This is a genomic window from Thalassoglobus sp. (assembly GCF_048270125.1).
GTDB lineage: Bacteria > Planctomycetota > Planctomycetia > Planctomycetales > Planctomycetaceae > Thalassoglobus.
Window position 1 is genome coordinate 1 of the sequence record NZ_JBLWTN010000003.1, and the last position, 57,671, is coordinate 57,671.

The 57,671-nt window shown below is 50.9% G+C and carries 38 protein-coding genes (1 of these 38 running past the window's edge); 14 read left to right on the forward strand and 24 right to left on the reverse strand.

Going from position 1 to position 57,671, the window contains the following annotated elements:
- Window positions 1-127: 127 nt before the first annotated feature.
- Window positions 128-505, reverse strand: a complete 378-nt coding sequence (locus tag ACN0YR_RS04550) for a hypothetical protein (protein ID WP_417848013.1) — start codon at window positions 503-505, stop codon at window positions 128-130.
- A gap of 198 nt (window positions 506-703) precedes the next feature.
- Between ACN0YR_RS04550 and ACN0YR_RS04555 the strand changes: the two genes are divergently transcribed.
- Window positions 704-2,173, forward strand: a complete 1,470-nt coding sequence (locus tag ACN0YR_RS04555) for a Gfo/Idh/MocA family protein (RefSeq protein ID WP_417848014.1) — start codon at window positions 704-706, stop codon at window positions 2,171-2,173.
- Window positions 2,174-2,507: 334 nt separating this feature from the next.
- On the opposite strand, the gene ACN0YR_RS04560 is transcribed toward ACN0YR_RS04555, so the two are convergent.
- The 4 genes from ACN0YR_RS04560 to ACN0YR_RS04575 form a co-directional block, all read right to left on the reverse strand.
- The gene (locus tag ACN0YR_RS04560; RefSeq protein ID WP_417848015.1) at window positions 2,508-3,293 is read right to left on the reverse strand and encodes a hypothetical protein; all 786 of its coding nucleotides are present in this window, start codon (window positions 3,291-3,293) and stop codon (window positions 2,508-2,510) included.
- A 139-nt stretch (window positions 3,294-3,432) separates the two neighbouring features.
- A complete protein-coding gene (locus ACN0YR_RS04565; protein WP_417848016.1) occupies window positions 3,433-4,719 on the reverse strand; it encodes a hypothetical protein in 1,287 nt (428 codons plus the stop codon).
- Window positions 4,720-4,985: 266 nt separating this feature from the next.
- On the reverse strand, window positions 4,986-7,382 hold the full coding sequence (locus ACN0YR_RS04570; RefSeq protein ID WP_417848017.1) for a redoxin domain-containing protein: 2,397 nt from the start codon (window positions 7,380-7,382) through the stop codon (window positions 4,986-4,988).
- A 118-nt stretch (window positions 7,383-7,500) separates the two neighbouring features.
- Window positions 7,501-7,992, reverse strand: a complete 492-nt coding sequence (locus ACN0YR_RS04575) for a hypothetical protein (protein WP_417848018.1) — start codon at window positions 7,990-7,992, stop codon at window positions 7,501-7,503.
- Window positions 7,993-8,231: 239 nt separating this feature from the next.
- Here ACN0YR_RS04575 and ACN0YR_RS04580 point away from each other — a divergent pair, with 239 nt between their 5' ends.
- Entirely contained in the window at window positions 8,232-10,028 is a 1,797-nt protein-coding gene (locus tag ACN0YR_RS04580; protein ID WP_417848019.1) for a hypothetical protein, read from the forward strand.
- Window positions 10,029-10,102: 74 nt separating this feature from the next.
- Here the strand turns inward: ACN0YR_RS04580 and ACN0YR_RS04585 are convergent, their stop codons facing one another.
- The 4 genes from ACN0YR_RS04585 to ACN0YR_RS04600 form a co-directional block, all read right to left on the reverse strand.
- The gene (locus ACN0YR_RS04585) at window positions 10,103-11,833 is read right to left on the reverse strand and encodes a CRTAC1 family protein (RefSeq protein ID WP_417848020.1); all 1,731 of its coding nucleotides are present in this window, start codon (window positions 11,831-11,833) and stop codon (window positions 10,103-10,105) included.
- A 37-nt stretch (window positions 11,834-11,870) separates the two neighbouring features.
- Window positions 11,871-13,262 (reverse strand): tetratricopeptide repeat protein, encoded by a 1,392-nt coding sequence (locus ACN0YR_RS04590; protein ID WP_417848021.1) that lies wholly within the window; start codon window positions 13,260-13,262, stop codon window positions 11,871-11,873.
- Window positions 13,263-13,343: 81 nt separating this feature from the next.
- Entirely contained in the window at window positions 13,344-13,673 is a 330-nt protein-coding gene (locus ACN0YR_RS04595; protein ID WP_417848022.1) for a hypothetical protein, read from the reverse strand.
- A 375-nt stretch (window positions 13,674-14,048) separates the two neighbouring features.
- Entirely contained in the window at window positions 14,049-15,053 is a 1,005-nt protein-coding gene (locus ACN0YR_RS04600; protein ID WP_417848023.1) for a DUF1559 domain-containing protein, read from the reverse strand.
- 387 nt (window positions 15,054-15,440) lie between these two features.
- Here ACN0YR_RS04600 and ACN0YR_RS04605 point away from each other — a divergent pair, with 387 nt between their 5' ends.
- The 3 genes from ACN0YR_RS04605 to ACN0YR_RS04615 all read left to right on the forward strand — a co-directional run bounded on the left by ACN0YR_RS04605 (window position 15,441) and on the right by ACN0YR_RS04615 (window position 19,863).
- Window positions 15,441-16,334, forward strand: a complete 894-nt coding sequence (locus ACN0YR_RS04605) for an SMP-30/gluconolactonase/LRE family protein (RefSeq protein WP_417848024.1) — start codon at window positions 15,441-15,443, stop codon at window positions 16,332-16,334.
- A 150-nt stretch (window positions 16,335-16,484) separates the two neighbouring features.
- Window positions 16,485-17,690 (forward strand): alpha/beta hydrolase, encoded by a 1,206-nt coding sequence (locus ACN0YR_RS04610; protein WP_417848025.1) that lies wholly within the window; start codon window positions 16,485-16,487, stop codon window positions 17,688-17,690.
- Window positions 17,691-18,036: 346 nt separating this feature from the next.
- Window positions 18,037-19,863 (forward strand): hypothetical protein, encoded by a 1,827-nt coding sequence (locus tag ACN0YR_RS04615; protein ID WP_417848026.1) that lies wholly within the window; start codon window positions 18,037-18,039, stop codon window positions 19,861-19,863.
- A gap of 149 nt (window positions 19,864-20,012) precedes the next feature.
- On the opposite strand, the gene ACN0YR_RS04620 is transcribed toward ACN0YR_RS04615, so the two are convergent.
- A complete protein-coding gene (locus ACN0YR_RS04620; RefSeq protein ID WP_417848027.1) occupies window positions 20,013-21,563 on the reverse strand; it encodes a family 16 glycoside hydrolase in 1,551 nt (516 codons plus the stop codon).
- Window positions 21,564-21,821: 258 nt separating this feature from the next.
- Entirely contained in the window at window positions 21,822-22,979 is a 1,158-nt protein-coding gene (locus tag ACN0YR_RS04625) for a hypothetical protein (RefSeq protein ID WP_417848028.1), read from the reverse strand.
- Window positions 22,980-23,572: 593 nt separating this feature from the next.
- On the opposite strand from ACN0YR_RS04625, the gene ACN0YR_RS04630 reads away from it, so the two are divergent.
- Window positions 23,573-25,492, forward strand: a complete 1,920-nt coding sequence (locus ACN0YR_RS04630; RefSeq protein ID WP_417848029.1) for a 30S ribosomal protein S1 — start codon at window positions 23,573-23,575, stop codon at window positions 25,490-25,492.
- Window positions 25,493-25,770: 278 nt separating this feature from the next.
- Window positions 25,771-26,607: a sigma-70 family RNA polymerase sigma factor gene (locus ACN0YR_RS04635; protein ID WP_145205418.1), complete on the forward strand. Its 837-nt coding sequence runs from the start codon at window positions 25,771-25,773 to the stop codon at window positions 26,605-26,607.
- Between the two features lie 162 nt (window positions 26,608-26,769).
- On the opposite strand, the gene ACN0YR_RS04640 is transcribed toward ACN0YR_RS04635, so the two are convergent.
- Window positions 26,770-27,591: a sugar phosphate isomerase/epimerase family protein gene (locus ACN0YR_RS04640; RefSeq protein WP_417848030.1), complete on the reverse strand. Its 822-nt coding sequence runs from the start codon at window positions 27,589-27,591 to the stop codon at window positions 26,770-26,772.
- Between the two features lie 219 nt (window positions 27,592-27,810).
- Entirely contained in the window at window positions 27,811-28,245 is a 435-nt protein-coding gene (locus ACN0YR_RS04645) for a secondary thiamine-phosphate synthase enzyme YjbQ (protein ID WP_145205424.1), read from the reverse strand.
- 226 nt (window positions 28,246-28,471) lie between these two features.
- On the opposite strand from ACN0YR_RS04645, the gene ACN0YR_RS04650 reads away from it, so the two are divergent.
- Window positions 28,472-30,595 (forward strand): PPC domain-containing protein, encoded by a 2,124-nt coding sequence (locus ACN0YR_RS04650; RefSeq protein WP_417848031.1) that lies wholly within the window; start codon window positions 28,472-28,474, stop codon window positions 30,593-30,595.
- A gap of 497 nt (window positions 30,596-31,092) precedes the next feature.
- Here the strand turns inward: ACN0YR_RS04650 and ACN0YR_RS04655 are convergent, their stop codons facing one another.
- The 6 genes from ACN0YR_RS04655 to ACN0YR_RS04680 all read right to left on the reverse strand — a co-directional run bounded on the left by ACN0YR_RS04655 (window position 31,093) and on the right by ACN0YR_RS04680 (window position 38,092).
- Window positions 31,093-32,013, reverse strand: a complete 921-nt coding sequence (locus tag ACN0YR_RS04655; protein WP_417848032.1) for a UbiA family prenyltransferase — start codon at window positions 32,011-32,013, stop codon at window positions 31,093-31,095.
- Window positions 32,014-32,085: 72 nt separating this feature from the next.
- Window positions 32,086-32,343, reverse strand: a complete 258-nt coding sequence (locus ACN0YR_RS04660) for an acyl carrier protein (RefSeq protein ID WP_417848033.1) — start codon at window positions 32,341-32,343, stop codon at window positions 32,086-32,088.
- A gap of 296 nt (window positions 32,344-32,639) precedes the next feature.
- On the reverse strand, window positions 32,640-33,914 hold the full coding sequence (locus ACN0YR_RS04665) for a beta-ketoacyl-[acyl-carrier-protein] synthase family protein (protein ID WP_417848324.1): 1,275 nt from the start codon (window positions 33,912-33,914) through the stop codon (window positions 32,640-32,642).
- Between the two features lie 294 nt (window positions 33,915-34,208).
- The gene (locus ACN0YR_RS04670; RefSeq protein ID WP_417848034.1) at window positions 34,209-35,204 is read right to left on the reverse strand and encodes a hypothetical protein; all 996 of its coding nucleotides are present in this window, start codon (window positions 35,202-35,204) and stop codon (window positions 34,209-34,211) included.
- A gap of 328 nt (window positions 35,205-35,532) precedes the next feature.
- A complete protein-coding gene (locus ACN0YR_RS04675; protein WP_417848035.1) occupies window positions 35,533-36,693 on the reverse strand; it encodes a BON domain-containing protein in 1,161 nt (386 codons plus the stop codon).
- Window positions 36,694-37,279: 586 nt separating this feature from the next.
- Window positions 37,280-38,092, reverse strand: a complete 813-nt coding sequence (locus tag ACN0YR_RS04680; protein ID WP_417848036.1) for a uroporphyrinogen-III synthase — start codon at window positions 38,090-38,092, stop codon at window positions 37,280-37,282.
- Window positions 38,093-38,289: 197 nt separating this feature from the next.
- Between ACN0YR_RS04680 and ACN0YR_RS04685 the strand changes: the two genes are divergently transcribed.
- The 3 genes from ACN0YR_RS04685 to ACN0YR_RS04695 all read left to right on the forward strand — a co-directional run bounded on the left by ACN0YR_RS04685 (window position 38,290) and on the right by ACN0YR_RS04695 (window position 42,009).
- Window positions 38,290-39,405 (forward strand): hypothetical protein, encoded by a 1,116-nt coding sequence (locus ACN0YR_RS04685; protein WP_417848037.1) that lies wholly within the window; start codon window positions 38,290-38,292, stop codon window positions 39,403-39,405.
- 47 nt (window positions 39,406-39,452) lie between these two features.
- Window positions 39,453-40,358 (forward strand): DUF1559 domain-containing protein, encoded by a 906-nt coding sequence (locus ACN0YR_RS04690; RefSeq protein ID WP_417848038.1) that lies wholly within the window; start codon window positions 39,453-39,455, stop codon window positions 40,356-40,358.
- A gap of 73 nt (window positions 40,359-40,431) precedes the next feature.
- Entirely contained in the window at window positions 40,432-42,009 is a 1,578-nt protein-coding gene (locus tag ACN0YR_RS04695; RefSeq protein WP_417848039.1) for a hypothetical protein, read from the forward strand.
- Window positions 42,010-42,061: 52 nt separating this feature from the next.
- Here ACN0YR_RS04695 and ACN0YR_RS04700 read toward each other — a convergent pair whose 3' ends face one another.
- The 3 genes from ACN0YR_RS04700 to ACN0YR_RS04710 form a co-directional block, all read right to left on the reverse strand.
- Window positions 42,062-42,865, reverse strand: a complete 804-nt coding sequence (locus ACN0YR_RS04700; RefSeq protein WP_417848040.1) for an OmpA family protein — start codon at window positions 42,863-42,865, stop codon at window positions 42,062-42,064.
- A 422-nt stretch (window positions 42,866-43,287) separates the two neighbouring features.
- Complete coding sequence (locus ACN0YR_RS04705) at window positions 43,288-43,932, reverse strand: esterase/lipase family protein (protein ID WP_417848041.1); 645 nt, start codon at window positions 43,930-43,932, stop codon at window positions 43,288-43,290.
- A 302-nt stretch (window positions 43,933-44,234) separates the two neighbouring features.
- A complete protein-coding gene (locus ACN0YR_RS04710) occupies window positions 44,235-46,373 on the reverse strand; it encodes an FG-GAP repeat domain-containing protein (protein ID WP_417848042.1) in 2,139 nt (712 codons plus the stop codon).
- A gap of 326 nt (window positions 46,374-46,699) precedes the next feature.
- On the opposite strand from ACN0YR_RS04710, the gene fhcD reads away from it, so the two are divergent.
- Together fhcD and ACN0YR_RS04720 are read left to right on the forward strand one after the other, a co-directional pair.
- Window positions 46,700-47,605, forward strand: coding sequence for a formylmethanofuran--tetrahydromethanopterin N-formyltransferase (gene fhcD / locus ACN0YR_RS04715; RefSeq protein ID WP_417848043.1), 906 nt, complete (start codon window positions 46,700-46,702; stop codon window positions 47,603-47,605).
- Window positions 47,606-47,610: 5 nt separating this feature from the next.
- Window positions 47,611-49,530, forward strand: coding sequence for a hypothetical protein (locus tag ACN0YR_RS04720; protein ID WP_417848044.1), 1,920 nt, complete (start codon window positions 47,611-47,613; stop codon window positions 49,528-49,530).
- A gap of 214 nt (window positions 49,531-49,744) precedes the next feature.
- On the opposite strand, the gene ACN0YR_RS04725 is transcribed toward ACN0YR_RS04720, so the two are convergent.
- Together ACN0YR_RS04725 and ACN0YR_RS04730 are read right to left on the reverse strand one after the other, a co-directional pair.
- Window positions 49,745-54,799 (reverse strand): inverse autotransporter beta domain-containing protein, encoded by a 5,055-nt coding sequence (locus ACN0YR_RS04725; RefSeq protein ID WP_417848045.1) that lies wholly within the window; start codon window positions 54,797-54,799, stop codon window positions 49,745-49,747.
- Window positions 54,800-55,614: 815 nt separating this feature from the next.
- Window positions 55,615-57,390 (reverse strand): ABC-F family ATP-binding cassette domain-containing protein, encoded by a 1,776-nt coding sequence (locus ACN0YR_RS04730; RefSeq protein ID WP_417848046.1) that lies wholly within the window; start codon window positions 57,388-57,390, stop codon window positions 55,615-55,617.
- 185 nt (window positions 57,391-57,575) lie between these two features.
- On the opposite strand from ACN0YR_RS04730, the gene ACN0YR_RS04735 reads away from it, so the two are divergent.
- Window positions 57,576-57,671, forward strand: the 5' portion of a protein-coding gene (locus ACN0YR_RS04735) for a hypothetical protein (protein WP_417848047.1). Its footprint extends 33 nt past the window's final position; 96 of the gene's 129 nt are visible here — the first part of the coding sequence; it begins with the start codon at window positions 57,576-57,578; the stop codon falls past the right edge of the window.

A 57,671-nucleotide genomic window follows, 5' to 3' on the forward strand; every position in this document is an offset into this window, starting at 1 on the left:
GAACCTTCGCTTGGCTCAAGAATTTGCGCCGACTCACAACCCGCTGGGAACACTACTCACACTTGCACCAAGCGTTCTGGCAACTCGGCTGCATGTTCACTATCCTCAAAGCGTTTTAGGACCGGTTCTAAACAGATGTCACGATTCGCTCGTTGCGTTTTGTCGCCTCGACCAGTTCAGCGGGATCGATTGCGTTCATCTCTTTCGATGAGACATCGTCCATCGTAAAACCAACGCTCGTCAGCGAGCTCATGTGTTTGTCCAGCCGATCTTCGACCTGGTTTTGTCCTAACATCATCGCAGCATGAGACCGCCGAACTGAGATTAGGTCTAATGCATAAAATGCGATCACACCGGAGAATCCACCAGCCAGCAAGTAGGGTGAAAGTTCCTCACTCACAAATTCGTGAGTAAACATGTTGGCCGCCATCCCAATCAAAAAACTGCTGAGGATGAGTATTGTCGAATTGCTAATGACCGGTCTTTCTTGGTCGGATCTTGACATCGAATCAGGTCCTTGGGAATGTGTGTACTTTAGCAGGTCTAAGAGTGGACAAGATTGTTCAGTTTGAACCTACGTCACTGATCTCGGAAAGTCAAAAAAACTCTCCCGAATTGCAACATGACCGACGTGATCGGTACACTCGAAGTGATAATAATGTTTGCTTACCAAACTTACTTGATTCCGAATAGGAGTAATTGAATGTCTTTAAATCGTCGGTACTTTTTGAAATCTGCTGCGGCGGCCGGGGCTGCGGCAGTCTCGACCCAATATCTACAAGCTCAGGATGCGCCGAAGAGCACCAGTCCAAACGAAAAAATTGGTGTAGCCGTCATCGGAGCTGGTGGACGTGGAAGCAGCCATCTCAGTGCCTTCTCCGGAAGTAGCGATAGTGAAGTCCTGTACATTTGCGATGTGGACGAAGCTCAGGGAGGCAAAAAAGTCAAAGGGGTTGCCGACAAGCAGGGACGCACACCGAAGCTCCTGAAAGACTTTCGTAAAGCTCTGGAAGATCCCAGCGTCGATGTCATCAGTACAGCCACGCCGAATCACTGGCACGCACTCGTTGCGATCTGGGCGATGCAAGCTGGGAAACACGTTTATGTAGAAAAACCGGTTTCGCATAACGTCTGGGAAGGTCGACAAATTGTCAAATGGGCAAGGCAACTCGACATGATCTGTCAGTGTGGAACGCAGTCTCGTTCGAGCCCTTCATTGAAGGCAGCCGTCGACTACGTTCAAGCTGGCGAACTGGGCGAAATCAAGTATGCAATCGGAACCTGTTACAAGCCTCGTAAGAGTATCGGTAAGCTTTCAGAGCCGTTGAAAATTCCCGAAGGTGTCGACTACGACATGTGGTGCGGACCGGCAGCTAAAGTCGACCTGTATCGTCCCCGCCTGCATTATGATTGGCACTGGGATTTCAACACCGGAAACGGTGACATGGGCAACCAGGGCATCCACCAAATGGATATCGCCCGCTGGTTCCTGGGTGAGCAGAAACTCTCTTCTCGCGTGATGAGCATCGGTGGACGTCTCGGATATGAAGATGCCGGAGACACTCCGAACACTCAGATTGTCTACCACGATTTCGACAAAGCTCCGCTCATTTTCGAAACCCGAGGACTGCCTAGCAAAAACCTCGATTGGAAAAACCCGATGGACGAATATCGCGGTTCGCGAATCGGTGTGATTGTCCAATGTGAAAATGGTTATGTCGTGATTCCAACATACTCGAAGGCGACTGCTTTCGATAACGATGGAAACGAAGTGAAGTCCTGGTCAGGTGGTGGAGACCACTTTGGCAACTTCCTTGATGCCGTCAAATCTGGCAAGAAAGAAGACCTCAACGCAGATATCCTCGATGGTCACCTGTCGAGTGCGTTGTGCCACACCGGTGCGATCAGCCACATGCTCGGCAGCACAATGAACAAAGAGCAAGTCGATGATCATGTCGACAAAACGAGTAATGCACTCTGGCGAGATTCCTGGGACCGGATGGCGAAACACCTCGACGCGAACGGTGTCGATGTCAGCGATCCAAAACTCTCCGTAGGCCCATTCCTCGAAATGGACCCCAAGACGGAAACCTTCCCCGGAAACGAACCTGCCAATAAGTTGCTCACCCGCAACTACCGCGAAGGTTACGTCGTCCCGGATGCAGATGCATAAGCACCGTATGCAGATGCACCGGATGCATAAACATTTGTGAAATCCGCAATTAAAAAGCGACCAGGAGTGAGAACACTCTTGGTCGCTTTTCTTTTTCTGGTTGGTGGATTCGCGAGTCCTTAATTTCGTGCGGTTCAGAACTCCGCCGGGCGTACGTATTCTCAGCAAGTGGAGCAGAATTGAATTGTGGAGTAAGAAACTTTATTCACTTAGAGCATCTTTCGAATTGGTTTGCAGGTTCTGCCTCGTGGCGAACAGCATTTTACTAATGAAATGCGTTCTTCACGGGCACACGGTAGAGCAAACTGCTCTAAAGTTTTACGCGGTGAAGGATTTAATTTATTGGGATCAGTAACACTTTGCGGACATCCATGACCGCTTTGTTTGCAAGCTTTTTGGGGCGAATCTCGAACTGGTATTGGCCCGGCTGAGGAATCGTCAATTTGCCGATTCTTCGCTCTTTGAAATTCTGGAAGTGTCCGGTCTCTTCAACAGTGAATGTCACGCTGTCAACAATTTTCTTGTCTTGCACAACACGGACTTCTACTTCGCTTCCCCCTTGTCCTGTGTCGCAGCCCTGAAAAATATCAAGATGAAATTCGCCTGAGCTTTCGATTTCGAATTGCCAGAATGCCCAGTCGTCTACTTTGGTCCAATATCCGATGGTGTTTTTGTGTGGCTGTGGCTCGAAGCGAAGTTTCTCTCCACGAGTCTGTGCAAAATGTGCAGGAAGAAGGATGGTTCCGTCGTTTGCAGAAGGTGTGAGCACTGGCGATGTGTCTCCGATATCCGGAGCATCCAAAAACTCAGCCACGACGACTTTCTCTGCTGGGGGCTTGGTCAGCTTGACGACCCATTCAGTGGTGTCGGGGGTGAGCTTGAGCGGTTTGTCTGGAGCTCCTTTCCAGTAGACCTCTTTCAAGCGAGCATTCAGCCGAGGAAATCGCAGCTCTGATTTTTCCGGAAGCGTGTCGAATTTGAATTCGACAGTTTTCCCGTGAATGGTGGCACTTTCAGCATTTCCTTTGAGTTGCGGTTTCGCTGCCTGTGATTCAGAAGACATCACGATTGCAACTGCGAGTACGATCAAAACCGGGCTCAAGCATCTGGGAAGGCTCATCGATTTTTTCCAGTGAAATTGTCTGAATTGTTGTCGTGAGAAAAAATGTCATGAAGTTGTAAAGTCGCAGCATGCAAAGTTGTTGGAAGCAGAATTCCGGTAAGGCATCTTTTGGAGATTTTGGAGTTCATGAATCTCACTAACTTTCTCTACTGGCCTCGCGGTTTTCTGCAGCAGGGATTCCAACAACTGGCAACTCAGGATTTTGATGTCCCGGTTGGTCGCTGAGATCAAGTTCATTGATCGGGGTCCCATCTTCACGACGTCTGAGTAAGAAGTAACCGATTGTTATGCTGCACCAAAAGTAGCTGAACGAAAAGGCGACCGGAACCAAAATGGCGATGCTCATCCAGAATTTCATCAGCGAAGCGGCAAGATCGTTCTTCAAAACTTCAGTGCTGGCTTCTCTCATTTGATCAAGAGTTGGGAGACCGAAAAAAGAAACGTCACGCCCCAAACCTGTTCCGACCGATGACAGGCTCACCGCAACCGAAAGCCGAGTCAGCCAGTCCACGAAATATAGCAAAGCAGTGCCGTAGAGAATGGCGATGACGATCAGGAAGGCGGCGTACCACGGCCGATTGAGCAAGTAGCTGAGCGAGCGGCTGAGTGCGTCGAAGGCATCGTTTTTCTCGACTTCGCTGGAGACAAACATCAGTGGCCAACCGAGAATAAGGCCAATTAAGATCAGGGCCATCAGTAATCCGACCAGTAGCAGCAAGCCCCACGCGATTCCAATGAGCAATTCGCCCAGTACGGGAACTCGTCCGACAAAACCTGCGAGCCAGCACAAAATCCACAATCCTCCAAAAGCAACGAGCGCTAATGCTGGTGAGAAAAAAGAGGTCGGAAACTGTTTGACCGCATAGATGGTATCGCGAATCATCGAGCGGCCATGGCCTGTCAGTTCCAGGGCAGCCATTCGGCTGATCGCCCCTCCAAAGACTGCACAGACTGTCAGCCCCCACACAAGCTGAACCCAGGAGTGCCACCACCAGCGAACGCTTCGAAAGTTGACAAGCCCCAGAAACGATCTCGAAATTCGTTTGATCGGCCAGGAGATCGCGTTTGATTGAGCAACAAACCCCGACACAGAAGTCGGTTCTCCTCTATCGGGGAGCCGTTCCATTTCCCGAAGTGGATTGAGAAATGCGCGGCCCCCCCAGGCATCAGTGTTGGCCTGGAAATCTCTCGACGCAAAGTCGTTCCCCGCGAACTCGTCTGCATTGAAAAAAACGCGTGTCAGAAGCAAGCTCCCCTGCATCCAGAGGAAGACTGCGAGGAGTGCGATCACCATTTTTTGATAATCAATCGCAATTCGAAAGCCACGGAACATCCGCAGCCACGGCAACCAGCGTTGCAGCTGTGCTGTGTTAGTCAGGAAAAATTCCTGGTCCCTCCTCGATGGAGAATTCAAACTCGACATCCCTGATCCTGTGCATTCGTCGCGAATCTTCTGAGAGCATTTTCAACGATTGTCGTGTCTATGAAAGTCACTTTGATGCTTCATAGACTGTTCGCCGCGAGGCAGAACATAAAGACCTGTCTTGAATTTGCTCTAGTGAACGTGCAGAAGTATAGCGGGACCACTCGACTGATGGAAAACGATTGACCGGGTCGTCAAACGTTTCATCGGACATTGGAGCAGATATTTGGTCGAATTTTGGCAGGTGCGGCTAAGAAAAAACTCGGTTACGGAGTCGCAGTCACGGATTGTCGTGTCGCCTTCGAATCATCACTCGGTTGAGCGAGCAGGCGTTTCGACTCTTTCAGTAGGAAGTCAGCGTCCATGAATGGTTCGTAGCTGATGTCCTGCCAGCGAATCTCTCCTTTAGCATCAATTAAAAATGTGCCGTGCAGCGTCTTTTGCTCGAAGTCGTCGTAGCAGCGGTACGCTTTGAATATGTCCAGTTCTGAATTTGAGATGAGCGGGAAAGGAAATGTTTCTTTACCGTAATTCTCGTGCGAGTTCTTCAAGTCTTCCTGATTGTCAGTGCTGATGGCAATCAGTGAGATGCCGGCATCCTTGAATTTTTCGGTTTCGGGAGCAAACGCCTGCAGTTGTTGTGCACAATGCAAACATCCATAACCGAGATAGAAGATGACAACAACCGGCTTACCTGAATAGTCCGCCAAAGAATGCGTTTTCGCCAGATGGTCGTTCAGCGCAAATTCCGGTGCGGCACTTGGTGACCAGCGGAATGGGCCGAGCTCAGCCAAGTTCGGGCGGTCTCCAAAATCTTCTGGAATCTCACGAGGCAATCGCCAATCCGCTTCGAACCCAAGCTCTTCGGCAATCGGTTGAAGTTGTTGGAAGACTGGTGTGTTGAGGTCAATCGTTGAAGAAATGGCTCGAAGCTCTTCAAACGCTTTCTTTGCATCCTCTTTCTTGTCTGCATCCCAGAGAACTGCAACTTTCCACGCTAACGGAACAACTTCACCTTTGTGGCTGGAGACATGTTTGTTGATCGCTGAAATTGCTTTGTCCGTTTCTCCCGCTTGCTGTTGAATGAAAGCCAGCCAGCCTTTGTCGAAAGTGGAGACCTTCGAGAATGAAGCAAGAGCATCGGCATGCGCTCCGTGGATCAGATGTAAATGTCCTTCCAGTTCGCTGATGATGGTCGTCAGTGTTCGAATTTTTGAGCTGAACTTTCGCTTAGCGGCTTCACCGGCTGCCTTTTGTGCCTTCTCCTCTTTCTTTTCATCCTTCTCTTTGTCTTTGCCCTCATCTTTCACCTTCGCGATTGCTTCCTCGACAGCCTTGTCCCGTTCTGCTTCGAGTTCCGTTAGCTCCTGCTTGAAACGCGTTAACAACTCGCATGCCCCGAGAGTGTCGTTCGTGTGAAATTTTGCCACAGCGACGAGGGTGTCACGTTTTTGCTGCTCGGTCTCTGACTCAGTCGGTTCGAGGTAGATTGTTTCGGAAAGCTTGAGAGTTTCCTCCCAGAGTTGGAACGTTGATAGAGTGTCCGTCAGCCGCATGCGACCATATTTGGTGCTGCCTTGTTTGCTGAGTGTGTTGTATTTTGGGTGACGCGGCAGGTCGATCATGTTCTTCGCCAAATCGAGGGCATCGTTCGAGCGACCGATATGAATCAGATTTCGAATGAGCCATTCGTTGTTGTGTGCGAAGTTGTGAATTTGATCGGGGATAACGCGATCTCGCATCATGTACGCATGATCGGTTCTGGCGGAGGCTTCTTGTTGCCAGACCGCGTCATGGTATCGTTTCAAGCGAGAATAAATGTGTCCTGGCATGTGCCACATGTGGGCGACAGCTGGTTCGCTTTCGCCACACAAAGCTGCTGAATTAAGGGCATTCACTGGCTCCTCATAGTCCCATAAGTGAATCCGAAAATGGTGACATGGATGGAGCGGATTCTTATCGAGGATATCGTTCAGTAATGCATCGACAGCGTAGTAGCTGCTGATCGGAATTCCTTTTGATTTGTTCTCATACAAGGCCAGTCCCAAAAGGGCTTTGGCTTCGATGTCATCCGGATGCTTGTGGAGCAAGTCTTCGTAATCTTTGACCAGGGTCTGGCGACGTTTTTTGTCTTCTTCCGCTTTTTTCTTCCGGTCAACTTTCTCCCCTTCCTTGCGGGCAGGCTCTTTGAAATATTTTGCTAACGCATCGATGTAAAGTTGTTCGCGTGCGGATGCGTTCTCTTTCCGTTTTACGGCCTCTTCGATGAATCCTCGCGCGCGGCTTTCATTGCTGCGATTGGACATCGCCATTCCCCAATATGCAATGGCACAATCGGGGTCAAGAAATGCAGCCTGGCGGAATGACCGCTCTGATTCGAAGTACCAGAAACCGTGCAGCTGTCCGACGCCCTGGTCAATGAACTTCTGAACTTCTTCGGTCTTGCAGGTTGCTGGGAAGTGAACGTTGCCCATTCCTTGCATTAAATATGCAGCCTGACGTGGGCCTTCGTTGAAGCTTCCGCCATGATCAGAATGCCCTGCGAGAACTTCGGCATTCTCGCTCGGAGTGGCCTCTTCTGCGGAATCCTCATTCTCTGCTGACAGTGCTTGGGGCGCGAGAGTCAGGACAAAAACTAATAGAAGGTTTTGTAAACGTAGCATCACACACCTGATTTACAAAGAAATGGGTTTGATCCAGCTTGAGCAGGCGGCGTGCGGGTGTCAAGCATGAGAGTCGAGTTCTCCACGCTGCGTTGAGGATTTCCAGCCAATATGCCAGTTATCGCACAATGGCTTCCAATCCGGACGAGGCTTTGAGAGTTTCCAGATTGTTTTCGTAGTGAACTTGTGAACTTCCTTGCCAGGCGAGGACTTGTTCATCCGTTCCGCGAACAAACCAGATTTGGTACGTCCCGCCCAGCCAGGGGAAGAATGCATCGAGGATCCAACCAAACAGAAAGCCCAGCAGGCCAAACATCATCGCTTCTCCGGTGCTGGTTTGAGCTACATATTTCACTTCGATACGTGTGTAACGTTTCAGCCTGAAGTTTAATGGCGGTCGGTCAAAGAAGGCGATTGTCCAGCGTTGCTTCAGAACTCCCGGACTGATACGGAATCGTCGGTAGGTTCCCAGGACGACTCCGAAGAGCGGGATTAAAATGAGTTTGTCCCACCACCGAATCGGGGCAAACAAGAGAACCACAGAGAGCACTCCCCAGAACACAAGACGCTTTGAGCGGTTCGGAACTGGTGAAAGATTTTGACCTGCCACGTTTTTGCTTTCACCCTGATGTTAGCAGTAGAAGATTTCGAAACCCCAGTGGCTCAGGTCGATCCCGGAAGTGTTGATAGCGTTTCCTTGAAAGTCACTGCAGCAAGCACTTCGAAGAGAAACTCTGAATCTTTTTTCCAACAATTGCAAGGCCGATCTCGTAAAGAGGGTCACATATCTCGCCGTTCCATTCGTGAACAAAGCTTGTTTCCAAGGCATCATTTCGGAAAGGGATGGTCATGCAGCCAGTCCACTCCAGCGATGAAAATCCGTCTCCAGAAAGTCGCTCCGATTCGCCTGTCGACATTGTCGACTCTCAAAGAGAGTCCGAGAGAAGCCCTTTTTTTAAACGAATCTCGACGGAGAATCCGTTTTATCTGATCAGCGCAGCCTGTGTGATTCATAGTACCGGACTGTCAATGGGAGAAGGGCTTCCGCTGTCGGTGATGATTTCGCTGATCGGTGGTTACCTGTTGCTGCTGGCAGTGATCGGGATTGGGATCGTTCGGTTCTGGAGAGTTTGGGACGATGCTCGATCGATCTTTCTCACACTTATACTGTTGATGCTCGAACTGTCGATCTGCTTTGACCAATCGATTGCTCTGCATTCAAAGAGCGCAATAGTGGGGCTGGTCGGACTCACTCTTGGTGCGATGTGTCTCGTTGAGTTGATCCTCCGGGTTTTGAAAATTCGGTTGCCATGGATTTACCGTTTCCCATTTTATCTGCAGCTTGGCCTGGCAATGCTGGCCTCGTTGATTCCGATGGCCTTCTCGAATAGTGCAGAGAGTTCTGTGGTTCGTTGGGCAATTTATGGAGTCAGCGGACTCGCTGGCCTGTCGATGTTGACATTGATTCCGGCGATTCGAACTTCGCGAGACCGAGTCGAGTTCGCAGGCTGTCCCTGGATTTGGCCGTTCCATCCGTGGTCGCTATTCGTGATTGTCTGGGTCTGTCTTGGATTTCGATTGTACCTGCTGACACTCTCGTTCGATCCTGCGTTTGAGCTTTCCGCGAACGCTGCTTACGCAGGCATGGGAGGGATCTTTGGTGGCTATTTGCTCGTTCCCATGTTGCTGGGGATGAGCTGGTTGCTACTCGAAGCGGCTCTTGTCCACAGACACTGGTTGATTCAAACCTTTGCCTTATCTCTTCCGTTTGTCTGTGTGGGACTCAGTGTTGAACAGAGGTCACTCAACCCGGCGATGGAGAGCTTTCTCGCTGAATATTCGCAACATATTGGAGCCCCGGTTTGGTTGGCGAGTCTGGCATCGGTTCTTTATTTCGCGGTCGCCTGGTGGCGCGGGTTGCCGTTCGCCCGTCGTGGTCTGGTCGTCTCAATGTTGCTCGTCTCCGTCGTGAATTCAAAGAGGGTCACTTTTGAAGGAGTGGAAGAGATCAATCTGATCTGGTTGACAGCGACCGCAATCTTTTTGTGCTTAGTCGGATATCAGAAGCAAAAATCTCGCTTCTACATCGAGGCTGCCATGTGGATGGTTCTTGGCTTAGGCAGTCGAAACTATTTCGATGGTTGGGAGCTTTCACCAGTTGAAATTCAATTCCACCTTGTTGCATTCGCGATCGGAATTGTGAGTCTCTGGAGCAAGGACGAGGCGATGGAAGAATTCAAAGTGTTGTTGGTTCTGTTCATGGTCATCGCCTCGGTGCGGATGGTGTTTCATGGGATGATTGGAATTCGGCCTGCCGGTTTTGCTTCGGGGTATCTGCTGCTGATGGCTGTCGCAGCGTATCTGCTCAGTCGTATTCATCCGAAGGCAGGATTTCTGGGGACGGCCTGTTTTGTTTTCGCCTGTGCTTACGCGAGTGCATTCACAGAAGGAGGGAGATACTTGAATCATCAAGTGCGATGGGATGGGCTGCGACAGTTTTTGATTGGCTTGGGCTTCCTGCACTTGGGGCTGTTTGCCAGCGCCTGGAAAGGGGGAGTCTTCAAACGCTGGGCCGCCCGATTTGTCACGGCAGAGCCATCGCCCGAGGAATCACTTGGGCCATCACCCGAATTGAGCGGGGAATAGGAACCACTGAGTAAAAGCCGCAGAATTTCGTCAGCGAGTTTACCTGTTTGGAAAACAAAGCTGTTACAAAACTGTTAACGAGCCGCCTGCTGCATTGGATTCGCTTCGCCTTGTACGACGAAGTAGTCTGTTGCTGGCTTTAAGTTGTTCAATTTCTGCTGCTTGCCCGATGGCCAGAAGACGGTTGCAGAGAACTCGGTTCCTTCATCAACGACGTAGAAATCGCAGTCGTACTCCGAAGACGAAAGGTAAGAACCTCCGCCGGTCACAAAGTGGACGCGGTCTCCTTTGCTGGCGTGAAGCACGACACGAGCTCCGATGGCGTTGCGGTTGTCGGTTGTGCCGATCAGCTTCATGCGAATCCGTTCACCTTTGACGGCAGTTTCGTTTCGCAAAATTTGAGCGGCTCCGTTAAGAACCGTGAAGACAAGATCGGTTCGCCCATCACGATCGAGGTCACCACCGGCAAGCCCGCGCGAGACATGACGCTCGGAAAAGAACGAAGCGTCGTCGAAGTCGGCACGCTGAAATTTCTGGTTCCCTTTGTTCTCTAAGAGAGTGGATTGCTGCTCAAAGGTCGACTTGTTGGGATGGTAGATAACATGTCCATTTGCGATGGCGATATCCAAGTCGGCGTCACCATCAAAGTCTCGGGTTAACGTTCCGAAGCTGACGAAGAGTTCGCCAACAGCTGAGACTCCCGTGTCTTGACTCATGTGCAGAAAGTTTCCACCACCCTGATTTCGGTATAACGCTGCACTCTCATGTTCATAGTTTGTGACCCACAAGTCTCCGAGCAAATCTCCGTCGAAGTCAAAGAACTCAAGCCCCATACTGCCATTCGTTTTTCCTTCGAAGTCGACAGCACAGCCGGTGAGCAATGCACTCTCTTCGAGCTTCCCGGTTCCGTCGTTGATGTAAAGGAAATTGTCGACGGTATCGTTGGCGACGTAGATGTCGATATCGAAATCGTTGTCGATATCAGCCAGGACGACTCCGAGTCCTTTCCCTTTTTTCGCAAGTCCCCAGGCTTCGGACATGTCTTGAAATTTCCCATCGCCAGTACTTCGAAACAGGGCATCGTCGAGCCCCTCGAACCGGCGTGGCGGACAAACGTCCTCGTCATGGCTTGGAGAAGGACTAGGGCATTTCGGGTTCTTTTCGAATGACCAGTCAACGTAGTGGGTGAGATAGAGGTCCAGCGTGCCATCACCATCGAGGTCGCCCCAACCGGCGCTGGTCGACCAGGAGTCATCGATCAACTCAGCTTGTTCTGCAACTTGAAAAAATGTTCCATCACCGTTGTTTTCCCACAGGTCCACTCCGCCGTAACCGGTGACAAGAATGTCATCGAACCCGTCATTGTTGAAGTCCGCGATGGAGACTCCGTGCGTGTATCGTTGTGGTTCCCCAAGTCCGGTTGAGGTGGAAGTGTCGCTCCATTTCAAATCTCCGAGTCCTCGATAACACTGCAGTGGCAGCCCTTCTAAGCTCGGTGGATCACCTTTGATCAGTTTTCCCCCACCGGGAAAAACAAGATCAGTGAAGCCGTCTTTGTCCAGATCAAACAGTCCGACGCCTCCTCCCATCGATTCAAGGATGGCGTAGAATCCAGCGTCACGTCCGTTCTCGTAAGTTGCTTGAACTCCGGAGCTTTCTGTGATGTTTTGAAATTTGAACTTCAGTTCCGGCTCGGTGCCGCTCTTCTGAGAGTTGCTTTCTGATGAGGGCGATTTGGGGCATCCCGATCCCAGGCACAGAATCGCTAACGAAAGACAGAGTCGAAATTGAAAAGTGTGCAGCATGGTGAAAATGACGCTTGTTGCCTGACTATGTGTGAAGCTATTCGGTCGGTGTCGTGTTCTGTTGAATTGCGGAGAGCCTGATTGCAGTCTTTGAATGATACTCAGCTTCTTTGATAAAGAGTGAATCTCTTTTAGCTTTTCTTGTATAGAGTTCGCTGAGAAGTTCATGAGCGCGGATCGAAGTTGGCTCGTAGGCCAGCACGCTTTTCAGCCAGAACTCAGCTGTCTTGAGCGACCCGTTGTTTAAGTAGAGTTCTCCGACTTGCAATCGCTCTTCAACATACGGGTGAACAGGATTGATTCCGTCAATAATTTTATCGGCTTTCTGAAGTGCGATCCTGGAATTGTTCACCGCTTGAAGTTCCGCACTTCCAGCTTCGGTTGCTCCCGATTGTCGCAATGCGACTGCCCGCGCGTACCGCACGTCCAAATTTGAGGGGTCCGCTTCGTAGGAAATGTTGAGGTAATTGAGCGCCGCCTCGTTGTTCCCGGCTCCCAGCTCTAAGCTGCCAAGCTCAAACGCTGCCGGGTTTCCTGCAGGGATTTCTTGAATATGTAAATAGCTGGTCATCAGTTCTTCAATCGGGAGACTCATCGCCTGCTCGAGAAGCTCTCTTGCTTTCTCCGTTTCGCCAAGTTGGCGGTAGCATTTTCCAAGCTCGACCTTCGCTGCTCCATTGTTTTTCATTTTCAGGCAACGGGAAAAGAACTTGATGGCCTCCTTGGGGTGCTGTGTTTCGAGTAACAGTCTTCCGAGCGCGAAGGCCGAAGGGTAGTGAGTTTCGCATTTTGCCAAGGCGTCGCGGTACTCTTGCTCAGCGATAAAATCGTTTTGCAGGTAATCTTGAACACGGCCGTTGGTGTAGTGTGGACGAGGGTCATCGGGATAGCTTTGCTTCCAGTTTTCGATGACGACAAAAGCTTGGCTGTATTCTTGGCCGACTAAAAAACCGTTTGCGAACGCGCTGCAAACTTCATCAGCGTCCCCTTCCTGGTTCTTTAACATTTTGACAAGCTCTTCCATCAGAGCAGGGGCTTCGCCGCCACTGGCGCGTGCCAGAATTTCTTCTCGCCGGGCTTGTAACGGATCTCCTCCAAGCTGAGCAAAACGTTCCAGGTTCTCCGAGAACAGGCCATACTGGCCAAGCTTTCGGTTGAGTCTTGCGCGAAGACGGTACGTCTCCGGGTTACGGTCTCGGAAGAAGAGAGACCAGTCTAAAGCGTTTTCAGCACTGTCAAAATGATCAACTTTTAGATGCTGCCCGGCTTGCCAGTTGCAGAGATATGAGAACGTCTGAAAGTACCACAGCCCAACCAGAATCAAGAGCAGGGCGATAAATCGCTGGATCCGCTGTCGGCTCAGTGGGCTTTCTGTTCGCTGCCGGTTCGCTTCCGGGGCGGTCGTTGTTTTGGCGGATGGAGACGTCATTTCGATCATCACCCAGAATATCCTGCCAGGAAGAAAAAGCAAACGCCTGAAGGATCTCAGGCGTTTGCCACGAAAATTTGCTTACAGCTTTTCGAGCATTTCTTTCGCACGAGCTTTGATTTTTGCCGAGTCTTTCATCGCGGAAAGTTCGTCAATATCTTTCATCAGTTCAGCACCCTTGGCTTCGTCTTCTTGCCTCAGCCGACCGATGTTGTTTCGAACATCTTCAATACTACTGTCGATGGCTCCGGTCTCCATGACTCCTTCAAGGCCCTTCTTGACCTCTTCGGCTGCTGAGGATTGTTTTACGGTGACTTCGGTGACTTTTTTTCCACCACATCCAGTGACGGTTCCAACAGTGCAGCAGAGTGCTGTGCATAATGCAAAACGATAGAAAATAGAAGACATCATGATTCTCGGCTCAAGGGGGCTGAAAGTAAGGGTTTATGCAAAATGAATGGCAACAGATAAATGAGATTCCAAGGCAGAACTTAAAGCGACGGGCTGTCTGCCTGAACGGAATCCATACGGGTTCTGGGGGAGGGGGAATGCCGGAGTATTAGAACGTTTCTTGTGTCTCTCATGTGTAAGAGATAGCGTTTTTCAGGTCACTGATTACAAAAAAGCAGCTCGAATTTGCCTTTTGAACATATTCGAGTCTGCTTTTTGTAAGTGAACTCTAGTGACTAGAGAATTTTCACAAAGGAGTTCGCGTTTTGTCCTGTGAAGATGAGTAATGAATTACATAAGCGCATTCTTCACAGACACAAAAAAGACGAACGTCTTCTAGAATTCGCCGACAATGTCACCCTGATTACTACTTCCGATGCTTTGGTATAAGTTGAAGTCGATGTTTTCAGAGATGAAGCGAACCGCACCATCACCCATGGCATGCTGTGATCCACCAGTGTGGAAACTTCGTGAGGCCCACACACCGCGAGCATCGCCTTCACCGCATCCACTACATTCATGGCAGTTCGGGAACTTCCAGTTTGGAGGAACGACAGTGTTCATTCCGGTGTCGTCCATCATTGGGGAGACCCATGTCCAACCGCCTGAACTGCGGTGGTCAGCTGTTCCTGTGAGGCAGGTGTTTCCATACGTCGTCATTTGATCTTGTGTCGGTTTGATCGGGTTGATTCCAGACAAGGACTGATTCCGAATGTAGTCGCCACGTTCCAGTCGGAAAATTCCGTTGTCGCCGTCTCCTTTAACGATTTCCCCGAAGGCAATTGTGTTTGAAGTCCCATCAGTGATGTCTCGCATGGCGAGCGATCGGCGACGGTGAAACATTCCAGCAGTTCGTGTTAGACTCGCTTCCCAACCCAGGTTCGGACCAGTACTCGCTCCATAATTGTTCCCACCATCACCATTGGTGATAATCCCGGGATCGGATGGGCACTGGAAGACAGGAACTTTTGTTTGTCCCAATGTGCGGTTTGGAAAATTCGGGTCGGTGTGAGTCCAGAATCGGTTCAGATCGTACTGATTGTACAGAGGCGCCTGGTCAACAAACGGCAGCAACATGGTGTGAACGCTGTTGCCACGCCACTCGCTTCCCCAGTCATTGTTCGCTTCAGTTCCGAATGTCAACTGAGGGAATTTTCCGTGGGTGTCATGATAGTTGTGCAGTGCAATCGCAAGTTGTTTGAGGTTGTTTTTGCACTGTGAGCGGCGAGCTGCTTCGCGAGCCTGCTGCACGGCAGGTAACAAGAGAGCAACCAGGATCGCGATAATCGCGATCACAACCAGAAGTTCAATGAGGGTAAACCCTCGACGTAAACGCTTCATTTCAGTCTCCAAATCAAGGAAGTAAAAACTATAAAAGCCCGAGCTTGGTGACCCGCGAAAAGCTGCCCGCTTATTCGCTAAAATGTGAAACATACATAATTGCTAGAGTGAATCAATTAATGAGCAAGAATGATTTTTGCTCACAACACAGGAATCTGTGACGGCAATGGAGGGATAAACCGTAATACGGTGATTGATCAAATCTTACGTATTTGTTGTACTTTAACACACTCTGTTCGATGAGTGCAAGAAATGAAATGGCTGATTGGTCTGCATCGACGGGTTGGGGATGAAAACTCGATCATAATTCATTCAAATGAATCCTCATTCGTCATTCAACAGGGGGCACCCGTCTCTCCTGAGGCTTACAGAAATTTAGGTGATCCAATGAAAACGTTAATAATGATTTTTATGGTGGCAGTTGCTGTGCTGTTCGATGTATCACTAAGTGCAGAAGATCAAATTGTTGATACAAACTCTAAAGTTGTAAAACTGTCAGGAGATTTTCGCTTCACGGAAGGCCCCTCATGGGATCGAAAGGGGACTTTGTACTTCTCTGACATTCCCAACAAGACGATTCACTCCTGGACCAGCAAAAAAGGGATAGAAACCTTCAAGGTGCTTGAGGGAAGCTGCAACGGACTCCGGTTTGATCAGGCGGGAAACCTGTTCGTTTGTCAACCTGCTGGCCGTGCGATTGTCAAAATCACCCCGGAAGGAAAGCAATCAGTCGTTGCTGATGAGTTCGAGGGGAAGAAGCTGAATTCCCCGAATGATTTGTGGATCGACCCTAATGGCGGGATCTATTTTACAGATCCTCGCTACGGCAGCATGGACGATCTTCAACAGAGCGGGTTTCATGTGTACTACATTCATCCAGGTGAGAAAAAGATCGATCGCATTCTCGATAATTTAGTGAAGCCAAACGGAGTTGTTGGGAGTGCCGATGGAAAGAAACTCTACGTCACTGACCCCGGAGCCCAGAAAACGTATGTGTACGACATCACCGGTCCGGGGAAACTCGACAATCGCAAGCTGGCCGCTGATGCAGGTTCAGATGGATTGGAACTTGACGAACGAGGCAACCTGTACATCACCGGTGACAGCATGCGAATCTTTAATTCCGAAGCAAAAGAGATCGCTTCGATCCCTCTGCCTGAAAGAGCTGCCAACATGACAATTGGTGGCCCCGATGGAAAGACGTTATTCATCACTGCCCGGACCGGACTCTATTCAGTTCAACTCAAGGTTCGGAGCGGTTCGGACCCGTTCGCAAAGTAATCAGTCAGAAACTCGCCAATGTTTCGCCGGACAACTTCAGTCTCCGGTCAGTCTTCGGCAATCGGCCAGTTCAACGGAGTTTGTGAACGTATCGACTCTTTTGCTATCATGCCTCGGACATCCTTGACCTGACATTGAGGCGAGCTTGATATGCTTTCACATCTTCGCTGGACCTGTGCTGTTTCTGCAGTCCTTTTCACCAGTTCCCTCTCATTTGCAGCCGGTCCAGAACCGATCCCTTTGTGGCCGAACGGGGCGCCTGGTCAGGACGGAACCGGCGAGAAAGACATTCCACTTGTTCGCATCTACCCAGCCGGTGAGAACGCGACCGGAACCGCAGTTGTGATTTTGCCCGGCGGAGGATACGGCGGGTTGGCGATGGATCATGAAGGGCACCAGATTGCCAAGTGGTGGAACCGTCTGGGTGTGACCGGAGCTGTCGTGACCTATCGTCATGGACCGAAATATCAGCATCCGGCTCCACTTCAAGATGCTCAACGAGCGATTCGACATCTGCGGTCCCACGCGGAAGAACTGAAGATTGATCCTAACCGAATTGGTGTTATGGGGTTCTCGGCGGGAGGGCACCTCGCTTCGACTGTATCGACTCACTTTGATGCAGGTGAAGCTGCCAGCAAAGATCTCGTTGCACAACAAAGCAGTCGGCCGGACTTCGCGGTTCTCTGTTATCCCGTCATTTCGATGCTTGATCCGCAGGCCCATAAAGGGTCACGTCGAAACCTCCTCGGTGAAAACCCCAGCGAAGAACTCGTCAAAAGCCTGTCGAATCATCTACAAGTCACCAAAGAGACACCGCCGACATTCGTCTTTCATACAGCAGCTGATCCGGTTGTTCCGGTGGGAAATGCGATTGCCTACTATCAGGCGCTGGTCGAACATGGCGTCGATGCGGAATTGCACATCTACCAAAAAGGTCGACACGGCGTTGGGCTGGCCCCGAATGATCCCGTCTTGAAATCCTGGCCAGACCGCCTCGCAGACTGGCTTCGCACGAACAACTTTCTTTCTGGGAAGAAGCGTGTCTCTGTTTCTGGCTCAGTGAAGTTTGACGGCCAACCGTTAAGGTGGGGGATGATTTCATTTGTCTCTCGGGAATCAGACTCGTTCCCGACGGCATCCACGATGGTTCAAAGCGGAAAGTTTACAATTGCCGAGAAAGATGGCCCGGTGGCGGGGAAGTACTCGATTTCCGTTCACGACATGGGGACATTCGCACGTGAACCATCCATTGAAGATGCCCGGACGTTAACTGGTGATCATTCCATTACAGGTCTCGTCATTGAAGTACGTGAAGAGGTCGAGAACAATTTCGACCTCGACTTGAGAATCGAATAAATTCAAATACTATTCAGAGCCTCTCTTGCGGTTCTCCCAACATTTTCGTGGCGACTCATTGTTCACAGAGGAGATTGAACTCCGGGGCACGAAGAGGCTCCGTGGTTTTATCTTCGACGAAAGCATTTTGCCCACGATCGCCATTTAGAGCTCCGATGAACCTCTTGATGGACCAGGGCAGTTTGCATTACTGAGAGGCCGTACAGAACGCATTTTTCCAGTGAATTCTCTGTTCGTCGCGAAGCAGGACGCGGCACGAATTCGAAGGATGTAATAGACTTGCTCTTTGATCGCTGAAATCCTGATCCAGTTTCTATTTACTTTTTATTGACACGAAGCGACCTGAATGTCCACAACTCTCGAACAAGGTAACGGCCAGCTTTCCTGCGGCCTGGCTTCAAATTCCTCGGTCGATTCCGAATGGTTGAAGTCTCTCAATTTCCGCACCTCTGCACCTCAAGGATTGCGAGAAGCTGCCAGTCAGGGCAACGTGAATGATTTCACCTCCGCACTGATTGAATGTGCCTCTGAAAGACGAGTCTTTAAAAAGTCCGAACGACTTGAGTTGCTCGAACAGTTGCGCCAGCTCCGTGAAGCGACTCAGGATGTCGAGATGTCCGGCGATCTCGCCACTGCCCTGTTTGAGATCGACCTCAAAAAAGCGGAGCGATCAGGACATGTTGAAGCGTTCATCGCAGAGCACGGTGAAGAAGCTCCAGATAGCGTTTCGCTGACAGATGCGATCTGGATTCTCGCGATTTACCCCACGAAATTGGAGAGCGAAGCGTTGTTTTCGCTTTGGCGCTGGACCTTGCAGAAGGGGCGGGAATGGATGGAATCCAAACCGGTTTGCGATGCAGAGCAAGGTTTCAGCCAATTAAGATTTCTTGAAGTCTGCTACCTCATGGCAGTCTCTTTTGAGAATCTGAAAGGCTCGCGCAGCTTACTCAAAGAGACGACAGCCCTGATCCGAAATTGTGTCGAAGAAGCGACCGATAGCGATGGGACTCCGCAGGCACATTGGGTTCCGACTCTCATCGATTCGCTCTCCAGCTTGGGACGCATCGCCACGTTCAACACAGCGATGCAGCAGAAGCTCATCAACAAAGCATTTGGTAAACGATTGCAGGGGCTCTTCGAACGAGCCTGCACCTACTGCGCACAAGATTACTTCAGTTTGTCGCTTGGTGAATCGACTCTTGATTCATATCGACTGGACGCGGTTGCAGCAGCTTTTCAGTTTGATAAGAAAGATGGAATTCGTCGCCTCATTCAAACCTGGCAAAAAGAGAACCAGAGCAAGGCAAAAGTTGGAGACTGGTCGCTTCCCGAGATGGTTCATCAGTCGGACTGGTCTCAGCATGCTTGCATGCGATCGAATTGGAGTTCACCGGTCGATTTGTGCCTCATCACGCACGAGGGGGCAATGCCACGAATCGATCTCGTCATCGCCGATCATCCTCTGTTGAAGGGAGACTGGGGCCACGAAATAGGTCTGGATGGAAAATTGCTCAAGTCCAATGCTGACTGGGCCTGCACTTGCTGGTTTGCAGATGACGAAGTCAACTACATGGAACTGGTCCAGGAAATCGATGCTTCAACTCGAGTTTCGCGGCAAATTATTCTTCTACGTGAAGAGCATCAACTTGTCCTGAATCATGTTGTCGTTGCTGAGAAAGCAGGCGAAATCAGTTCTCGCACAACGCTTCCCATACGGAGAAACTGGATTGGGGAAGCAGATACAACAACACGCGAACTCGCCTTGGAGAATGCCGCTCAACGTGTGCGAATTCATCCACTCTCGCTGCCACAGGAACATGTCGTCAAAGCTGACGGAAAACTCTTCCTCTCTGAACAGGAATTAACATTCGAGCAGCACTCAGCCGGCTCGCGTCTCATTTCGTCGATCGTGCTCGACTGGTCGCCCAAGCATCTCGAAAAGCCAGTCGAGTGGGGAAAGCTGACAGTTGCACAAGATGGAAGGATTGAAACCACCGAGCAAGCTGCCGCCTTCCGCTTCCGGGTTGGTCGCGATCAGTGGCTGCTCTATCACTCAATGACGGAACCTGACGTCCCAAGATCCGTCCTCGGCCTCCACACTTCTCGCGAGACAGTCCTCTCAAAAATCACCTCCCGAGGTGAGATCGAACCGATCATTGAAGTGGAAATGTAAACCACACTTCACAAGCATTTCTCGATAATTCATTCACCACCAGCGCAAAGTGCCTCAGCCGTTTCGCTCGACTGGGGCACTCGCAACAATTGGTGTGAAGAGTTTGGCGCCAGTAAATGAGGCGTTAAGAAATAGCGTCGTAACGTCTTTTATGGACGCAGTTCGCTGATGCCGTCTTTGAGTTGGTAGATCCGTTTGACTTCTGCTTCAGTCAGGGCGCGGTCGAAGGTGGCGAGGTCGTCCATTTGACCGACGTACGCTGCGCCGAGGACCAGGAAGACCTGGGCTGGGTCCCAGTCGAATGTCAGTTCCCAGTCTTCAATGGCTCCCTGACGGACTCCGTCCATGTAAAGGACGCCACGTTGTGTCTTCTTTTGATCGTTCACATTTTCTAAAGTGAAAACGACGTGCGTCCATTTCTCTCGTGAGAACGATGGTTTTTCGACTTGGACCATCGGACGCTTATCGAATGGAATGTCCGCCCAGGAAACGCCATCTGGATTCCAGATAGAAGTAAGAGGTCGAATAGCATAGCGGAAGAAACGTGGGGTTTCGTCTTTGGAAAACTCCAGGAAGATGAAGCCTTTCTTGGTGTCGTTGCCGACAATTTGAACGGGATCACAGTAGCCTGGCTCAAGATCTTTGTCTGGGTTGAGTCGTAGCCAAACCGAGACTGTTGAGCTCCAGCTCTTGCTATTGTAATCGAGGATTCCAGTATCCTTGAACGCCGGGCGGAAGGCACTTTTGTGAACGAAGTCGAGAGCTCCTCCGAAGCGACCCTCCTTAACAAATTTCACGTCATCAGTCGGCTCGGCATGAACATAGTCTTTTCCAGAACGGACATAGCTGGTCCGGTCACCACGAGCAAAATCGGCATCGAGACCATGATCAAACGAGGCATGCAGGGTCAGCGACTTGCTCAAGCTGTCGTCTGTTTCCGTTTCGCTGATCAATTTCTTACCTTCTTCGGCGCCAATTTCTCGAAGGAAGATGTTTCTCCAGCGAATCTCTCCGCCATGCGTTTGCAGCATGATCGGTCCCTTTGCTGGCAGCGGTTTTGAGCGGTCCCAGAAATTCTCCATGATGGCTCCATCAACAACCAGTTCCCCGTTGAGCCAAACCCAGGTGTGCGAACCGACTTGTCGAACCCGAAACTTGTTCCACTCGCCAAATGGTTTGTCAGCCAGAACCATTGGGTCGCGGCCCTCAGCTGTGGGGGAATTGTTGAAGAGTCCACCTGATCCGAGGTGCGGTTTTCGTGTTGGTCGTTTCGGATCGAACTTCTGATGCCAATCCCAAATTTGAACTTGCGGAGTCCCGCGCAGATAGATGCCGCTGTCCGCTTTGGCGACAGTTTTGTATTCCAGCAGCAATTCGATGTCACCGTATTCTTTTTCTGTTGTCGCATACGGTCCATGACCATCGTTGACCAGTTCGCCGTTTTCGACAGTCCAGTTGGCAGAAAACTCTTCCCGTTGCTGTTTCAAGTTGGCTTCTTTTTTCTCGCCTTCCAGCTTGGTGACCCGATGCGGGTTGAGACCATACCAGCCGGTCAAATCCTTGCCATTAAAAATTGCGTGAAAGCCTTCAGGCGGCTGCGGGTCTGCGGCATCTGCAGGACTGATCGCTGTGAGTAACAGAGCGGCGACCGTGGCGCAGCGACACAACGAAGATCGTGATAGACGATTCGCGGTTTTCATAGATTCAAAACTCAGTGAGGAAGATTAGGAAGGAGCCACACAGAAGCGATCTGATGTGGCTTTGTTGATGTGATCGAGGATAATCGACACCGCCGCAGAGGGCCACTCAGCGCACCGTTTTCAGCTCAGCAGAGAAACTTTTTCAGAGAGCGGACGAAGTTTTCCCCACGACGGTTGCCTTGACTCAACAGAGCGTCGGCATCCGTCTCGCAAGATTTACAGAGTACGTGGCAGGTAATCCGGATCTCATTTGAGTCGCTACGCTTGTTCCCGCAAGATTGCGGAGGCGTAGCCGACGAGGTCGTTTTGCTCTTTGCGGACCTTTTTCAGGACGTCCAGTCGCCCCGCTTTTTCACAGAGTTCGTCAAACGAAATGCTCACATCTTCGTTGAGATTTGAGAGGTACTTCGCGGAGAGTTCGACTGCTTCATCGAGTTTGTCGCTGCGAATGAGCAAGTCGACAAGGACGTAGGCCAGCAACGGCTTATCCTGTTCGTCTGGTTCGGCCTCGAGTTGTTCTCGAAAGTACTGCAGTCCTTCGTCACGTTTTTTGTCGAGCAGGATATTAAAGAAATGTTCGTGAGCAGGGTAGAAGTCCTGGAAGGGTGGCTCTCCATCGTATTGAAGAGGTTTGTCCAGCTTCGCTCCGTATTGAGCTAACTCGCGTGCCAGTTCCAGTTCTTCTGCCGGTGCTTCGATGGACCGGGCGAATCGGACGACGGAGTTCAAGTGTGAGACATCGACGTGGTAATTCCCTTCGTCGAAGATCCAGTCACGGCCGGTAATCAAGGTTTTTAGAGAGGCCCCCGGTTCGATCAGCGGGACTTTTTGCTCGACCTGCCTGCGAACTGAGTCCGTCAAGTCGTTGTACAGGCTACGGACCATGAGTTTCGAACAGGCTGTCCTGTGTTCCTGGCTCATTTGAGGCAACGATTGGTCCAAAGCTGTGATCGTGCTGCAGGTCCCATGACCGTTGAGCATGATTTTCACTCCCTTGGGAGGATTCACTCCCTGGTACAGCGCCAGCTGCAGGATCTCCTCCATTTTCTCGTAATCCTCGATTTGATCAGGGAGCTCATCGAGAGCTGCAGCGAGCAGTTCGGGTTCTTGAATGACCTGCAGGTACATCCAGGCGGCAGCCAATTCTCCCTGTTCGACCAGCTTTCCGCCGACCTCACGAGCCGCTTCCACATAGGCTTCTTCGACCTCTTTGCGGTGTTCTTGAGGGACATCTTGCAGGGAGGATGGTCGAGACAGCGGAAGTCCAAGAGCTGCTTTTTTTTGTAACATTTTGGCGTCAAAGAGTTTATGCAACTCTCCCGCTTCTTCGACCTCTTTCACGAGTCGGGCCAGCAGTTCCTGAGATTCCTGCTTCGAGGAAACCTGATCGAGTGTATCAAATGATGATTTTTCCATGGTTCTTTGTACTTCTCTCTCTTGCTAGCGTCCCAGTCGACCGAATCCAATAATAGCGATATTGCAAATCAGCAATGATTTTCATGCCATTGGTCGGGAATCTCAAGTCTGTCGTTTTGAGCTGAAAACGGCGGATGTTTTCGGATTGATGATAGAGCTTTGGTTCCTTGCATCGGCAGATTTACGCAAGTAACTCTCTCACCAGAGATTATTACAAATCCTGCTGGCATCGACAGCCATGATTGTGGTAAAGTTCGCGATTCCCGATTTCGACCGTTTTTGTAAAAAATGGAGTCGACTCTGCAAGTGAGAGGCAATCTCTTCCGAGCCAGCCTTCCTGAGAGCCAACCCTTTTTGAAGAAATGGTCCTACGCTGGTCGTTCGAAAACTTCAGACATGTGTGTGAGGTGGCGGCCTTCGTTGATTTTGACACTTGAATGCGGTCTGTTCTGTGTCGGGACGGATGCGCGGCAAGCTGTTGCCACATATTAGAACCTCTAACAAAACAAAACATTCGGGACATTCGAGCGAATCTACTACTTCGCTGGAAGCGTTTTGTTTGCGGCTCTGGATAATTTAAGGCTTTTTTTAGAATGGTCGATCGTAACCTAATTCGTGAATTTCAGGTTGATGATGAAGAGTTAAACGCAGCACTCGGAGGTGAACTGGGAGACTGGATCAACGAAGAGAGCGAGCAAATGGACCGCGTCTATGATGAGACGTCGAGTCCCTTTGATGTGAACGAGATTGTTCAGGGGAAAGTCCTGAGCGTCGAAGGCGACGAAGTTCTCGTTGACATTGGCTACAAGAGCGAAGGGATGGTCCCCCTCTACGAGTGGGCGGACGATGAAGAACAACCCAAGGTTGGCGAAACCATTGAGGTTCTGCTCGAAGAAATCGAAGATGATTTCGGCCTCGTTTTGCTCTCCAAACGCAAAGCCGACCGCCAGAAAGACTGGAACTGGGTTGTTGGTCGCTACGACGAAGGAAACACCATCATCGGGATGGTTGTTCGCAAAATCAAAGGTGGACTGCTCGTCAACATCGGCGAAAGCCTCTCGTCCACTGGTGCTCGCGGCGTCAACGTCTTCCTGCCAGCCAGCCAGGTGGATATCCGTCGGCCTTCAGATATCGGCGATTTCGTCGGTAACGAAATTGAGTGCATGATCCTGAAGATCGATGATGCACGAAAGAACATTGTCGTCTCGCGTCGTCGCCTCATCGAAGAGCAACGCGCCGAGATGAAACGGAAACTGCTCGAGGAACTCGAAGAAAACCAGATTCGTACCGGTGTTGTTAAAAACATCGCCGATTTCGGTGCATTCGTGGACCTTGGTGGAATCGATGGCTTGCTGCACATCACCGACATGAGTTGGGGACGCATCAACCATCCTTCCGAAATGGTCAAAATTGATGATGAGATCGAAGTTATGATTCTCAACATCGACCGTGAAAAAGAGAAGATCGCCCTGGGGCTGAAGCAGAAGTTCCCAAGCCCATGGGAAAACGTCGACACCAAATACCCGGTTGGCGATCGCGTCACTGGCGAAGTTGTCAACGTGATGACATACGGTGCCTTCGTCAAACTCGAAGATGGGATCGAAGGTCTTGTCCACATTAGTGAAATGTCTTGGACACGCCGCTTGAACCATCCTAACGAGATGGTCAGCATCGGTCAGGAAGTCGAAGTGGTGGTCCTGGGGATCAACACCGACAAGCAGGAAATTTCACTCGGCATGAAGCAGACTCAGCCGAACCCTTGGGACAACGTCACCGAAAAATACCCGGAAGGGAAGTCGGTCAACGGTGTTGTTCGCAACCTGACCAACTACGGTGCGTTTATCGAACTCGAAGAAGGGGTCGATGGCCTGCTTCACGTAAGCGATATGTCTTGGACACGTAAGATTTCTCACGCCAGCGAAATGCTGAAAAAAGGCGACGAAATCCAGTGTGTTGTTGTTTCAGTCGACGAAGAGCGAAAACGAATCGCTCTGGGACTCAAGCAAATGGGCGACGATCCATGGGAAGCACGCATCCCGGATCAGTATCAGCCCGGTTCGATCGTCAAAGGAAACGTCACCAAGATCACCAACTTTGGTGTCTTTGTTGAACTGGAAGAAGAGCTCGAAGGCTTGCTTCACGTTTCTGAACTGACAGGTGGAGACGAAGAGAAGTCTGTCGAAGACGTCGTCAACGTGGGCGATGAAATCGAAGTCAAAATTCTTCGTGTCGATACCGGAGATCGCAAGATCGGTCTGAGCATGAAACTCGATGCAGAAATCGAACCAGAAACCGCTTCCGGTGCTGGTGGCGGAACAGATGCATCGAAAGAGCTCAAAGGTGGAATGGGCGATTCGTCAGGACCACTCTTCTCGATGGCTCCGGCTCGTACCGAGGAAGTTGCTGCTCCAGCCGAGGAAGCAACCGCCTCAGCCGAAGAAGCTCCAAGTGCTGAAGAGGAGGCTCCTGCGGCTTCTACTGAAGAATCCGAAGAGAAGCCTGAAGCTGAATAATTAGAACAATCGCTAAAAGTGTTCTAATTTGCTTCTGAAAGCAAAGTACTCGTTATAAACGGCCTTCCGATCACAATCGGGAGGCCGTTATTTTTGCGCTAATCGTTGATGCTTTTCTGGCTTCCGTGTTTTGTCGTGAACCTCGCTGGAGCGGCAACTCTTGCCGGTCCGATATTGATATTGTGGTCCAGTACGGACACGACGAGCAATTGGGATGGTGGAAGGAGTCCCCTAAGAGATCCCTGCATTCCCCAAGGTTGATGACCCATTAGAGTCCCATGCAGAAAATCACTCGCCGTAGAACTTCAAGCGTTCAAAACCCCCTGGAAACGTACCTACGTGAAATCAACGAGACCGCCCTCCTGACAGCCGATGATGAGAAGGAACTCAGCTATCGCATTTCAGACGGGGATATGCTCGCTCGCGACCGCATGGTCCGCGCGAACCTGAGGCTCGTCGTGAACATTGCACGAGGGTACAGCGGGAAAGGGCTACCCCTTCAAGATTTGATTGAAGAGGGGAACCTGGGCCTGTTGCGTGCCGTGGAAGGTTTCGATCCCGAAATGAATACGCGGTTCAGTACCTATGCAAGTTACTGGATCAAGCAGTCGATCAAACGTGCGTTGATCAACTCTGCGAAAACGATTCGCATTCCCGCGTATATGGTAGAACTCCTTTCTAAATGGAGACGTGCCAGCTCGAAGCTGCAGGACGAGATTGGTCGACCACCCACAGCTGAGGAAGTTGCCAAGGAGTTAGAGCTCCCGCCGAAGAAGTTGAAAATCGTCAAGAAGGCGATTCAGCTCTACAACTCAACGCCACAAAATGAAGATGGTGATGGCAACGTCTCCATGGGAGAGCTCATCCCTGATGATCGGTTGCTCGGTCCCGAAGAAGAGTTGATTGGTCACGATAACCTCAAGCATGTTTTCGAGATGCTCGAAGAGATGGAAGAACGGGAGTCGACGATCCTGAAACTCCGTTTCGGTCTGGACGATGGCGAGCCGCGCACTCTCAAGGAAATTGGGGAAGCCCTCGGCCTCACCAGGGAACGGGTCCGTCAAATCGAAGCCGAAGCGCTCAAGCGGCTCAACAAAGGTCTTCTTGGAGAATAAGCGAGAGCTTCAAGTGTTGAGCCAGCATCTCCAGCGTTTTTTGAATTGGCGTTCGTGTTCTGCTCTTGGCGAACTCAACTTGGCTGGTGAAACACGTTCTCTGCGGACACCCGGTGGTGCAGATTGCTCTGGCCGGACACCTCAAAGTGTCCGGCCATTTCTTTATTTTCGATTCATTAGCACGTTCTTCAATCCATCGATGTTCTGTTGCAAACTTTCTTTTGCATCGAGTTCATTCCGATGATCCAGCAGCCCGATCGGTCCGTCGTATCCGCTGTTAATCACTGTTTCGATCATGGATGGCTCGTACTTTCCATCACCAATGGGGACAATTTTGTTCTTGAGTCCGTCGACATGTTCGGCAGCGACCATGCCATTCAAGTTCAAGCAAAGTAAATATGGCTGCATGATTTTGAAGAGCTTTGGGAATTCTTTGATATGCTCATGGCCGTGGTGAAAGTTGTAGACAATTCCGACATTGTCGAGACTGTACTCCTTTCTGAGGAACTCACAAACCGCAACCAGATTTTCTGGCTCGCCTCCCCAGCCTCCATGGTTATAAAGCCCCAGCTGACAGCCAAGTTCTTTGGCCTTGTGTGCCAGCGGTAGCAACTGTTTCGCCGCAGCCTGGATTTTATCTTGCTGCGTCGGAGCGTTCGGGCTTGGGAGAGTGATCCAAATCTGTGGGTGGATGTCGTACTTTTTAATCAATGGAGCGAGGCTGTCATGCCAGCTCCAAAACGCGAAGAACTCGATGTTGTTCTTCTGGTACTGCCGAATCTCCTCTTCGAATTCCGGGACATGCTTTGCTCGCCAATCATAGGCAACCCGAGTCAGCCCCAACTCTTTCACCATCAACGCCCGCTGCGCCGGGGTTCGGTTTTTGGCATCAAACGGAACGATACACCAGGCGACAAGCCGCCCCTTGGAGAAATTCTCCGGAACCTCCGGCTTCTCTGCTCCTCGCAGAGTCGTCTGGTTCAATGGCGAACAGACTATGCTGATCACAAGCAAAGAAAACAAAATTCTCGTCATTCAACCGGCCTTCATGCCAATACTATTCGCATTCAAATTTCAGCTGCACACCATGCAAAGCTCATCCCAAACTACGAAAACCAGAGAACCTATTCCATCGTCCGATGGACTCTGAGAGTTTGATGTTCCATGTGAGCAGTCTTCCTGTGACTTGCTCGGCAAGATTTGTCACTCTCCAATAATTTTGACCAGAATTCGCTTGCGACGTCGGCCATCGAATTCATAGTAAAAGATGTGTTCCCATGGTCCCAGGTGGAGTTTGCCGTCGGTGATGGCGACGACGACTTCGCGGCCCATGATTTGGCGTTTGTGGTGGGCGTCGGCGTTGTCTTCGCCAGTTCGGTTATGCAGGTAGCCGCCTGAAGCTGGATCGCTACCGGGATTAAAGGGGACGAGTTCCTCCAGCCAGCGCTCATAGTCAGCATGTAAACCCGATTCATTATCGTTAATGAAAACGCTCGCAGTGATGTGCATCGCGTTCACGAGTACCAGTCCGTCTTGGACTCCGCTCTCAGTGACGAGGCGTTCGACGTCCGAGTGGATCGAGACGATGGCTCTCCGTTCGGGGATGTCCACCCAGAGTTCTTTGGTCAGGGATTTCATTTTGGATCGCTGATAGCTATGTGGTTTGTCGTGATGACTTGGAAGTTTTGAGTCGCTTGGAAAATCGCCGGAATGAAGACGAATCTTGAAACAGGATTGCTTGCTGGTTAGTTTAGAAGCTGATTGAAAGCCGTTGCAATCGAGTTCTCTCGTTCTTCGAGGGATTTGCATCTGCTGTCAGGATACCTTGAAACCTTCCTCCAGCTTCTTCCTGCCGAGAATCCTCATGTTGCGTCTCACCTGTATGCTGTTGATGTTTCTCTTTCTCCCTGCAATCGGTTGGGGGCAAACTTCTTATCCAATGCTCATGGGTTTAAAGCCTGCAGCTGCTCAGTTGGGGACCTCGTCGGAGCATGAACTGGAATCTCGCTACAGCATGTTTGGTGCTGACCGTGTGATTGTTTCCGGAGAAGGGGTGACGGGGAAAATCGTCACGCCGATGGAACTCGGTAAGGATGGAAAGACTCCTTCGCTAACGAAAATTAAAATTGAATTCACCGTGTCCAAAGAGGCAGCTGAAGGAGTGCGTGAGTTTCGCATTCTGGGACCAACCGGCGCCAGCACACTCGGGCAGGTGGTCATCACTCGTTTGCCGGTCGTGAATGAATCCGACAAAAACGACACGATTGAAACCGCGACCGAGGTGACGGTCCCGGCTGCGATTTGTGGAACTGTGGAGAAGTCCGAGGATGTTGACCTGTTCAAGTTCCATCTTGATGCCCCAGCCACGTTGACGTTTCACACGCTGGCGATGCGGTTGCAAGATAAGATTCACGATTTGCAGTCGCATGTCGATCCGATTTTGACAATTCGGAATTCGACCGGTTCGACAGTCGCTGCGGCGGACAATGTGTATGCTGCAGACCCTTATTTGAGTCACACATTTTCGGAAGCGGGGGACTATTACATTGAAGTGCGGGACGTTCGCTATAAGGGCAACCGTTACTGGAATTATGTGATTGAAGTGAGTGATCAGCCCTACATTGAAACGATTCATCCGATCGCGGTTCAGCAGGGGCAGCCAGCTGCGGTGAAGTTGATCGGAACAAATTTGGGTGAACTGGAGACCGTGGAATGGCAGCCCGGTGAAGGCGTCGCGCTCGGAATGCAGGAGGTTCAGTTGCCGCTTCCGGATGGGCGTTCCAATCCGGTCCTTCTCGCAGTGAGCGAACACCCCGTTGAGGTGGAACAACTTTTCTCTGAAGGGAGTGAGAAAGGGAAGCAGGCGATTTCCATTCCCGGCGGCATCGCTGGGCAGATTGAACAGGTCTCTGACATCGACTCTTATCAGTTCACCGCCAAAAAGGGTGAGCGATTCACGTTTGAAACCATCGCGCGACGACTGAACTCAGCGATGGACCCAATCATCTGGATTACCAATAGCGATGGGAAATCACTATCCGAGAATGACGACCTGCGGACTTGGGGAAAGCGGACGTATCAGGATTCAATGATTGAAAATTGGGCTGCACCGGCTGATGGCGATTACGTGATCAATATTCGCGATGTCCATTTACGTGGCGGAGAGCAGTTTACTTATTTTCTGAGTGCAACACGTCCAGAGCCGTACTTCGAATTGGTCCTCGATACTGACAAGACTCAGCTGACACCCGGAACCAGTGGAGCTCTGTTTGCTCGCACTGTGCGGAAGAACGGATTCACGGGGGAGATTGAACTCTCCGTCGAGAATCTCCCCGAGGGAGTGACCGCTCATGGTGGACGGATTCTTTCGACAGGGACGGACGGTTGCATCATTCTGGAAGCGACAGCGGATGCGAAACCGATTGCAAAGAACATCATTGTGCGTGGGAAAGCGAAAGTTGGAGAAGGGGGCGAGGCTCGCGAGATCAGCGTTGCAGCGCAATCGATGCAGGAAACGTATATGCCGGGTGGTGGTCGAAATCACTGGCCTGTTTCGATGCATACTGTGGCTGTCGGGGCCCCTTCGGATATTCGTTCAGTGCAACTCGACCAAACGGAAATCAGTTTGAAACCGGGAGAGTCAATCAAAGTTGGGGTGACGATTGAGCGAGCAGAAGGGTTCGATAAGAATGTCACGCTCGACATGCTGTTTCAGCATCTCTCAACGAAGTTTGCGAACGTGCTCCCTAAAGGGATTACCATTGATAGCAAGAAAAGCAAAACCTTGCTGACTGCCAAAGAGTCTTCCGGGCATCTTCTGATTACAGCTGCGAAAGATGCTCCAACGGTTGAGAAACAACTTTGCAGCGTCATGGCGAATATCTCACTCAACTTCGTGATGAAGGCGACCTATTCCAGTCAGCCGCTTTTAATCAGCGTTGTCCCCGAAACTGCTCCCGAGAAAGTGGCGGATGCTGACAAGAAGTAGTTCTTTGAGATGCAGGTGAGAGTACAAACGTTCCGGTTAGGCTGGACAAAGCGGTTTTGTTCATTCTAGAGCAGTTTGCTCTACCGTTTGCCCGTGAAGACCGCATTTCTCTAGGAAAAATGCTGTTCGCCACGAGGCGGAACCTGCAAACCAATTCGAAAGATGCTCTGGAAGCGATGCGGGTGAAAAAGCTGGCTTCAAGAAAAAGGCCAAAAGTGAATGCTCCAATTGGTTTATAAGCATAAACCAAAGGCCCGATGAAGCATTCACTCACTGGCTTTTCTCGTGCTGAACTTCGAAAGATAGCTTTCTATTCGCTCTACGACCACGAACGGGACGCGCACGCTGTTGGCGCAGCAATCATTTCGGTTGAGAAGTTTCCCAATTCAATGCGTGTTACAATGCGGGGTCGAGGGCATGAGCGACAGCTCGCCGTTCATCACAGAGGCCAAAGAACCTGTCAGGAGAAGGTCTTTCGGGCAGGTGGGACTTTATTGTTACGTCATTGGAATGACGCGTCGCAGGCCGATTGCTGGGAGCAATAAGAGCAGGACTCCAACAGCGAATGGGATCCCGGCGTTCCCGAATTTGAAGTAGATGAAGGTGGCGTTCAGGACGATCACCGAGAGTAGCATGACTCCGATGCTGGGTTGAATTTTCTTCGGGGACGGATCAATTACCGCAGCGATGGCACGGCGGTTAATCGTGATAGCAATCACAGCCCAAATTCCCAAAACAGCTTGTGAGTTAGCAATTCCGGGAGGAAGAGGGATTCCCAGGTGGACTGCAAAATCACCCAGCCAGATTGCGAGGCCAGCGAGCCCTGTGTTGATGACTAAAAGTGAGAGCAAGAGCGGGAGGCGTAAATTCTGTTTGGCCTCTCGCTTGGCAAACCAGGTCACGCCAGCGATGTAAATTCCCATACAAATTGCGACCCACAAGAGTGGCTGTTGAAATGCTCCGGCCAGCCGAATCCCCGCGGTGCTTGCTCCGAGGATTAAATTCAGACTTCGGCAGGCTCCCATAAACAACGGGCCGAGCGGTGTCCGCTTCATCAGACCATCGTAAAGCAGAATGCAGACAGCCAGTCCGCTAGCGATGATGAGGCTGCGCAGATCGGCAGCGTAGGCAAATGCGAGACCGCCAGCCATCAAGCATGCACCAAAAATCGTCGCGTTGCGTCTGGAGATCTCCCCAGATGGGATCGGGCGATTTGGGCGTTCTTCGGAGTCCTGTTTGACGTCGAAGACGTCGTTGAAGACCATCCCGGACAGGTACAAGCAGGCACTCGCCCCTAACAGCAATCCGAACTTGGATGCTGGGTTCAGCGCGGCATGTGTCAGTAAGAACCCGGCTGCGATATCAGCCAGTGCCGTAAAGACTGTTGGGAATCGACAGAGTCGAAGATAAGACAGCATGTGAGCAGTCGTGAAAAGAAGCAATGTTAGCCGGACACTTGACGTATCCGGCTCAGCCAAGTCCACACGTGTTTACGCGTCCGTATCTTTGAGGATCGGAGTGAGGTATTCCACAGTGCTATTCATTGAAGCCAGCTGTTCGTAGTCGGATTCAGGAATTTGCACGCGGTACAGCTTGCGAAGTTCCATGACGATGTCGAGGAAGTCCATGCTGTCGAGTTCCATTTGCTCTCGAAACGCGACAGAGTCGTCCAGATCGGACAAATCTTCATCGGGGGCAATGCGTTCCAAGATATTGATAATGACTTGACGTATTTCCGGGGGAGTCATTCCGGGAGTTCTCCTCAACCTGTGTGAAAAATAATTGGCCGAAAACCTGGGATTTGATCTGTCTCAGAAGTCTGAGAGATCAGCATCCGGCTTCGGGATGAGTATGATCGTTGAAATGAGCCTGAAAAGTGAGCTCGTTTCTGCAATGGATTCACTGGATTCGTATTGGACAACGAAGCGGCCATGAATGCAAAGGACTTTAGAACGAATCAATAAGAAGCCCAGACAAAACTGTCGAAATCATTTTGAATCAATCGATTTTGGATCAACTGGTCTCTTTACGTTTAAATCGGTGTTTATTCGTAAACGCCACCCTGTTCCGCTGGGAATTTCTTGACGATGAGGACCGAATTGATCCCGAGCATCCCAAAGGAATTGTTCAGGATATATTCGACTTTCTCCATGTGTCGAGGGCGATTTGCGACGACCTGGTGCAATTCACAGCGAGGATCCTGCTCGTCCAGATTGATTGTCGGATGGGCGATGCGATCTCCAAAGGATGGGATATTTCCGAGTAATTCCAGAGCGCCCGCTGCCCCCATCGCGTGACCGATGTAGCTTTTTGTATTGTTGATCGCGACGGTAGTTCGGTCGCCAAACGCAGCTTTCAAAGCTTTCGATTCTTCAATATCGCCCTGCTCAGTCGCAGTTGCGTGGCTGGAAACGATATCGATATCGTCGGCAGTGAGGCCTGCTTTGTTGAGAGCCAGTTGAATACATTCAGCTTGTCGAGTTGCCGAGGGGAGTACGAAATCGCTGGCGTCAGAGTTCATGGCGTATCCGACGATTTCCCCATAGATCTTTGCTCCTCGCTCACGGGCATCGGTGAGGCGTTCAAGGGTGCAGATTCCTCCACCTTCAGCGACGATGATCCCGTTGCGTTTCGTGTCAAAAGGTCGGCAGGCTTTGGCTGGGTCTTCGTGCCATGCTAAGGCTCCCTGGCTGGCAAAACTGGCGAAAATCCCAAATGTGTGGATACTTTCCGAGACTCCACCCGCAATCGCCATGTCGACTTCTTTCAGTCGCAGCATCTGCAAACCCTGAATAAATCCAGCATTTCCAGCAGCACAGGCTGCCCCCACTGTCAGGTGAGGCCCTGTGATTTTCATGTTCAGCGTGACTTCGCCGGCTGGGTTGTTGGCCACCGTGCGGGGATTGTGATGGTGGGACCAGACTTTGGTATCATAGTCAAACTGGGAGATCTCGAAGATTTCGTTCTCGGTCTCAACGTTCCCGTGTTCGGTGATCCCCAGGTAAACACCGACCCTGTCTCGACGAGTGTTTTCCCAATCGATACCTGAATCGATGACTGCTTCGTTCGCACAGTAAATCGAGACCGACCCCGCGCGGGTGCCTCGACGACGTTCTTTCCGTCTCTGGTATTTGAATTCGTCGAAATGACAGATTCCAGCTAGCACCGGTTGCTTGATGTAGCGAGTTTCAAATGGTTGAACTCCCGAAGTTCCCGCGAGTAACGCGGCTCGGTATTCAGTCAGAGAATCCCCATTCGGGGCAGCAAGACCGACCCCGGTAATGACAATTCTTTCGTCGTCAGGCAATTGTTCCGGCATTATGATTACGAGCAAGCCCCGCTCCAGAAGCGGGACGCCCAACACTCCAAACAGGGTTTCTAAAGTGAAGAGACAGATTCTAAGAAGATTCACCGAAAATCCCAACCACATTGCCCGAGTTCACATTTCAGGGAATGCATTCAAGCGAAACGCCCACGGGAGGTGATTGGCGAAAGATTTCAGGCGAAGAGGTGCGTTTTGTCCGAAATAACGCCAAAAGCCCGAGCACGGACGTGTCCGGGTCGGGCTTTGGTGAATCACTCTTCAGAAAAGATGAGTTTTTCGGTCAGGCAATTAATTTGTTCGCAGTGGAGATTCTCCGCCTACGGTTTGTCTGAGAGTCGGTTTGGAGGTGCGTCGGTCCATCATTGGGAGTTGGTCAGGATTCGCTTTGATGTCCTGCATTTTCTCGTATCCCCGGAGTGAAATCGACCAAGGCCCTCTTAGCTTATCAGCAAGTGTGAATGGCTTTGGAGTATAGAATCGGTACACGGTTTCTTGATTTCCCGAAGGGTCCCACAGTTTCACAGCATTTGGAAGAAAAGTGTTCGGATCGAGCAGAATTTCGGCTCGTTGGAACTCTCGTCGAAGATTTGGGACAAGCGGATAAGCGATGATGTGAATCTGTCGCTCTGGATCGTGCATTTCGCCAAAGGCCATTTTGTAGCGTTTGGTGACTGAGTCCGCTTTCATTCCGAAGAGAAACGGCATCGGTCCATCGGTAATGCGTTGTCCCTGATATTGTGGTGGGATTTCCATTTTGCTGTATTGCTTCGGGGCGACATCCACTTCCAGAATATCTTTCCCGTTACAGATCCAGACTTTGTGTGCGTCTGCTTCGACGGAATAAACTTTTCCGTCGGGAGCTTTATGTGTCAGCGGTTGTCCGGGAGATGCTGCGAGGGCTTTGACAATATCCGGATCGGGATTGAAGTCCATGCGTGCTTTATCAGGAGAGCCGAACCAGTACTCACCAACAGCCCGTTTTTCGACACCAAATGTGCTGTCGTAGACGTATCGACGGAACACTCCCTGGAGCGTGTCGATCCCTGCGGTTTTTTGTTCCCACTCCTGAAGTACCAACAACATTTGCGGAGAGGGCCGTTCCGGTTTGATTTCCATCTGAACCGGTGCTCTTGCCGCATTTTGGATTAGAGGGGTGGCACCAGCAGGTTGTTGAGTATTGGGTTGCGTTTGCGGAAACTGACCAAAAGCCAGGTTCGATGTGACAGCGATCCCAAATGCCAAACAGAGGGGGGCCTGGCAAATTGATTTCAGACTGAAGGGCATGAGTATCGGATCCTTCCCGGTCAATCAGACAGCCAATGAATTGGTCGTTGATGTCCGTTATTGTCTTGATAATGCGTTCGATTCCATTGAACGCCACCGTGGTGGGGCTTGCTCTTTTCACGAATGTGAGCAGAAACAAGAGGTGGGTGCAGAGTCTATCGGTCCAAGGCAATCACTGAAAGGTCATTTTTGTTGAGAGGAAATTGCCAAAAGTGACTGGCCGGTAACAGTTTATGAAAATCGGCCCCTTGGAGAGACTCTCCGAGAGGCCGAAATCATTCGAATCAAGTCGATAGCGGAACTTCCGCGTTTACTCGCTTTGCCTGGGTTACCAGTTTTTGGGGTTCATGAACCACCACCAGCGATCTGTTCGAGAATCGAAGGTCAGGTTCCAGCTGCCGTCGTCCCATTCCAAAGTCGAACTTCTCCAACCCATTGGAACTTGCGGGTAGGGGTAGTACGGGCCGATGTAGGGGAATGCACTCGCATCGTACTGACTTGGGTAAGTCACAGCTGCGTAGTTGTCATACTGAGCGTACGAAGGCCATGCGTGTTCAGGAACATTCGGTTGGTTGTAAACCTGGTGACCAACTTGTGCGTTCTGTCCGCCTGGAGTTGGGTAACCCTGAACTGGTGGGCGACCAGGCATGCCGGGAGCATAACCAGGACCCGGTGGCATTCCTTGAGGAGCGACACCTTGAGTTTGTTGAATCGGTCCACGTGGTCCGAACTGAGGTCCACCCTGTGGTCCGAACTGGGGTTGCCCCTGTGGACCGAATTGTGGTTGACCTTGCGGTCCAGCTTGTGCGAATTGTGGAGCTGGGCGGCCTTTCACTTTCAACTGGTTGATCACTTGACCGACACCAGCAACTGATGAACAGGCTTGCTGAGCCAGGGCGACTTGACCCGGGTCTTCAACATTGCCGATCAGGCTCGCTGCTCCGTTTTTGTAGCGAACTTCAATGTCGTAGCCGCTCAATCCTGCGGAAGTCAAAGCTTCTGCGATGTTTTGAGCAACTTCCTGATTGCTTCGAGCCTGTTTTTGGTCAAAAGCAACAGGTTGCACGCGGCGATTCATTCCACCCTGCTGTTGAGCAGCAGCTTGTTGAATCGGAGAATCCGCAGTTGGTCTCGAGCTCTCCATCAGTTGAAGATTGTTCTCGACGGTTTCAACACCCGGAACACGGCTGGCAAGCCGAGTTACGATTGCTCGTTGAGGCTCATCTTTGATCTGACCACCGATCGTGGCCACACCTGCTTTGAACTCAATTGAGATGTCTTGGTGAACCAATTTGGCGCGGTTGAGTGCCTGGGCAATCTCCTCTGCAACCTTTTGGTTTTGATTGGTCGGTGCCGCTTTTTGAGCCGCAGGGGAGGTTTGTTGTTGCCCCTCTCCGGGTTTCAAAAAATCTAGTGGGCCGGCCACTGAGATACTTGGAACTGCTGCCAGCAATCCCAGGCTCAGTGCCCATTTCCGTGGCAGAAGCATGGACTCACTCCTTTAAGTCTTGAGTGCTCCGCTGCCGTTTCCGTTGGAATCGGCTCTTCCGGTCGCCCGGAGCGGACTCGATCGAATGATAGTTAATTCAGTCATCGGCCTGATGAGATCGATGAGTTCAGTTATTCTGGTTATTTCGGTTAAAATGATTCTGCCAGCCAGAAAAACTGTGAATTTCACCAAAAACCCTCAAGATTTTTTCCAGGAGAGAAGTCGAGCTCGACTTTGCAACAGCAGATTATTCGTATCGAACTGTCGAAGTTCAAATGTGAAGCTGTGCTATTTAGAGCATCTTTCGAATTGGTTTGCAGGTTCTGCCTCGTGGCGAACAGTATTTTTACTAGAGAAATGCGTTCTTCACGGGCACATGGCAGAGCAAACTGCTCTAGAACCAGTCCGAAAAGCTCTGGAATCGTCGCTTTTCTCAACGTTTGAGAGAGCAATTTCAAGTTTCAGGCCCAGCTCTATGTAACGCAGCGTCAGTCAAGTTGAGGCCATCCAGCAGCCGCAGAGCAAAGACCGAACTTGTGAAAGAAGCTTGGTCAGCACGGCGCTTGAAGTCTTCAGCTGGACGAGCCTACTTTCTCACGAAGTCGATCGCTTCCCGGACCAGATGTGCCATCTTCGGGTGTGATGGTTCCATAGCTGGGGTGACTCCGTATTCTTGAATCCGCGCCGTCGCGGTCGGGCCGATACTGGCGTTGACGCATTCACCACAGGCCGCCAGCCACTCTTCTTTGAGGTTCATCTCCTCAGCCACCTGAGTTGCATGCACAAACTGTTGAGCAGTCGTCCAGAGAATCAGGTCGAACTCTCCATCAATGATTCCTCGAATCGCCGACTGGAGCGGTCCGATGTCATCGGGGAGTTCCCAGCGATATATCGAAACAGGCAGCGTCTTCGCCCCTTTCGCCTGCAACCAGTCATACAACTCTTTCGAGGGGGCGCCGTACTCTTGGATGGCGACAAGCTTGTTGGAAAAGTCGAATGCAAGTTTTTCGAACTCGCTGACGAGGTCTTCCCATGTGTTCGGCTCAGGAGCTTTTAACTCCGGTTTGATTTTCTTCTTCGCAAGGGCGGTCGCCGGCTTCGGTCCACGAGCTGCCACAAACGTTTGACGAATTCTCTCAGCGAGTTCCTCTTCCGTGAGTCGGTCTTTCAGTGCTTCAAAGAGCGAGTCGGTTCCGACGCCTGTGAGAAAAATGGTGACGTCAATTTCGCCCGCCAGCAGCTTGTCAGCGAATTCATGGACAGATGGCTGTTCGTTGAGTGACACCTCTTTCATTGATGGAGCGACGGTGGGGATGCCACCGAATTTCTCAATCAACTTCGTCATTTCGATCTGACGTCGAGACTCAAAGGAACAAACGCGAACTGGATTCGTTGACATGATGAAATTCTGAATGTGATGTTAGTAGCCCCTTCTGAATCACTGGTGGCTCACTGGGGGGGCTAAGCGGTCATGTTCCAGGCTCGACAACGAGTTTCGCTGCGGCACGGATACATGGTTGAACAGTTTACCGGGCGAAATTGAATTGTCATACTCAGAGCAACATTAAAAACGGGACGCAACAAAGGGGCATTGCTATGAAAACAGCTGCGAAGAGTGACAAACATCAGGGAAACTCCCGATCGAGCAGAAGGGGCTCAGCGTCCTGGGGAATTGTGGTGTGCTTCAGCGTACTCTCGCTGGTCTTGGGCCTGCTGGTGGGAGTCTTTGTGCTGAACTCTGGGGATAAGCCAGAGCAACTTCTGGATAATTCTCTTCCTGACTCACCCGGCGTAGAGGCAGTTCCTGAAGCGTCGACAACGTCGTCAGAACAAACCGGCACAAAGACGTCGGAGTCGACAGAGAAGCCGACAGAGAAGTCGACAGTTGAAGAAAAGCTGAAGACCACCATTCAGGCAGCCATCGAGACTATCGATAAGAAATCAGCTCAAATGTTTGTTCACAGCTACCTGCCGGATCAATTGCAGAGCAGGTATGAAGATGTCGTCAAACGTGAAGGAAGAAAAGTTGTTGATCAGGTACTGACCGAGAAAATCTTTAATGAATACCGAATACATCTTCAGTCTGCATTGAACGGATCGGTCGAACTCAACCCTTCTCAAACGGTGGCGATTGTCACCTATAAGTTGAAAGAATTGCCTGACTCTGGAATGAATCTGAAGAAGTTTGCTCTGAGCGGATCCGAAGTCGTAGAAGGAGTCGCATACGAGGGACTTGGAGATGATTTGTCGAAGATGCTCGAACAGGCTGCCGCTCTGCTTGAAGAGGGCAAGCTTCAGGAGTTCGTAGAAAACGTCTATCCAATTTCTGAAGTTGAGTTGCTATCTGTTGATCAAACGCAGAGCAGGCTGCTGACACGAATCGGTCAACCGGCGATGAAGGCAGCCATGATTCGGGATTTGAAAGAGTCCGCAGAGGCGAAAGCAGATGTTCAAGGGGCCACTGCAGTGATCACGCTTCCTTCTTTGGTGCAGGGTGACCAATCCAGAATTTTCAAGTTTGATTTAGTGGAGGGAAACTGGAGGTTTATCGACCTGGCAGCGAAAGAGAGAGCAACGATGAATGACCTCGCCGTGAAACTGCCTGCCAGTATGAAGAAAGGGAACAGCGGTCAGACGATTGTCTTTGCGCGAAACAACGTTGAAAGCGAATGGCGTATTCAGTCACTTCCCGACACTCTCCCTGAGTGGTAAGCGAAGCAATCTTCTTTCTAATAACTCAAACATTCAGGGCAAATCAAATGATCAATAGAAAATATCAAGCGTTCACTCGTGTGGAAACAATCATTGTTCTCGGAGTTGTCTTCCTGCTCCTCGCCACTGCCTTGCCAGCTGTCCAGCGAGCGCGTGAAGATTCTCGATCCGTCAAATGCAAGAACAACCTCAAGTTGATAGGGCTTGCCATTCACAATTACCACGATGTGTATCAAATGTTCCCGCCGGGATGGATCAGTAAACGAATGGAAGGGGAAGGGCATCCTTCGACCGGTTGGCAGTCCATGATTCTCCCGTTTATCGACGAAGCGCCGTTGTACAATCGTCTCGATTTGACGGAACCTGTCTATTCAACTCGCGATCAAACGCTCCTGAAAAAACCAATTGAGTACTACCGTTGCCCAATGGATTCGACTCCGAGTGAAAATCCCATTCGCGGAGAGTGGGGCACATCCAATTACGTCGGGAATTATGGCGCAATTCCAATTCCTCGTTGGTCTGCAAGTCAGACGAACACAGCCTTCTGGCCCGGAAACTCCACAGCTGTCCTTTCAATAGAGAACGAAAAGCTGTATGGCATGTTCCGACTGAACCGTGGAACGCGAATTCGAGAGATCCTAGATGGAACTTCGAATACGTTGATGGTTGGAGAGAAAGACATCCAGGGTGGTGCTGCGATTTGGCCTGGACCGCGTTCGAATTATCACGAAAGCGACATTGTCAGCGATGCCAGTTTTGCTACTCCACTCAACAAAAGTCAGTACGGTTTTTCCAGCCGCCACGACGGGTTTGTTCAGTTCACATTGTGCGATGGAGCAGTGCGGGCAATCTCGCTGGATATCGACAGTCGGGAGTTTGAAACCCCCGGAGAAATGGGGACTCTGCAAAAGCTGGCAGCAAAGGATGATGGACAAAGGATTGAGTCATTCTGAAATCGTCGCATTCAGCAATGCATAGGAACGCAAACTTGCGGAGGCAACAGGCCACTGCGATAGAAAGAATAGAATGAAAATCTGTCACGCCAGTTTAATTCTCTTTCTGATGTGCTTCGCCAATACAGGCGTTTCTCAGGAGGCAGTTCAGTTCCCCGGTCAAGCTGGGGACTGGCACGGTTTTGCGAAGTACCAGGTTGATGTTGAGGGAAAAACGGCGACGGTGGTCGTGCCAAAGAAAGTCGCTCCGGGGCGACCGTGGGTTTGGCATGGAGAGTTCTTCGGGCATAAACCGGCTCCGGATATTGAACTGCTCAATCGTGGATTTCATCTCGTCTATCTGTCGATCCCAAACATGTTGGGGTCTCCGTCTGCGGTGAAGCATTGGGACAAGTGCTACGAAGTGATGACCGGCAAGTATCAGCTTGCTCCCAAAGTCGCTTTGGTCGGCCTGAGCCGGGGTGGGTTGTACTGCTACAACTGGGCCATTGCCAATCCAACAAAGGTTGCCTGTATTTACGGTGATGCCCCGGTCTGTGATTTCAAAAGTTGGCCGGGAGGCAATGGAACCGGAAAAGGAAGTGAGCAAAATTGGAAGCTGGTTCTGGAGTTATGGAACTTCAAGGATGAAGAAGAAGCACTCGCATACAAAGGAAACCCGGTTGATCAGCTCAGCCCGCTCGCGCTAGCGGGGGTTCCGCTGCTGCACGTTTTTGGGGATGCCGATGATGTTGTTCCGTGGGAAGAAAACAGTGGGTTGATTGCAGACAGGTATCGAAAACTGGGCGGTTCAATCCAGATGATCCGCAAGAAAGGGGTGAACCATCACCCGCATGGATTGGAAGATTCCACACCGATTGTGGAGTTCATTGAAAAGCACGCAGCCCCGCCCAAAGGGCAAGCCATCTTTCGAGAGAATGGTCTCGAAACGTATCAACTGGAGTCGGAACATCAATCAGCTCCAACGAATCTGTATGTCTTGAAACCGTTGGGGGCTCAAAAAGAGAAGCCACTGAGAATCGTTTTTCTTCTCCCGGTTGAAGCGGGCGAAGGGAGTCAATGGGGAAGCCCGCTTGCCGAAGTTTACCAGCAGGGGCTACACGAAAAGCATCAGATCATTTTCGTAACAGCCACGTTCAGCGATCTCCCCTGGTATGCCGATCACCCCGACAACCCAAAGCTTCAACAGGAACAGTACATTCTCGGATCGGTTTTGCCCTTCATTCGCTGGAATGTTCCAGAAGGTCGCCATGACCGAGATGGCCGATTGTTGATCGGTTTTAGCAAATCGGGCTGGGGAGCATGGAGCTTGCTGTTGCGTCACCCGGATAAGTTCGCCAAGGCCGCCGCTTGGGATGCTCCGCTGATGATGAAGGCTCCCGGAAAGTACGGCTCGATGCCGATTTTCGGAAGCGAAGAAAACTTCGAAGAGTATCACTTGTCAGCAATACTGAAGCAGGCGAGCGAATCTAACGTGGCTGACAACCGGCTGATCCATGCTGGATACGGCAATTTCCGCGAGCATCACGAAGAGATGGACTCATTGCTTAAGAGTCTGGAGATCCCGGCAATTTACATCGATGGCCCACAGAGAAAACATCACTGGCAAAGTGGGTGGTTTCCGGAATTGCTGGAAGAACTTCTGAAGTGAGTTCGCCATGCTTACGCCGGACACTTCAAGTGTCCGGCTATTCGGTGATCAACTATCTTGGTGTTGATGCATCTCTTCCGGCGATGGCAGCGTCAGGAGCGAGGATGAAGATTTCCACCCGGCGATTCTGTTGACGAGCACCATCGTTGGTGTTGGGAAGTTTCGGCTGGAATTTGCTGTAGCCAGCAAGCCCCATCCTTGGTTCTGCCAGTCCTGTTTTCGAAAGTGATTTCACAACAGCTGTTGCACGGTGAGCAGACAGATCCCAGTTGGTTTCATGTCGAGCCTTCGTCGCAGATTTCACGACCGGCTGATCGTCAGTATGACCAACAACGAGAATGTTAAACTGCTGGGCGTCGCCGGAGTTCATGATTTGAGCGAACTCCTTGAGGATGCGGTGTCCACCCGGTTGGATCTGGTCGCTGCCTGTTGCAAAGAGCAAATCGCCGTTGAACTTGCTGACACCAGTCGCAGGATCGAATTCAAATTCAGGATACCGGCGTGCCAAATCTTCGAAGCGTCTGTTTGCTGATCCGCTCAGTGGATTGTTCGGAGCAGGCAGCGTCGTGAGCAAGTGCTTCACTTGATCATTCAGCTTAGTCCGTTCCTGAGCGAGATTTTGCAATCGCTGGTTGGCGACAGCCAGACTTTGCTCAGCCTGCTGTTTCTCCAAGGCCAGTTGATTCGCCATCTCCTGGGTTTGCGCAAGCTCACCGGAAAGTCTTTGGCGTGCATGATACATCTCATAAGTCCGCAGCTGAGCCTGACGCATTTGCCAGGCTGGTGCGTAACTATGGCAGCCAACCAGACTGAAGAGGCTGCATGCAAGGATGATGTTTCGAATGTCTTTTGACATCGAAGAATTCCTGGTTTGGAAGGAGGAAGGTTTGATTTGCCGACCCAGCTCAAAATCGTTTTGAGTGGAGCAAATCAAAATGACGGAAAGGGAATCAGTGGGGATATCGTGACAGGCGAATGCTGCCGTAGGGGAATTAGTTTTATGTCGAAAATCTTTTAAAGAGAACCCCTTTCCACTCAAGATTTGCAGAGGATTCGTCCCTGCTCCCAGAAACTCCTGCTTCAGTTCACTTCTTTCAGAGCACATAAGTTGAATGAAGACAATGGTTTGCCGTGTCCTTCAACGCATTAGAGTGACGACGATTCCTCTGGCCTGTAACACTTTCAACGTCCGGCAGCTTCAGCCGAAACTGCGCAAAAACTGCCGATCTCAGTGGTTGCGTGAGCGTTTATTGATGCGTCCAGGTGCGTTCAGATGAGTTACGACTCTGTCAGTCGGCTGAATCGTCCCTGTTCGAGAAAATGCAGCGACTGTTCGAACACCGCTTTGCGAAAAATGACGATCCCATGTGGGCCGGGCATGGTGGTGAAGTCTGTTTCACTTGAGATGTGCGTGCATTTCACATCGATGAGATAATCCGGAGCCGAAGCAATGACGCCTGTCTCGACGGGCATCTGCTGAGACATTCGGTTCACGAAGCTGTCTGGAGAATCGGCAAGTTCTTCGACAACGGGTAGAAAACGTCTGCAAACTTTCCCCATTCGACTGGCGACATGCGAGCCCTGATTCGGCGGCGTGAGCAGGACGACACGCCGCAATTTGGGGAATTTTCGCTGCTGAACCAAATACCGCGTCAGGATCGCTCCCAGGCTGTGACCGACAATCGACAGTTCGCAGTCATCTGGCAACGCATCGTGAAATTGTTGGCAGCGAAGAATCGTTTTCTCTGCGATTTGGTCGATCGATTGAAAGAAGCTGCGATATCCAAAATTCAAAGTGAGATACCCTTTATTGCGAAACCGCCTCTGCAGGACCCACATCGCAGCGCTGGGATTTAAGAGACCGTGCAAAAGTATCACAGCCTTCGCTGGGCGACCGGTGGGATCAACTTGCTCTGTGGTCATCTCGAATCTGCCTCGGTAGAAGTAACATCAACCAGAGACTGTAGGCATCGCATCAAGAAGTTCCATTGTCCCTCATCCAGAGCATCTTTCGAGCTGGTGTACAGATTCTGCCTCGTGGCGAGAAGCAATTTTATTGATGAAACGTGTTCTTCACGGGCACACGGTAGAACAAACTGCTCTATGTTCCGCCGAGCCGGTTGAACCGGCCCGGCGGAACGATATTGCAGAATTGAACCTGAAACCTGAATTTGCTCTCTGATTCGCTGAGAGCAGAGACGATTTCGCTAGTTTCCGGGCTGGCTCTATTTTGCGCGGGGGTTCTTCTTGTAGTACAGGCGACCATCTTCGGCTCCGACGAGGAGGTCGGGGATGCCGTTTTTGTCCCAGTCGACGGTGGTGGGGGATGTGGTATGTCCCGCGAGGCGGCGGGAATCCATTTTGCCCATGTCCTTGAACCAGACAGTCCCATCTTCGTCGGTGCGGACGTTCTTAAGGAAGTTGACATTCTCGCTGTTGACGAGCAGGTCTTTGCGGCCGTCTCCGTCCCAGTCGACAAAGTGCAGTTTCCGGCGTCCACTTCCTCCGGCGTGACTGGCATTCAGTCGCAGCAGTCCATCTTTCTTTTCACCAACAGCACGATGACGCGCATCGAATTCACAATTTCCTTCCATCTTGAAAATCCGTTCCGGGGCTTTCAGGAACAGTTCATCCCCTTTTTTTGCTCGTTCGTAAAAGGCGAGATATCCTTCGTGATCGAGCATGACTAAATCGGTCAGACCATCGTCATTCCAGTCGACTGCAGTGGGAGTCGTTCGCCATTGTGTAGCGATCTGTCCATTCTTGGGTGTCCACCAGGTCCATTGAGGTTTTGGTGCGTCACCGTTCCACTGAGCTTTCACATCATGAGTGAAGAACGTGTGGTGATCGCCTTGTAGATGGACTCTGACTTTTCCCCAGATTCCATTTCCGATGATGTCCAGACGTTGATCATTGTTCCAGTCAGCGATACTAATCGTCGAGTAGCCCCATTTCGCTTCGCATGGTCCTTGAATCGACCCTTTCGGTCCAGCTTGATATCTCAAGTCCTCAGTGATCGGGGTTCCGCCACTTTGAAACTTCGCTTCCTGGATCAGTTTGATCGGAGCAAACTTTGGCGTCTCTCCTCCGCCCAGATTTTCAAAGTAGCCGATATGTCCGGCTGTGTTTCCGCAAATAATGTCTTCATCGCCATCGCCGTCCCAGTCAAACCCGACAGGCGTGATCAGGGCTCCGAACTTGACGTCGTGTGCGATTTGCTGGAAGTATTGAGGGCGACCAAAAAATGGTGTGAGAAGAGTTCTTCGTAAGTGGTCTTTTCGCTCTTCGGATGGAAGTTTCTCGAAATCAGAGAACCGCTCGATGAATGCAACACGACCATCTTCATCACCAGAGATGAGGTCGATGTCTCCATCGCCATCCCAGTCGACAGCGACGGGTGTAATCATTTGCAAGTCCATGTGGATACGATGCTGGGTCTCAATCTTCTTCGCATCTTTTTGTTTTGCACCCAGGACCACACCCTCACTCAGCTCAGGTTTTTCGCGTGTGCCGGTATTCTCGAACCATGTAAATCCATCCATGAATTCTCCACAGATCAAGTCGAGGTCTCCGTCGCCATCGAAGTCTGCAAAGTTCGGGCTGGGCATGCCGTAAACATCGACAGGTTTGCCACCTGCCTGAATCTGAACAGGCTTGGCCCATTTGGGTTTTGGACCGAGTGATTCCGGCCATGATTCTTTCTCGGGAACGGACTTCCAGACTGGAGTCTCAGAGGATGATGTCGCGAGGTTTTCTACGAGGTAGACATATCCATGCAGCGGACCGTTCTTCCAGCCACCTTCTTCATCCCAGGCATCGTCCCAGCCGTAATCGTCCCAAACTCCGATTCCGACAATCAGGTCCAGATCACCATCGTTTTCCCAGTCGACGAGTTTCCATTGATTGGCACGTGTCCTTTTGAACTCTAAGTCGAGCTTACTCGGGACACCCAGGTTGACTGATTTTGAATATTGATTCTTCGGGAAGTCGAGATAGATCCGTCCCGGTGAAGAAACGATGGGTGTGTCATTGAAGTAGCTGATCTGGACATTCGACATTTTATCAGCGATGCGGACTGCCGGTTTGAAGATCGGCGTGCTGTTCGCCGGCCCGGTTCCGGTCCCCGGATTTTCGAAGAAGTAAGTACCGGAATAAGGGTAATCGGGACAACTGACGACGAGATCGAGGTCGCCATCGCCATCGTAGTCCATCGGCAACGGCCAGGCCCACAGGCCGACTCCTAGATCGACGATCAGGTCGGGGTTGTTGTACTGAATCGGTTCCAACTGATCTTCACCTGAAACGGCTGCGGGGACAATAAGCAGGAGAATCAGGAGTAACGAAGTGCGTATGAAAGTCATCATGTCTCACTCGGTCGTGTTCTGAGGAAGAGTTCTCGAAAGATGCTACAGAGCCATGACTGTAGCGAATTCTATAACAGAAGTTAAAGAACGAGCGACGAAGAACTTTTTGTGGGGCATCCGAGAAATGCCGGGGCTGTGTTCGCTTGGAGAGCCTGCTTCCCTCAGGAAGAGGGCCATTTGGGGGCCAAGGTTGTCGAAAGCACACCAGTTTCTTGTTGATATCGATTTGCTTTCAACGTGCTGGCAATCTTTCGGTTTCTCTCGGCGCTCTCTAAACTCCTGTGGCACTCTGCAAGTCTGTTCGGATCAATGAGGAAGAATATCTCTTGGCGGAATTCCTTGAGCTCAATGGCGTCGAAGTTGTCGATACGTTTGCCGAAGCGTTTCCGATGAAGGGGACGCGCGCCATTATCACAGCTGTGTCGCCACGTTGGGCGGGGATCGCAGCTGCGGAGATGTCGGGATATGCGACAAGCGTCATTGCGTGTGATGCGGAAGTTGCTGTGGAGCGGCAGCTCAGCCCGGACGAAACTCCGGACGGACGTCCAGGTGTTTCGGTGCTCGCTTTTGGGTTCGACCGGGATTCGCTTGCGAGTGCGGTTCAAGGTCGCATCGGCCAGTGTGTGCTCACCACACCTACAACCGCATGCTATAACGGAATTCAGGATTGTCCCAAAGAGAAACAAATTCAAGTCGGTGGTGCGATTCGCTTCTTTGGTGATGGTTTTCAATTTTCAAAGCAGCTCGGTTCACAGCGATTTTGGCGCATCCCAACCATGGATGGCGAGTTTCTTTGTGAAGACCGCTTCGGAACCGTCACTGGAGTTGGCGGCGGAAACCTGATTTTATGCGGAGACTCACAAGCGAACACCTTGCACGCAACGGAAGTTGCGGTTGAAGCAATCAGCAAGTGCCCGGATTCCATTCTCCCTTTTCCCGGTGGAATCGTCAGGTCGGGGAGTAAGGTCGGTTCGCAGTACAAGAAGTTGAGGGCAAGCACGAACGAAGCATATTGTCCTACTCTTCGTCCACTTGCGGAAAGTGAACTCCCTGACGGCTGTAATGCCGTTTACGAAATCGTTATTGATGGCCTTTCCCCCGAGGCGGTTCAAAACGCGATGCGGGCGGGGTTACATTCTGCGTCGTCCTGTGAGGGCGTGTTGAGGATCACCGCCGGCAACTACGGCGGGAAACTCGGAAAGCATCATTTTTACCTTCGTGACTTATTGTAATGAGCATGTCTACTCTCGATTCGGAATCGACCTCAAACCAGCCATCGCGAATGATTGGCTGGTTTGCATTCTTTTTGCTATTCAGCTTTGTTGTGCTGATCACTGCGAAACTGCTCGGCTCAGGGGCACTCAAAAGTGCTAACGACCGCTCTCGCTGGTGTGCTGTCTATTCTCTTGTGGAAGAGAACACGTATCAGATTGACAAAATTCAGGCCCAGCCGGGATGGGGAACCATCGATATCGTGCGGCACAACGACCACTTCTATTCCACGAAGCCTCCGCTGCTTCCGAGGTTGGTCGCGGAAATTTATCGTGCCGTGAAAGCGGTCACCGGGATGAACTTGCTCGACAATACCGAAGCTGTCGCTCGCATTATCCTGTTCATCATCAACATCATTCCAATGACCATTGCGATGTGGCTGATGTTCAAGTTGATACGCACCTATTGCGACAATCTCTTCTGGCAACTTTTCTTGATGACAGCCACCTGTTGGGGAACGCTGCTGGTTCCATTCCTGGCTGTCTTTAATAACCACACCATCGGAACGACGTTCATTATCTATTCGTTGTATTTAGCGATAACGATTGTTGCTCAGGAGAAAGAGAGTTGGTGGCGGTTTGGTTTGTGCGGTTTGTTTGCAGCTTTTGGTGTTTGTAATGAGCTCCCCGCAGCTGCGTACGGCTTGGGGCTGTTCTTTATTTTGTTGAAGAACAATCCGAAGAAAACGCTGCTCTGCTTTGTGCCACTGGCACTGGTTCCGATCGGTGGATTTTTCCTGACGAATTACCATGCGACCGGCGGGTGGAAACCGTTCTACATGTTCTATGGGACTGAGAAGTATCTATTTGTCTTCGAAGGAAAGCCTAGTTACTGGCTTGACCCTCAAGGCATTGATCAGGGGAAGGACTCTTTCCCTGTCTACTTGATGCACTGCCTCGTTGGGCACCACGGTATCTTTTCACTTTCGCCGATCTATTTGCTCACCCTCGGAAGTTGGTTGACCTGCTTCCTGTGGTGGAAGTCGAAACTGCGTCCGTTTCACCTATTAGGACTGGCGCTCACGTTTATTGTCATCGCGTTTTATATGACGAAGACCGACAACTACAACTACGGCGGGGTGAGCGTTGCCTTGCGGTGGACGCTGTGGCTGACCCCGTTTTGGCTATTGGCGATGATTCCGTTCCTGAACCGGTGCGGAGAGAGCTGGTTTTTGAAAGTTCCGGCGTTAGTGTTCTTGGCGGTCTCTCTCTCTTCTGCCTGGTATCCAGCGAACAGCCCTTGGACTCAACCCTGGTTATACAACGTGATGGAAGCCCGGGGGTGGATTGACTACTCCGTCCCCCGGCCAAAGTTTGATCGCAAAGTCTATTCCTGGATCGGTGAGATCCCGGAAGGAGAGAAACAGGATGACTATTGGGTTGAGCTTCAGACCGAAGCTTACAACGGAGAGACACTGATTATTCGGCTCCAGGATTCAGGCCCGGCCGAAGGGGGCAATCGACTTATTACTGTGACCCGCAATGATGAGGAGAAAGAGTATCTGTTCTCTCGCAAATCTCTAGAAGCTGGGTTGCCGCCCGTCACGTTTATTCACAATCGCGATGGCTCGCAAATCTCAGAAGATGATCAAACATTCTTCCGAGGAGTCCCGAAGCGACGACCATATGCCAGCTCCAGAATTCGTCATGTCAAAACGAAAGTGCGGACAGATGCGTTCAAGTCGCATGTTGGATACACACATACCGATGTCGCGAACAGTGCAGGCGTGATCCACCGCTATCAACGCGATGTCTGGTTCAGCGACGAGGTCCCATTTGGTGTCTTTCAATTTGAAGATCGTGTCCTCGATCCTGATGGGAAAAATGTCATCAGCCGACACGTCTGGGGAATCCGGGCTGCGGGGAAATTTCTACCTCGGAAATAGGTACAGTGAGTCAAGTGTAAAATGAGCTCCTCATTCAGCAGCACTGCAGGTGCTGAGGATGCTCTATTCTGCAGCTGATTTAGAAAAAAAAGCCCCGTACATTGATTCAATGTACGGGGCTGGTTTGACTGGGGTGAACTGTCTCATGGAGATGAGTGATTCATCACATGAAAACCACTCTTCATGGACACAAGAAACACTAACGTGTTCTTGCTTATTGGTTGATGATCACAGTTCCGCCACTTGTGTTGTTAATGACAGGGGTATTCATGCCATTGTCGAAGATCATATTGTTCAACACATCCAACTCATTGATCTCTGCATTATCGGAAGCGTTAATCGTAATTGCGTTGGTCATGTTTCCAGAGATGCTGTTGAAGGTGAAAGTACTGTCACGAACAATTGCATCACCACTGACGTTCAGACTGATTCCGTCGACAAGCGTATCTCCCGCGATGGTATCAGAAGAGTAGTTGATCTGTGTGATGGTCACAGTCGACTCGTCGAGTCCGCTGACCATTTCCTGGAAGGTCCAGAAAGTCTTATCGTTAATTGGATCAACAACAGTTGCACTGTAGTCGCCCCAGCGATTTCTACCAGAGCCATCAAAGACTTCGTAAATATTCACTCCGTTCTGTAGGACCACAGGAGCGTTGAAGGTCATCTGGCCGTTCTGAGTCTCTCCAAAGACAGCTGCTGTGCTGGCAAATTGTCCCGGTCCGGTGAGCGTCATTCCGATCACAGCCTGCCCATCTTCATTGATTGCAATAGATGGGTAGATCATATCGAGACTTGGGTCTTCGAGCGTTCCAGATTGCAACACGGTTTGCGTTGCTTCATCAATTTGATACCAGCGAACGCCATCTGTTCCGCTGTCAGTGAGAGTTCCGTGAACACCCCAAATCGTTCCATTAACTTTGACTACATTCCCGGTAATACGTGAATTGTTGTAGTTGAGGGGAGCTGCATCAAACGGTTGGTTGCCCCCTTGTGGAGATTGGTAGTTGTCAACAAAGATCTCAGTTGTCCCTAGAAGCTGTGCATTGTTGGTTCCTGTATCAGACAATTCTGTCAGGTAAAGTCTGTTTCCAGCTCCTCCGTTTGTCGCGAGGAACGAAGCTTTTCCGTTTGAAGCTCCGAAGTCCACAACCGGCTGAAGAGTAAATCCGAAGTCGCTGGCGTCCAGGTTTTCAAAGCGTGTAATATTGGATGCATCGGGAACAGCGGCGATCAAGTCAGCTTTCGGGATCGAATAAATCGAAACATCTGCAAAGCCGCCAATGAAGTTGTTCGTTGTGATGTAGAGTCCGTCTGCATCGACTGCGAGTGTGTCGTAGTCGTTGAAGCGAATGTTTCCAAGGGTGTCACCCACAAAGCTGACAGACTGGAATCCGTCGGTAGGATCTTCGGTATTCGAAACTGCAACATAAATCGTGTTTGGGTTTCCACCATCAATCGCAGTCACAAACCATCGATTTGACGCCGGATCGTAAATGATACGTGGGTCAAATTGTGAATTCGGTGGAGCACCCGCGAGCGTCCAGAACTGGTCTGGAGTCAGGCTGAGCAAGAGTGCTCCTGTCGTTTTGTTGAACAGTGCGTATTCATTGTTTGTGACTTCAACAATATGATTGATTCCGACCGCACCCATTGTGTCTGGTGGAATGCGTTTTCCAGGTCCAGAAGCATCTCCGAAGATTTCCAGCCCCTTGGTGAAGCCTGCAATGCGACCGTCTCCATCGATGATGTTCTCATCCACATGAAGTTCAAAGTCTGCAGTTCCGGACAAGTCGATCTGAAGGTTCGTGTCTAGATTACTGACAAGGTCATTGTTGTTCAGGTTAATGACATTGGTGGTGTCAGAACTGTCTGAACTGATGTGCATTCCGTAGACATTGTTTGCTCCGAGAGTGTTCTCCGAGGCGGTGATGTTCCAGTCGCTGCCGTTGGTTAATTCGATGACCACTCCGTTTTCGTTGTTCAATGAAGTAACATTCAGAATATTTGCATCAACCACGTCGGAGTTGTCTGCGACGATATTCAGGCCGTTAAACCCTGCTCCATTGTCACTGAGATCCACGCCATCGATGTTCAGACCAGTCAGGTTTGTATCCAGAAGCTGAATGTTTACTCCGTGACCGGCGTTTCCGGTGAGAGCCGTTGTCCCATCTCCAAGGACTTCGATTCCTCCGGTGACAACGTCCTGCATCTGGATTCGTACTCCATCGCGTCCACTTCCAGTGACTTCACCAGAAGTCGAGATCACTGCAAAGCTAGCTCTGTTGATGTCTACGTGGATTCCATCCGTGCCCAAGACTTGGCCATTGTCCTGGAACACGTTCTCGCCTTCCCCGAGGAGGACGATTTCATCAATGTCTGTTCCAGAAACATCAACCCCACTCCCGTCGTTCATTGACGCAGTGACTGGTCCAATTCCACCAGATCCAAAGCTTGCAAAAAGTGAGCCGTTGTCATTCGCAGAGAATTCAAAACCGTGTAAGGAGTTCGAGTTCGAGTCGGTAGCGTCAACCAGAAGAACAACTTCGGTGTTCAAGTCTTCCGATGAAGCTTTGACTCCGCTGAACATTCCAGAGGTTCCGTTCGATGAGAAGTCTGAGTTGATCAGGTCGGCACCGACAAGGGCACCCCCTGTTCCAACGACATTCAATCCTTCTTCACCGTTCATGACCGAGGTCAGGTTGTCGGCTGTCAGGATTGCCGGAACTCCGGGACCTGAAGCATCAAACTGGACACCTTTTGTCCCGTTCCGACTGGTGGAGACGGTGTTCAGGTCGAGGAATAGTGCTGCGTTGTTCATTCCGAATGGCATTGAAGCGTCAATACCGGCTCCGGCGTTGTCGTCAATCGTTGTGTTGGCAATCGAGGCATCGACAACAGAATCAACTCCCGTTGCTTCGATAGTGACACCGGTGGCTGCTCCGTTAGAAATTGACCCACCGTCCCATTTCGTGGTGACATCAGCACCGGTCGAGGCTCGCCAGACAACGTTGCCCTCAGCGGCCATATTGTCAGCAGTGACATTTGTGAACGTCAGGTCTACAGTCGATTTCTTTGAGGCATCAACCTGAATCGCGTTGCTTCCACTATCGCTGAAGTTTCCATTTGTGAATGTACCGGTCAAGCTTGATTGATCAGTGACTTTCAGGTTCAAGCCATCATTGACAGCCCCGGTCGCATCGAAGCCTGCATTGACTAATGTTCCGAAGTCGAGCGTCGCGTTTGATCCACTTTCAACGACACCGGCAATGGCATTGTTCATGCTTCCGGTGATGTCGACATCGATGAATGTCGCATTGAGTGTTCCTCCATTCGAAGCGAGGAACTCATATCCATTGTCGGTTGCGTTAATGATGCTGGTCGGGTCGACGAAAACATTGAGAACAGTCATCGCACCCAGTGCATCGGTTTGAATGTTGTCGTCACCATTCATTTCGAGAGTGCTGTCGATGACATTCAAGTTGTAATTGGAACCGGCAGATGCGATGGCCTGTAGACCATCGACACCGTTTCCACTTGAGTTCAGTGTTGTGAACGTTGTTGTTCCTGTGGCGTTGACCAAATTTTGCATGACGCCGTTTCCAGCGTTGCCATCTGTGGTTACGTTGTCTGCCGTTCCTGTCAGGTCGGCACTGTCTGCATGGAGTCCAAGCGCCTGTGTCGTGGTGTTTGCCACGGTGACATTGTCGATGTCAAAAGTGATGTTGGCGCCGTTCGCCTCGACAACAACCCCATTTGCTCCCTGGTTGACCATGACCGTATCCATCGCGAGATCGAGCGGATCGCCAGTGGTGTTTGTGACACGAATTCCGGTTCCGCCATCAGCGAGATCGAAATCGATGTTCGTCAGGAATCCGACACCACTTGCGTTAGTGATGTTGATTCCGTTTGTCATTTCGTCTGAGTGAATTCGCTCAATCAGGAAGCTGTCAATGTCGGTTCCGACGATGCCATCAGTCCCGGCGAGGTTGAATGAACTGACGACGTTCCCGCTTGCCAGTGTGACAATGGGCATTCCTGCATCAGCTGCTCGCAAGGTCGGTGAGAGACCACTTGTTTGATCGAATGTGTCGGGAAGCTGAATGACACCAAGGCGATCGGTATCCACAAACTGTGCGAAACCTTCACCCAAGAGTTGTTGGTTATCCAGTAGAGTGATGTTTCCGAGTGTGTCACCCGCACCAAATCGGACGAGGAACAGGTCGGCATCAGGATCAGTTCCTGGCAAGTCGCCTCTTGGATCTTCAAATGTTCCCACGCCACCTGGGTTGGTGTTGTCGATGTGGATGATGTGAATTGGATCCATTGTTCCAGGCTTGTTGAGAGCAACTGGGATCTGTTCCAGTTCAACGCTGGTTTGAATCGGCCAGGTTCGTCGAACCTGATCGTAGCGTCGATCAGCTGTGAAGCCTGACTGAAAGCGAGTTGGCATGGTTCCGCGGAAGCGAACTTCAACACCCAGGTTCAAGTTGGTTCCGAATTTGTCATCGTTGCTGACGATAAAGTTGAGGTTCACGCCTTCCATGAAGCGTGCTTCAGTCCGTGAACGAACCCCTGTTGTTGTGTCATCATCAAAGAGAAGCTGGTACACGCCCAGGTAGGTTCGTAGCCAGTTCTCTGCGAGTGGAACTGGTCCACCCCCTTCAAGGTCCCAACCGTAGTAAGCCCGTTCAAAGGCTCCGACTCCGGCAGTGACCAGGTGGTTTTCAAGGAAGGAAACATCAGTACCGGGGTCAACCACGCGTACGAAGTTTTCACGTTCGTCGATCGGGATGTATCCATTGGAACGGATGTCAAAGATGGGGTGCAGATATTCAAATCCAGTGGTGATCTGTCGGTATCGGTTTTCATTGGTCGAATCAAAATCATCGTACCAGCCATGAACACCGAGAATTCCACCACCAACCTGGCGACGATATCCACCCCCGACGTTATAACCGAGGCGACCATGATCGGTGATCATTGAGTGAACTTCACCGAAGAGATGTTGGTCGAAATTTTCCCACAATCGAGTACGAACACCAATTCGCGAGAAGCCTTCAGCGTGACCGACTCCATCCCCCACAACTTTGTTGAACAGGATGTAGTTCCCACCATCTCGAGATAAGAAGGCAGAGCCGCTGACGTCGTCTAGGTAGACAAGCCCATCGGCGTTGTTGATCACAACCGGATCCTGACTGGAACTGACTTTCGCCAATCCAAGCGATACCAGACCAAGGCAGAGCAGGCCGACCCTTCGAGTCCAATTCATGAGTCTCTCCAACAGCCACTCGCAAGTGGGTTCTTCAGTCAATCTAAGTATGTGACACCACTGCCAAATCATGGCGATGATTGCACCCCCTCACACAACTCTCCGATCTCATTCCGTCTTGACACTTCCGACGGACACAGCGCGGAGTCTGTGCATTCTTCTGAATCTTCGGCGTATTCGTATCGTGCGGTTGAGTGAAACTGTGACGGTTCGACTGAAAGGTGCGGTGAAACCGTTCGGAGCGATTGTTTCGGCAGAGGTTGAGTCGACCTGTTTTGCGCAAAGCCCCTGGACTCACGAGCCTGGAGGCAACAGAAGGGAAGTTTTCCAGCAGAAACTGCCGCTCAGAATGCAAAGTTCAAGCAATTGAGATTTTCAGACTTCGCAAAAAGATTCAAAGACGACTGGTGTGAGATGGCCTGGAGAGGATTGGAGATTGAGCGACCGAAAGTGCGAATCTACCAGGACTTACAGTCGTCGATTGCATCTTTCGTGTTTGTGACCCGGTTCTGCCTCGTGGCGATCGGCAACTTCACCGGCGAAGCGGGTACTCCAGAGACGCAGGTTAAAGCACAGCCATCTCATAGGGCATGTTTAAGGTTTATCTGCAGTCATCTCGCTGCATCTTTGGCAGTCATTGAGCCTCCCCGGTGACTCATCGGAGGCTTCAGGGGGCACTGAAGATCTACGTGAAACATGCTCTTGCCCCACCCCAAGCTGTTGAGGCGATCAGCAGGCTTGCAACCAGTTCGGAAACTTGTGGAATGGTCGCTGTTTTCAATATTTGAGGGCAAATTCAGGTTGCAGGGTCAGTTCTACATCTCCTGAAGTTCACACCAGCGGTCTTCAGCCTCAGCGAGTTCCGCCTGAACTGAGGTCAATTCTGTGTGGACTTTCATTGCTTCCCCGGGGTCGGGAGTGTTGGCGAGTTTGTCGCTGAGTTCCTTCTTTTTGTCATCCAGACGGGCAATTGATTTCTCCAGTTTGGAGATCTCTTTTTGCAAACGCCGCTCTTCTTTCCAATCGCTTTGCGATTTCTTTTCTGGTTGAGCAGTCAGCGTCGTCGGAGCTGTTTTGCTTTTCGCGTTTCGCTCTCGTTCTCCTTCTTCGATCTCTTTATTGACGGAGTAGAGGTACGCTCCGTAGTCGCCACCGTAGTTGCGGACATGTCCGTCACGGACCTCGATCACTGAGGTTGCCAACGATTGCATGAAGTGCCGATCGTGGCTGGTGAAGATGACCGTTCCCTCGTACTTTTTCAGTGCTTCGGTTAACGACTCAATCGTTTCGACATCGAGATGGTTCCCCGGTTCATCGAGAATCAGGACGTTGTAGGTTCCGAGCAAAATACCCGCCATACAGAGTCGAGCCCGTTCTCCTCCAGAGAGTACGGAGATTTTCTTTTTAGTGTGCCCGCCGCGAAAGAGCATCGACCCAGCTGCAGCCAGAAGCTCCTGCGTTGTCGTTCCAGGTTTGGCTTGGTAATCGAGATAGTCGAGGACTGTTTGGTCTGGAGGGAGAGTGCTGTAAACGTGCTGAGCGTAGACTCCGATTTCGCAACCGAAGCCCCATTTGACCGTCCCCTCAATTGGTTCCAGCGAATCGACCAGCGAGCGGAGCAGGGTTGTTTTTCCCTGACCGTTATCTCCCACAATGGCGGCTCGCTCACCATGTTCGATTTCAAGGTTGATATCACGGGCGACGATATGGTCCGGGTAGCCAATCGCGAAATGCTCACATCGGACTGCTGGTCCCTGTCGAGGTTCAACGCGGGGGCAACGAATGTTTGCGATCGCTTCATCTGCTTCGATTTCAATCGTTTGCAGCCGTTCGAGCTGTTTACTTTTCGATTTTGCCTGACTCGCAGTACTGGCGTTGGCTCGGTTTTTGTCGATGAAGCGTTTGAGTTGTTTCTGCTTCGCTTCCACTGCGGCATTGATCCGCTCATCGTGTTCACGACGCTCCTCACGATACTCCAGAAAATCCTCAATGGGACCGGGGTACATCGTCAGCTTACCGCGTGAGAGTTCCAGAGTGTGTGTGCAGGTTTGTTCCAGAAAGGATCGATCGTGTGAGACAATCAGGCAGGCTTGATTGAAGTTCCGTAAGAAGTGTTCCAGAAGAATTTGCGTACGCAGGTCGAGGAAGTTCGTCGGTTCGTCGAGCAACAGAAGGTTTGGCTCGTGGAGCAGCAGAGAGGCGAGTTTTACGCGAGTTTGCCAACCTCCCGAGAGTGCCGAGATCGGCCCTTCCAGGTATGCCCCTTTCAGTTCAAATTGACCCGCGACCGCTCCACATTTCCAGTCAGGCTGGTTGGAATCCCGCATCAGGAAATCCAGAGCCGATTCCCCAGGCAGGAATGGATCGTGTTGCCTCAAGTAGCCGACGTTCAAGTTCGGACTTTGAACGAGTTCACCGCTGTCGAGCTCTTCAGTTCCTAGCAAAACACGTAGAAGTGTCGACTTGCCTGCACCATTTCTGCCGACGAAGCCAACCTTCACATTCTCGTACAGGGTCACGTCAGCATCGTCCAGTAACAACTGGTCACCGTAACTTTTTTCCCCTTTAATTAATTGCAGTAAAACAGACATTCTTCAGCCGTGAGAGATTAAGTTGTGTTTCGTTTTTTCATGAATGGAGCGAAGTGTCTTGTCAGACTTGAGTGACACATCGCAACAGTCAATCCGCATGCTCTCTGGCACGCTCGCCGGTAGACGGCCACCTGTTAAATCAGGTTGGATGAACCAGTAGTCTATCAATTGATCGGCGTTTGGGAATGACAGATTCCACAGAAGGCATTCGTGTTTCTGATGGTCGCGAAGAACATCTTTCGCTAGGAAAAACACTGGATAAGACGAGTCGGGACGTCGCC

What these genes read in the sequence shown, in the direction of transcription:
- ACN0YR_RS04690 (WP_417848038.1), top strand. Translation starts at nt 39,453, where the DNA reads ATGATCAATAGAAAATATCAAGCGTTCACTCGTGTGGAAACAATCATT.
- ACN0YR_RS04585 (WP_417848020.1), bottom strand. Translation starts at nt 11,833, where the DNA reads ATGCTGCACACTTTTCAATTTCGACTCTGTCTTTCGTTAGCGATTCTG.
- ACN0YR_RS04605 (WP_417848024.1), top strand. Translation starts at nt 15,441, where the DNA reads ATGAAAACGTTAATAATGATTTTTATGGTGGCAGTTGCTGTGCTGTTC.
- ACN0YR_RS04550 (WP_417848013.1), bottom strand. Translation starts at nt 505, where the DNA reads ATGTCAAGATCCGACCAAGAAAGACCGGTCATTAGCAATTCGACAATA.
- ACN0YR_RS04560 (WP_417848015.1), bottom strand. Translation starts at nt 3,293, where the DNA reads ATGAGCCTTCCCAGATGCTTGAGCCCGGTTTTGATCGTACTCGCAGTT.
- ACN0YR_RS04650 (WP_417848031.1), top strand. Translation starts at nt 28,472, where the DNA reads ATGTTGCGTCTCACCTGTATGCTGTTGATGTTTCTCTTTCTCCCTGCA.
- ACN0YR_RS04590 (WP_417848021.1), bottom strand. Translation starts at nt 13,262, where the DNA reads ATGACGTCTCCATCCGCCAAAACAACGACCGCCCCGGAAGCGAACCGG.
- ACN0YR_RS04670 (WP_417848034.1), bottom strand. Translation starts at nt 35,204, where the DNA reads ATGCCCTTCAGTCTGAAATCAATTTGCCAGGCCCCCCTCTGTTTGGCA.
- ACN0YR_RS04570 (WP_417848017.1), bottom strand. Translation starts at nt 7,382, where the DNA reads ATGCTACGTTTACAAAACCTTCTATTAGTTTTTGTCCTGACTCTCGCG.
- ACN0YR_RS04700 (WP_417848040.1), bottom strand. Translation starts at nt 42,865, where the DNA reads ATGTCAAAAGACATTCGAAACATCATCCTTGCATGCAGCCTCTTCAGT.
- ACN0YR_RS04595 (WP_417848022.1), bottom strand. Translation starts at nt 13,673, where the DNA reads ATGATGTCTTCTATTTTCTATCGTTTTGCATTATGCACAGCACTCTGC.
- ACN0YR_RS04610 (WP_417848025.1), top strand. Translation starts at nt 16,485, where the DNA reads ATGCTTTCACATCTTCGCTGGACCTGTGCTGTTTCTGCAGTCCTTTTC.
- ACN0YR_RS04625 (WP_417848028.1), bottom strand. Translation starts at nt 22,979, where the DNA reads ATGGAAAAATCATCATTTGATACACTCGATCAGGTTTCCTCGAAGCAG.
- ACN0YR_RS04655 (WP_417848032.1), bottom strand. Translation starts at nt 32,013, where the DNA reads ATGCTGTCTTATCTTCGACTCTGTCGATTCCCAACAGTCTTTACGGCA.
- ACN0YR_RS04580 (WP_417848019.1), top strand. Translation starts at nt 8,232, where the DNA reads ATGCAGCCAGTCCACTCCAGCGATGAAAATCCGTCTCCAGAAAGTCGC.
- ACN0YR_RS04635 (WP_145205418.1), top strand. Translation starts at nt 25,771, where the DNA reads ATGCAGAAAATCACTCGCCGTAGAACTTCAAGCGTTCAAAACCCCCTG.
- ACN0YR_RS04615 (WP_417848026.1), top strand. Translation starts at nt 18,037, where the DNA reads ATGTCCACAACTCTCGAACAAGGTAACGGCCAGCTTTCCTGCGGCCTG.
- ACN0YR_RS04630 (WP_417848029.1), top strand. Translation starts at nt 23,573, where the DNA reads ATGGTCGATCGTAACCTAATTCGTGAATTTCAGGTTGATGATGAAGAG.
- ACN0YR_RS04660 (WP_417848033.1), bottom strand. Translation starts at nt 32,343, where the DNA reads ATGACTCCCCCGGAAATACGTCAAGTCATTATCAATATCTTGGAACGC.
- ACN0YR_RS04730 (WP_417848046.1), bottom strand. Translation starts at nt 57,390, where the DNA reads ATGTCTGTTTTACTGCAATTAATTAAAGGGGAAAAAAGTTACGGTGAC.
- ACN0YR_RS04705 (WP_417848041.1), bottom strand. Translation starts at nt 43,932, where the DNA reads ATGACCACAGAGCAAGTTGATCCCACCGGTCGCCCAGCGAAGGCTGTG.
- ACN0YR_RS04675 (WP_417848035.1), bottom strand. Translation starts at nt 36,693, where the DNA reads ATGCTTCTGCCACGGAAATGGGCACTGAGCCTGGGATTGCTGGCAGCA.
- ACN0YR_RS04620 (WP_417848027.1), bottom strand. Translation starts at nt 21,563, where the DNA reads ATGAAAACCGCGAATCGTCTATCACGATCTTCGTTGTGTCGCTGCGCC.
- ACN0YR_RS04555 (WP_417848014.1), top strand. Translation starts at nt 704, where the DNA reads ATGTCTTTAAATCGTCGGTACTTTTTGAAATCTGCTGCGGCGGCCGGG.
- ACN0YR_RS04645 (WP_145205424.1), bottom strand. Translation starts at nt 28,245, where the DNA reads ATGAAATCCCTGACCAAAGAACTCTGGGTGGACATCCCCGAACGGAGA.
- ACN0YR_RS04685 (WP_417848037.1), top strand. Translation starts at nt 38,290, where the DNA reads ATGAAAACAGCTGCGAAGAGTGACAAACATCAGGGAAACTCCCGATCG.
- ACN0YR_RS04680 (WP_417848036.1), bottom strand. Translation starts at nt 38,092, where the DNA reads ATGTCAACGAATCCAGTTCGCGTTTGTTCCTTTGAGTCTCGACGTCAG.
- ACN0YR_RS04665 (WP_417848324.1), bottom strand. Translation starts at nt 33,914, where the DNA reads ATGCCGGAACAATTGCCTGACGACGAAAGAATTGTCATTACCGGGGTC.
- ACN0YR_RS04695 (WP_417848039.1), top strand. Translation starts at nt 40,432, where the DNA reads ATGAAAATCTGTCACGCCAGTTTAATTCTCTTTCTGATGTGCTTCGCC.
- ACN0YR_RS04600 (WP_417848023.1), bottom strand. Translation starts at nt 15,053, where the DNA reads ATGAAGCGTTTACGTCGAGGGTTTACCCTCATTGAACTTCTGGTTGTG.
- ACN0YR_RS04565 (WP_417848016.1), bottom strand. Translation starts at nt 4,719, where the DNA reads ATGTCGAGTTTGAATTCTCCATCGAGGAGGGACCAGGAATTTTTCCTG.
- ACN0YR_RS04725 (WP_417848045.1), bottom strand. Translation starts at nt 54,799, where the DNA reads ATGAATTGGACTCGAAGGGTCGGCCTGCTCTGCCTTGGTCTGGTATCG.
- ACN0YR_RS04720 (WP_417848044.1), top strand. Translation starts at nt 47,611, where the DNA reads ATGTCTACTCTCGATTCGGAATCGACCTCAAACCAGCCATCGCGAATG.
- ACN0YR_RS04710 (WP_417848042.1), bottom strand. Translation starts at nt 46,373, where the DNA reads ATGATGACTTTCATACGCACTTCGTTACTCCTGATTCTCCTGCTTATT.